This window comes from Gordonia amarae NBRC 15530, from assembly GCF_000241345.1.
In the GTDB taxonomy this organism is placed as follows: Bacteria; Actinomycetota; Actinomycetes; order Mycobacteriales; family Mycobacteriaceae; genus Gordonia; species Gordonia amarae.
The window spans coordinates 114,367-170,810 of the sequence record NZ_BAED01000063.1 but is presented as its reverse complement, the minus strand read 5'-3'; the positions used below and the strand labels follow the sequence as shown (position 1 = coordinate 170,810).

At 66.4% G+C, this 56,444-nt stretch carries 55 protein-coding genes, 1 pseudogene and 1 riboswitch (1 of these 57 running past the window's edge); of the genes and pseudogenes, 28 read left to right on the top strand and 28 right to left on the bottom strand.

The window, feature by feature from the left end:
• Positions 1-1,562, bottom strand: partial view of a DUF262 domain-containing protein gene (locus GOAMR_RS24330; RefSeq protein WP_005191809.1) — the 5' portion only. Its footprint begins 451 nt before the window's first position; only the first 1,562 of its 2,013 coding nucleotides appear in the window; the start codon lies at positions 1,560-1,562; its stop codon lies beyond the left edge, outside the window.
• Positions 1,563-2,531: 969 nt separating this feature from the next.
• On the opposite strand from GOAMR_RS24330, the pseudogene GOAMR_RS19280 reads away from it, so the two are divergent.
• Positions 2,532-2,954 (top strand): annotated as a pseudogene (locus GOAMR_RS19280) (cupin domain-containing protein); the annotation flags it as partial.
• On the opposite strand, the gene GOAMR_RS19275 reads toward GOAMR_RS19280, so the two are convergent.
• On the bottom strand, positions 2,936-3,625 hold the full coding sequence (locus tag GOAMR_RS19275; RefSeq protein WP_005191803.1) for an HAD family hydrolase: 690 nt from the start codon (positions 3,623-3,625) through the stop codon (positions 2,936-2,938). The pseudogene GOAMR_RS19280 and the gene GOAMR_RS19275 sit on opposite strands and share 19 nt — an antisense overlap.
• A gap of 148 nt (positions 3,626-3,773) precedes the next feature.
• Here GOAMR_RS19275 and GOAMR_RS19270 point away from each other — a divergent pair, with 148 nt between their 5' ends.
• A complete protein-coding gene (locus GOAMR_RS19270; RefSeq protein WP_005191801.1) occupies positions 3,774-4,241 on the top strand; it encodes a cupin domain-containing protein in 468 nt (155 codons plus the stop codon).
• A 53-nt stretch (positions 4,242-4,294) separates the two neighbouring features.
• Entirely contained in the window at positions 4,295-4,894 is a 600-nt protein-coding gene (locus GOAMR_RS19265; RefSeq protein ID WP_005191799.1) for a peroxidase-related enzyme, read from the top strand.
• A gap of 18 nt (positions 4,895-4,912) precedes the next feature.
• Here the strand turns inward: GOAMR_RS19265 and thiD are convergent, their stop codons facing one another.
• Complete coding sequence (thiD, locus tag GOAMR_RS19260; protein WP_244427451.1) at positions 4,913-5,704, bottom strand: bifunctional hydroxymethylpyrimidine kinase/phosphomethylpyrimidine kinase; 792 nt, start codon at positions 5,702-5,704, stop codon at positions 4,913-4,915.
• Positions 5,705-5,867: 163 nt separating this feature from the next.
• A complete protein-coding gene (thiC, locus tag GOAMR_RS19255; RefSeq protein ID WP_005191795.1) occupies positions 5,868-7,598 on the bottom strand; it encodes a phosphomethylpyrimidine synthase ThiC in 1,731 nt (576 codons plus the stop codon).
• Positions 7,591-7,705: riboswitch (TPP riboswitch) on the bottom strand. It overlaps the preceding gene by 8 nt.
• A 183-nt stretch (positions 7,706-7,888) precedes the next feature.
• On the opposite strand from thiC, the gene GOAMR_RS19250 reads away from it, so the two are divergent.
• From GOAMR_RS19250 to GOAMR_RS19235, 4 genes are all read left to right on the top strand, one after another.
• Entirely contained in the window at positions 7,889-8,239 is a 351-nt protein-coding gene (locus GOAMR_RS19250) for a GNAT family N-acetyltransferase (protein ID WP_005191794.1), read from the top strand.
• A 21-nt stretch (positions 8,240-8,260) separates the two neighbouring features.
• Positions 8,261-9,028 (top strand): siderophore-interacting protein, encoded by a 768-nt coding sequence (locus GOAMR_RS19245; RefSeq protein WP_005191793.1) that lies wholly within the window; start codon positions 8,261-8,263, stop codon positions 9,026-9,028.
• Between the two features lie 155 nt (positions 9,029-9,183).
• Entirely contained in the window at positions 9,184-10,596 is a 1,413-nt protein-coding gene (locus tag GOAMR_RS19240) for a salicylate synthase (protein WP_005191792.1), read from the top strand.
• The gene (locus GOAMR_RS19235; RefSeq protein ID WP_005191791.1) at positions 10,593-11,876 is read left to right on the top strand and encodes a lysine N(6)-hydroxylase/L-ornithine N(5)-oxygenase family protein; all 1,284 of its coding nucleotides are present in this window, start codon (positions 10,593-10,595) and stop codon (positions 11,874-11,876) included. Before GOAMR_RS19240 ends, GOAMR_RS19235 begins: the two co-directional genes overlap by 4 nt.
• On the opposite strand, the gene GOAMR_RS19230 is transcribed toward GOAMR_RS19235, so the two are convergent.
• The 5 genes from GOAMR_RS19230 to GOAMR_RS19210 all read right to left on the bottom strand — a co-directional run bounded on the left by GOAMR_RS19230 (position 11,869) and on the right by GOAMR_RS19210 (position 15,476).
• Complete coding sequence (locus tag GOAMR_RS19230; RefSeq protein ID WP_005191788.1) at positions 11,869-12,645, bottom strand: exodeoxyribonuclease III; 777 nt, start codon at positions 12,643-12,645, stop codon at positions 11,869-11,871. The two genes, GOAMR_RS19235 and GOAMR_RS19230, sit on opposite strands and share 8 nt — an antisense overlap.
• Positions 12,646-12,650: 5 nt before the next feature.
• The gene (locus GOAMR_RS19225; RefSeq protein WP_005191787.1) at positions 12,651-13,178 is read right to left on the bottom strand and encodes a barstar family protein; all 528 of its coding nucleotides are present in this window, start codon (positions 13,176-13,178) and stop codon (positions 12,651-12,653) included.
• Positions 13,178-13,780 (bottom strand): guanyl-specific ribonuclease, encoded by a 603-nt coding sequence (locus GOAMR_RS19220; protein WP_050942805.1) that lies wholly within the window; start codon positions 13,778-13,780, stop codon positions 13,178-13,180. Before GOAMR_RS19220 ends, GOAMR_RS19225 begins: the two co-directional genes overlap by 1 nt.
• An 84-nt stretch (positions 13,781-13,864) precedes the next feature.
• Positions 13,865-14,860, bottom strand: a complete 996-nt coding sequence (locus tag GOAMR_RS19215) for an N-acetylglutamate synthase, CG3035 family (protein WP_005191785.1) — start codon at positions 14,858-14,860, stop codon at positions 13,865-13,867.
• A gap of 13 nt (positions 14,861-14,873) precedes the next feature.
• Positions 14,874-15,476 carry a peptide deformylase gene (locus GOAMR_RS19210; RefSeq protein WP_005191784.1) on the bottom strand — a complete coding sequence of 201 codons (603 nt, stop codon included), beginning with the start codon at positions 15,474-15,476 and terminating at the stop codon, positions 14,874-14,876.
• Between the two features lie 329 nt (positions 15,477-15,805).
• Between GOAMR_RS19210 and napA the strand changes: the two genes are divergently transcribed.
• The 5 genes from napA to purB all read left to right on the top strand — a co-directional run bounded on the left by napA (position 15,806) and on the right by purB (position 20,340).
• The gene (gene napA, locus GOAMR_RS19205) at positions 15,806-16,204 is read left to right on the top strand and encodes a nucleoid-associated protein NapA (RefSeq protein WP_005191783.1); all 399 of its coding nucleotides are present in this window, start codon (positions 15,806-15,808) and stop codon (positions 16,202-16,204) included.
• Between the two features lie 77 nt (positions 16,205-16,281).
• Positions 16,282-16,776 carry a LytR C-terminal domain-containing protein gene (locus GOAMR_RS19200; protein ID WP_005191782.1) on the top strand — a complete coding sequence of 165 codons (495 nt, stop codon included), beginning with the start codon at positions 16,282-16,284 and terminating at the stop codon, positions 16,774-16,776.
• A gap of 118 nt (positions 16,777-16,894) precedes the next feature.
• Complete coding sequence (locus GOAMR_RS19195; RefSeq protein WP_005191781.1) at positions 16,895-17,656, top strand: superoxide dismutase family protein; 762 nt, start codon at positions 16,895-16,897, stop codon at positions 17,654-17,656.
• 53 nt (positions 17,657-17,709) lie between these two features.
• Positions 17,710-18,852: a glutamate--cysteine ligase gene (locus tag GOAMR_RS19190; RefSeq protein WP_040515857.1), complete on the top strand. Its 1,143-nt coding sequence runs from the start codon at positions 17,710-17,712 to the stop codon at positions 18,850-18,852.
• 60 nt (positions 18,853-18,912) lie between these two features.
• Complete coding sequence (purB, locus tag GOAMR_RS19185) at positions 18,913-20,340, top strand: adenylosuccinate lyase (protein ID WP_005191779.1); 1,428 nt, start codon at positions 18,913-18,915, stop codon at positions 20,338-20,340.
• Positions 20,341-20,369: 29 nt separating this feature from the next.
• Here the strand turns inward: purB and GOAMR_RS19180 are convergent, their stop codons facing one another.
• Both GOAMR_RS19180 and GOAMR_RS19175 read right to left on the bottom strand, forming a co-directional pair.
• Complete coding sequence (locus tag GOAMR_RS19180; protein ID WP_005191778.1) at positions 20,370-20,654, bottom strand: Rdx family protein; 285 nt, start codon at positions 20,652-20,654, stop codon at positions 20,370-20,372.
• Between the two features lie 52 nt (positions 20,655-20,706).
• Positions 20,707-21,060, bottom strand: a complete 354-nt coding sequence (locus GOAMR_RS19175) for a histone-like nucleoid-structuring protein Lsr2 (protein ID WP_005191777.1) — start codon at positions 21,058-21,060, stop codon at positions 20,707-20,709.
• Between the two features lie 177 nt (positions 21,061-21,237).
• On the opposite strand from GOAMR_RS19175, the gene GOAMR_RS19170 reads away from it, so the two are divergent.
• Entirely contained in the window at positions 21,238-22,137 is a 900-nt protein-coding gene (locus GOAMR_RS19170) for a phosphoribosylaminoimidazolesuccinocarboxamide synthase (protein ID WP_040515828.1), read from the top strand.
• Positions 22,134-24,269: a S9 family peptidase gene (locus GOAMR_RS19165; protein WP_005191772.1), complete on the top strand. Its 2,136-nt coding sequence runs from the start codon at positions 22,134-22,136 to the stop codon at positions 24,267-24,269. The genes GOAMR_RS19170 and GOAMR_RS19165 overlap by 4 nt, the downstream gene beginning before the upstream one ends.
• A 97-nt stretch (positions 24,270-24,366) precedes the next feature.
• Here GOAMR_RS19165 and GOAMR_RS19160 read toward each other — a convergent pair whose 3' ends face one another.
• The 3 genes from GOAMR_RS19160 to GOAMR_RS19150 all read right to left on the bottom strand — a co-directional run bounded on the left by GOAMR_RS19160 (position 24,367) and on the right by GOAMR_RS19150 (position 28,183).
• Entirely contained in the window at positions 24,367-25,908 is a 1,542-nt protein-coding gene (locus GOAMR_RS19160; protein WP_005191769.1) for a DHA2 family efflux MFS transporter permease subunit, read from the bottom strand.
• A 159-nt stretch (positions 25,909-26,067) separates the two neighbouring features.
• On the bottom strand, positions 26,068-27,624 hold the full coding sequence (locus tag GOAMR_RS19155; protein WP_005191766.1) for a DHA2 family efflux MFS transporter permease subunit: 1,557 nt from the start codon (positions 27,622-27,624) through the stop codon (positions 26,068-26,070).
• Positions 27,625-27,658: 34 nt separating this feature from the next.
• Positions 27,659-28,183, bottom strand: coding sequence for a MarR family winged helix-turn-helix transcriptional regulator (locus GOAMR_RS19150; RefSeq protein ID WP_244427450.1), 525 nt, complete (start codon positions 28,181-28,183; stop codon positions 27,659-27,661).
• A gap of 125 nt (positions 28,184-28,308) precedes the next feature.
• Here GOAMR_RS19150 and GOAMR_RS19145 point away from each other — a divergent pair, with 125 nt between their 5' ends.
• From GOAMR_RS19145 to GOAMR_RS19130, 4 genes are all read left to right on the top strand, one after another.
• The gene (locus GOAMR_RS19145) at positions 28,309-28,794 is read left to right on the top strand and encodes a glutathione peroxidase (RefSeq protein ID WP_005191758.1); all 486 of its coding nucleotides are present in this window, start codon (positions 28,309-28,311) and stop codon (positions 28,792-28,794) included.
• 171 nt (positions 28,795-28,965) lie between these two features.
• Positions 28,966-29,202 (top strand): phosphoribosylformylglycinamidine synthase subunit PurS, encoded by a 237-nt coding sequence (gene purS, locus GOAMR_RS19140; RefSeq protein ID WP_005191757.1) that lies wholly within the window; start codon positions 28,966-28,968, stop codon positions 29,200-29,202.
• Between the two features lie 4 nt (positions 29,203-29,206).
• Positions 29,207-29,887 carry a phosphoribosylformylglycinamidine synthase subunit PurQ gene (gene purQ, locus GOAMR_RS19135; RefSeq protein ID WP_005191754.1) on the top strand — a complete coding sequence of 227 codons (681 nt, stop codon included), beginning with the start codon at positions 29,207-29,209 and terminating at the stop codon, positions 29,885-29,887.
• 7 nt (positions 29,888-29,894) lie between these two features.
• Positions 29,895-31,208, top strand: coding sequence for a M18 family aminopeptidase (locus GOAMR_RS19130; RefSeq protein WP_005191752.1), 1,314 nt, complete (start codon positions 29,895-29,897; stop codon positions 31,206-31,208).
• A 93-nt stretch (positions 31,209-31,301) separates the two neighbouring features.
• Here GOAMR_RS19130 and GOAMR_RS19125 read toward each other — a convergent pair whose 3' ends face one another.
• Positions 31,302-32,159, bottom strand: coding sequence for a lytic transglycosylase domain-containing protein (locus GOAMR_RS19125; RefSeq protein WP_005191749.1), 858 nt, complete (start codon positions 32,157-32,159; stop codon positions 31,302-31,304).
• Between the two features lie 552 nt (positions 32,160-32,711).
• On the opposite strand from GOAMR_RS19125, the gene GOAMR_RS19120 reads away from it, so the two are divergent.
• Both GOAMR_RS19120 and GOAMR_RS19115 read left to right on the top strand, forming a co-directional pair.
• Positions 32,712-35,249, top strand: a complete 2,538-nt coding sequence (locus GOAMR_RS19120) for an ATP-dependent Clp protease ATP-binding subunit (RefSeq protein WP_005191746.1) — start codon at positions 32,712-32,714, stop codon at positions 35,247-35,249.
• A gap of 119 nt (positions 35,250-35,368) precedes the next feature.
• Complete coding sequence (locus GOAMR_RS19115; RefSeq protein ID WP_005191739.1) at positions 35,369-36,313, top strand: SGNH/GDSL hydrolase family protein; 945 nt, start codon at positions 35,369-35,371, stop codon at positions 36,311-36,313.
• A gap of 93 nt (positions 36,314-36,406) precedes the next feature.
• Here GOAMR_RS19115 and GOAMR_RS19110 read toward each other — a convergent pair whose 3' ends face one another.
• The 4 genes from GOAMR_RS19110 to GOAMR_RS19095 all read right to left on the bottom strand — a co-directional run bounded on the left by GOAMR_RS19110 (position 36,407) and on the right by GOAMR_RS19095 (position 40,885).
• Positions 36,407-37,900, bottom strand: a complete 1,494-nt coding sequence (locus tag GOAMR_RS19110; protein WP_005191736.1) for an acyltransferase family protein — start codon at positions 37,898-37,900, stop codon at positions 36,407-36,409.
• 203 nt (positions 37,901-38,103) lie between these two features.
• On the bottom strand, positions 38,104-38,817 hold the full coding sequence (locus tag GOAMR_RS19105) for a DUF305 domain-containing protein (RefSeq protein ID WP_005191734.1): 714 nt from the start codon (positions 38,815-38,817) through the stop codon (positions 38,104-38,106).
• Complete coding sequence (locus GOAMR_RS19100) at positions 38,817-40,388, bottom strand: LVIVD repeat-containing protein (protein WP_083837023.1); 1,572 nt, start codon at positions 40,386-40,388, stop codon at positions 38,817-38,819. The genes GOAMR_RS19105 and GOAMR_RS19100 overlap by 1 nt, the downstream gene beginning before the upstream one ends.
• Before the next feature lie 134 nt (positions 40,389-40,522).
• Complete coding sequence (locus GOAMR_RS19095; protein ID WP_373278786.1) at positions 40,523-40,885, bottom strand: hypothetical protein; 363 nt, start codon at positions 40,883-40,885, stop codon at positions 40,523-40,525.
• Positions 40,886-41,246: 361 nt separating this feature from the next.
• Here GOAMR_RS19095 and GOAMR_RS19090 point away from each other — a divergent pair, with 361 nt between their 5' ends.
• Together GOAMR_RS19090 and GOAMR_RS19085 are read left to right on the top strand one after the other, a co-directional pair.
• On the top strand, positions 41,247-41,576 hold the full coding sequence (locus GOAMR_RS19090; RefSeq protein WP_138943811.1) for an anti-sigma factor: 330 nt from the start codon (positions 41,247-41,249) through the stop codon (positions 41,574-41,576).
• 362 nt (positions 41,577-41,938) lie between these two features.
• Positions 41,939-42,769 (top strand): SigB/SigF/SigG family RNA polymerase sigma factor, encoded by an 831-nt coding sequence (locus GOAMR_RS19085; protein ID WP_005191727.1) that lies wholly within the window; start codon positions 41,939-41,941, stop codon positions 42,767-42,769.
• A gap of 98 nt (positions 42,770-42,867) precedes the next feature.
• On the opposite strand, the gene GOAMR_RS19080 is transcribed toward GOAMR_RS19085, so the two are convergent.
• The 3 genes from GOAMR_RS19080 to mbp1 all read right to left on the bottom strand — a co-directional run bounded on the left by GOAMR_RS19080 (position 42,868) and on the right by mbp1 (position 44,035).
• Positions 42,868-43,290 carry a ChaB family protein gene (locus GOAMR_RS19080; protein ID WP_005191723.1) on the bottom strand — a complete coding sequence of 141 codons (423 nt, stop codon included), beginning with the start codon at positions 43,288-43,290 and terminating at the stop codon, positions 42,868-42,870.
• Between the two features lie 54 nt (positions 43,291-43,344).
• The gene (locus GOAMR_RS19075; protein ID WP_005191720.1) at positions 43,345-43,650 is read right to left on the bottom strand and encodes a metallothionein; all 306 of its coding nucleotides are present in this window, start codon (positions 43,648-43,650) and stop codon (positions 43,345-43,347) included.
• 136 nt (positions 43,651-43,786) lie between these two features.
• Positions 43,787-44,035, bottom strand: a complete 249-nt coding sequence (gene mbp1, locus GOAMR_RS24555; protein ID WP_005191717.1) for a microaggregate-binding protein 1 — start codon at positions 44,033-44,035, stop codon at positions 43,787-43,789.
• A gap of 186 nt (positions 44,036-44,221) precedes the next feature.
• On the opposite strand from mbp1, the gene GOAMR_RS19065 reads away from it, so the two are divergent.
• The 3 genes from GOAMR_RS19065 to GOAMR_RS19055 are packed head-to-tail and all read left to right on the top strand — an operon-like array spanning position 44,222 to position 48,044.
• A complete protein-coding gene (locus GOAMR_RS19065; RefSeq protein ID WP_005191707.1) occupies positions 44,222-46,621 on the top strand; it encodes a phosphoketolase family protein in 2,400 nt (799 codons plus the stop codon).
• A gap of 13 nt (positions 46,622-46,634) precedes the next feature.
• Entirely contained in the window at positions 46,635-47,015 is a 381-nt protein-coding gene (locus GOAMR_RS19060) for a VOC family protein (protein WP_005191704.1), read from the top strand.
• Positions 47,016-47,051: 36 nt separating this feature from the next.
• Positions 47,052-48,044 carry a TIGR03557 family F420-dependent LLM class oxidoreductase gene (locus tag GOAMR_RS19055; protein ID WP_005191702.1) on the top strand — a complete coding sequence of 331 codons (993 nt, stop codon included), beginning with the start codon at positions 47,052-47,054 and terminating at the stop codon, positions 48,042-48,044.
• A gap of 58 nt (positions 48,045-48,102) precedes the next feature.
• On the opposite strand, the gene GOAMR_RS19050 is transcribed toward GOAMR_RS19055, so the two are convergent.
• The 4 genes from GOAMR_RS19050 to GOAMR_RS19035 all read right to left on the bottom strand — a co-directional run bounded on the left by GOAMR_RS19050 (position 48,103) and on the right by GOAMR_RS19035 (position 51,536).
• Entirely contained in the window at positions 48,103-49,131 is a 1,029-nt protein-coding gene (locus GOAMR_RS19050; protein ID WP_005191698.1) for an aldo/keto reductase, read from the bottom strand.
• 38 nt (positions 49,132-49,169) lie between these two features.
• Complete coding sequence (locus GOAMR_RS19045; RefSeq protein ID WP_005191696.1) at positions 49,170-49,559, bottom strand: PPOX class F420-dependent oxidoreductase; 390 nt, start codon at positions 49,557-49,559, stop codon at positions 49,170-49,172.
• A gap of 26 nt (positions 49,560-49,585) precedes the next feature.
• Complete coding sequence (locus tag GOAMR_RS19040; protein ID WP_040515827.1) at positions 49,586-50,026, bottom strand: MerR family transcriptional regulator; 441 nt, start codon at positions 50,024-50,026, stop codon at positions 49,586-49,588.
• 88 nt (positions 50,027-50,114) lie between these two features.
• A complete protein-coding gene (locus GOAMR_RS19035; protein ID WP_040515826.1) occupies positions 50,115-51,536 on the bottom strand; it encodes an ATP-binding protein in 1,422 nt (473 codons plus the stop codon).
• Positions 51,537-51,954: 418 nt separating this feature from the next.
• Here GOAMR_RS19035 and GOAMR_RS19030 point away from each other — a divergent pair, with 418 nt between their 5' ends.
• A complete protein-coding gene (locus GOAMR_RS19030; RefSeq protein ID WP_005191688.1) occupies positions 51,955-52,803 on the top strand; it encodes an SDR family oxidoreductase in 849 nt (282 codons plus the stop codon).
• Positions 52,800-53,612: an enoyl-CoA hydratase-related protein gene (locus tag GOAMR_RS19025; RefSeq protein WP_005191685.1), complete on the top strand. Its 813-nt coding sequence runs from the start codon at positions 52,800-52,802 to the stop codon at positions 53,610-53,612. Before GOAMR_RS19030 ends, GOAMR_RS19025 begins: the two co-directional genes overlap by 4 nt.
• Position 53,613: 1 nt before the next feature.
• Here the strand turns inward: GOAMR_RS19025 and GOAMR_RS19020 are convergent, their stop codons facing one another.
• On the bottom strand, positions 53,614-54,225 hold the full coding sequence (locus tag GOAMR_RS19020; protein WP_005191681.1) for a PaaI family thioesterase: 612 nt from the start codon (positions 54,223-54,225) through the stop codon (positions 53,614-53,616).
• Between the two features lie 293 nt (positions 54,226-54,518).
• Here GOAMR_RS19020 and thpD point away from each other — a divergent pair, with 293 nt between their 5' ends.
• Entirely contained in the window at positions 54,519-55,412 is an 894-nt protein-coding gene (gene thpD / locus GOAMR_RS19015) for an ectoine hydroxylase (protein ID WP_005191678.1), read from the top strand.
• 13 nt (positions 55,413-55,425) lie between these two features.
• Here the strand turns inward: thpD and GOAMR_RS19010 are convergent, their stop codons facing one another.
• Positions 55,426-56,325 (bottom strand): alpha/beta fold hydrolase, encoded by a 900-nt coding sequence (locus tag GOAMR_RS19010; RefSeq protein ID WP_005191675.1) that lies wholly within the window; start codon positions 56,323-56,325, stop codon positions 55,426-55,428.
• Positions 56,326-56,444: the final 119 nt, after the last annotated feature.

The window sequence follows — 56,444 nt, the reverse complement described above, 5'->3', positions numbered from 1 at the left end:
TGATTGAGAATTCTGGCCAGACCGACTTGCCGAGCTTCAATAAAAGCGGGGAAATTCTTGATTGACCATAATGTAGAATCAATGGGAACCTGTTGCTCTTCAAGGCGTTCGGGCGGTATTGTCGGTAAGTACGCTGCGGGGCTCTTGGCCGATATGGACCTATTTGAAGAACTGAATATGAACGCGAGATTTCCAATAGAATTGGTAAGATCCGTACCGTAGGTACTAGTTACCTTAGTCTTGGGGAAGATATGATGATATTCAATCCTGGAGCCCGATGTCATTGGCGCAGAGCTCAGTGATTGATTACTCTTCCAATCCTTGACGGAACGCTGGAGGGCTGCGATGTAGAGCAGATTGAACCATGCCGAGCTCATCTTCTTGCTTGATAGTTCTTCGGGATCGATCGGGGTGTCTACGGGGCGTGCACCAGAGGCCCGCCGCACGAGACCCGTCAGGGTGTCGAGAAAACTTGATGTTGAATCGACAGCAGATCGTAGTGACTTCGAATCGGCATCGAGCTTTCCCTCGACCTGGTTGGAGTAGTAGCTGAACGCCATGGCGGTATAGACCCAACGTTTCAGTGTCGCCGCTTCCATCCTATCGAGGCGACCATTTCTCAGAAACAGTAGATACGCAGGTATTACCACGACGTTCGGACTGGTGAGTACTGCGGATCTGGGGATACTGCATTCTCCCTTTAGGAAGTCAACTGCATATCGGAGTGCCTTCTCGGTCTCGGCCCAATGCAACTTGAGTTTGTCGCCGGTTATTGCCTTGTCGATGAGTTTGATTGAGTGAGAACCGGTGCCTGCCAGTATGCCAGTCAGGCGGAGCACTGCTTCCCGGTCAAGTGAGAAGTTCTGAAAATTGAGTTCATCATTGAACTGATCAATGACATCAAGTCCGTCGGGCCATCGTGCCGCAATTGCGCTGAGAACCAGATCGCCTTTGGATAGCCGACGTCCACCTTGATTTACTCGAGTAAAGATCTCAGCAACCTCCTCGTAGTCGTCGGACTCCACGGTCACAACAGGCACTTCCTTCTGTCGGATGCTGTGGACATTCCGAATCCTGTCGTAGTAGGTGTCGTATGTAGGATCATCGCGGTCAATTCCAGCGGCAGAGAGTAGCTGCGCGAACTGAGGTGTTTCACTCATCAGTTGTGTAACTCGGAGTAGCCGCCGGTTGCGTCGTTGTACGGCACTGGCGTTCAGGAACTCTTGGGTGTCGATATTGAAACGCACGTCGAGATGAGTGGTTGTTCGGTCTGGAGCGATCACTGCGGCCAATGATGTCAAGCGTTGCTGGCCATCGAGCAGCACGGAGGGTTGCAGCTGGACCTCATGTCCTTGTATAACTGCCGCCTTCTTGAGCGGCACGTCAAGGGTCGTCTTCCAAACGAGGAGAGAGCCGACAGGATAGTCCTTGTACAGAGAATCCAAAAGGAAGGGGACCTGTGCCTTCTTCCACACGTAGCTGCGCTGGATAGACGGAATCACGAGCCGGCCGTCGAGGAGGTGGCGAACTTGGGTGATGAGGGACTCTGTTGCTAGGCCCATGATGGATTCCTTTGTCTAAGCTGCTGCGAGCAGTGGCTCGTTTCATATTAGCTTCAAAGTCTCATGAGGACTGAAGGCGGGGGATCTATACGTGGCGGGGCGGAGCCCCGCCCAGAAGTTGAGGACGGTGCACCGCAGACACATCGAGCATCCCGGTCAGCTCAGCAGTCCACGCCCCCACGTTCGGTTCGGTCAGGTCGTAGGCGGGAGTCCACCTGCGGGAGCGGCCGGTCAATCACCTGGGCGGCGGTAGTCCAGAGCCCAGAACCCACCGAATGTTCCAGATGGTGGTCGGTGAGGTAGTCCAGGAACTCGCGGGTGCCGCCTGCCGAATTGGTGCGGACTAGCACCGATTCGGCCTGTATACGTACCTGGGTCAGGGCCTGTTTGGTGACCGCGACTTCCCTATGCGCTGGTTCCCGTCTTCTTCGGCCTCGGCGGCTCCGGCAACGAGGGGGTGGGCCTGCTCGTCGGTGTCTTGCCCCGCTGGATGATCTCACCAATCTTCTGGCTAAACTTGTTCTCGCCCTGGGGGTCCACACCCTGGATGGCTCGCGTCCCACAGCTCTCCGCATCGCCGACGAGGTCTTCGGCGAGAGCTTGGGCGGGCGCGAGGGCTGCCGTGTGCGCAATAGTCACCGACTTTGTTGTCACTAGCACTGAAGGCAGACAGAGGAATCCGCCGTGGTGAAGGCCCTTTGCCTGCGCCTGGAACCGCACCGGGTGTAGCTCCGCAAGGGGGCAGCGCGGTCATCGGCCCACGGTTGACGAGTGTGGCCATGCATAGAGCCAGTGCAATGCTTGGCCCGTTCTGCTGGTTCTCGGAGTTTGCTTCCGTGGGCAAGTCGCACGGTGACATGGTCAGCGGATGGGCGTCGGCCCGAGCGGTCGTGCCGAGCTCGTGCGACCAAGGAGGAGCCGGCGACCGAGGATGCTTTCCACCCCGTTCTGACCACAACCGCCGGCGATGTGGGAGCGGGACCGCTGAGGTCGAGGCTGCATCATGTGCGGTCCGCCGACGTTACCGACAGCACCGCGCAGACCACCGGCATGCAGCGGTTCGCGGCGATCAGCGGAGCCATCCGTGGGATCGGAGAAGATCTGGATCGGTGAGACACACGTGGCCGCGCGCACGGCCTCCGACAATCACCATAACGGCGAGTCGAAGACCGCGATCTTCATCCGAAGCGGTAACCCCGAATTCGTGTTTCACGACGGAACCGACGAGGTTCGCATCAGCACCGGACCCGGCGATTACATCTTTGTTCCGTCGTTCGTCCCGCATCGCAAGGAAATTCGGACCCAGACAATCCCGCTATGGTGGTGATTGCCCGCAGCACTCAGGAGGTGATCGTCGTCAACCTGCCGACTCTCTACGCACTGCTATCGCCAGTCAGCACTGTCGGTAGCTCGAGGAGCGAGTCGATGATCGTCGCCCGAGACGACTCGGGGCGGCGGGCGTGCAGGTGGCCCCACGGTCCGCGGCGGATCAGGATGGGCCGCATACCCGCATCGGCGGCGGGCAGGACATCGTTGTCAATGCGGTCGCCGACATAGGCGATATTCTGCGGTGGCATCCCGGCCAGCTCGGCGGCCGCGACGAAGAATTCGGGTTCGGGTTTCTCGACGCCGAGTTCGGCGGAGTTACGGATGACGTCGATCGGCAGATCCATGGCACGCAGGGATTCGAGCGCCCGCGGCGGCTGATTGCCGGCGATCACGAGTCGCAACCCCAGCTTTCGTAGTTGCGTCAACGCAGGGCGCACATCGGGATACAGGTCGTCGGCGTCGAAGCCGTTGCGCAGCCCGCCCGGGTCGTCGGTCTCCCAGGCCGCGTCCTCGGCGGCCACGTCGATGCCAGGGCGGACGAGTTCGAAGGCGTCCTCGACCGGTCGGTCGCCGGCCGCGCACGCCCCGAGCGCACCGAGGAACGTCAGCGGGGTGACCCCGAGCCTGTCCGCCCACCGCAACCAGAGCCGCGATTCGTCGACGAGGGTCTCACCGACGTCGAAGACGACGGCGCGGATAGCGGCTGTGGGTCTCGACGCGGGGGATTCACTCATGGCCGTCGAGCTTACGGGGCGCGCTCCGGGGAACGCGCTCCTGGGAATGTGCCCCGGGAGCCCGGCGGCCGGTGGCATAGTCGGCGAGTAGGTCCAGCCGGGTGAGCCCGGTTCAGCCGAGAGACTGCTTGACCGAGGAGAAGCCCTGATGCCTGATGCGTTCCATCCTGACCTGACCACGACCGCCGACGAGGCGACCGGGGCATCGTTGCGGTCGCGACTGCATCATGTGCGGGCCGCCGATGTTTCCGGCAGCACCGCACAGACGACCGGCATGCAGCGGTTCGCCGCGATCAGCGGCGCCACCGTCGGGTCGGAGAAGATCTGGATGGGCGAAACCCATGTCGCCCCGAGCACCGCGTCGGACAACCACCATCACGGCGAGTCGGAGACGGCGATCTTCATCCGCAGCGGCAACCCGGAGTTCGTCTTCCATGACGGCACCGACGAGGTGCGTATCGCGACCGCGCCCGGCGATTACATTTTTGTCCCGCCGTTCGTGCCGCACCGCGAGGAGAACCCCGACCCGGACAATCCGGCGGTGGTGGTGATCGCCCGCAGTACCCAGGAGGCGATCGTCGTCAATCTGCCCACGCTCTACGCGCTGGAGGAGTGACAGCTCACTTCCAGACCCGAGAAGCACACCACCAACTGAACGGAGCCGTCCACATGTCCGAGCCGACCACCAACCCTGACCACACCGGCACCCCTGAACCGATCACCGCCCTGGATCTGCCCGCGCAGGAACTCAGCGAGGCCACCCGCAAGTACTTCGCGATCTGTCAGGAAAAGCTGGGCATGGTGCCGAATGTCCTGCAGGCGTACACCTTCGACGAGGAGAAGCTGCGCGCCTTCACCGGCATGTACAACGACCTGATGCTCGGCGATTCCGGCCTGTCGAAGCTGGAGCGGGAGATGATCGCGGTGGTGGTGTCGTCAGTCAACAAGTGCTACTACTGCCTCACCGCACACGGCGCCGCGGTACGGCAACTGTCCGGAGACCCGCTGCTCGGTGAGCAGATGGTGATGAATTTCCGCGCGGCCGCGCTCGACGCCAGGCAGCGGGCGATGCTGGAGTTCGCCGAGAAGGTCACCGAACAACCGGCCAAGCTCGATGAGGCAGACCGGCAGCGGTTGCGCGAGGCCGGGTTCAGCGACCGCGACATATTCGACATCTCCTCGACTGCGGCATTCTTCAACATGACCAACCGGGTGGCGTCGGCGATCGACATGCGGCCCAACATCGAGTACGCCGCGCAGTACCGCTGAGTTCAGCCGATCCGTCGCTCAGCCGATCCGCCAGAGGGGATTGACCGGCCCGTGGCCGGAGCCGAGCGGGTATGCCGCCTGCAGGCCACGGGTCACCCAGCGCTTACCGAACGCCACCGCGTCGGGCATCGAGAAGCCGTGCGCCAGTGCCGATGCCATCGCCGCTGACAGGGTGTCGCCGGCGCCGTGATCGTGCGGGGTGTCGATCCGGGGGTGGGTGAACTCGTGGAACTCGGTGCCGTCGAACAGCAGGTCGGGGCTGTGCGCCGACGACCGCAGGTGGCCGCCCTTGACGAGTGCCCAGCGGGCACCCAGCCCGTGCAGGGCGCGCGCCGCGTCGCGCTGGGTGGCGTCGTCGACCACGTCGATGCCGGTGATCAGCCGCACCTCGTCGAGGTTCGGTGTGACTACCGTGGCGATGGGGAACAGGGTGTTGCGCAAGGTATCCAGTGCCTCGGCCGCCAGCAGCGGATCGCCGTGCATCGACGCGCATACCGGGTCGACCACCAGCGGGATGGTGCCGTCGCCGCCGATGCTCAGCGGGGCGCAGGCGGCGACGACGGCCTCGATGATCGCACTTGAGGCGAGCATCCCGGTCTTGGCGGCCCCGATCCCGATATCGGTGACCACGCTGGTGATCTGACCCGCCACCACCGCGGGTTCGATCTCCTGAAATCCCTGTACGCCCAGGGAGTTCTGCACGGTGACGGCGGTGACGGCGACGCACCCGTGTACGCCGAGTGTGGCGAACGTACGCAGATCCGCCTGCATCCCGGCCCCGCCACCCGAGTCCGACCCGGCGATGGTCATCACCCGCACAGGAGTGACACCCTTTGGTGCAGTGTTTAATTCAGTCACACGACCCCCATCTTGATCCCTGAGGCTGAAGCGACGAAGGAGCGAAGGTCTCGAAGGGTCCGGTGACGCTCTGCACATGAGGTGACCACCTCACACCGACCGTCGGTCATAACGGTCACGACGCCGAGGTGGTTTCCAGCGGCAGGTACACCCGGTTGCCCTGCTCGGCGAACTCCGCCGACTTGGCCGCCATCTCCGCAGTGATCTTGCGGTCGATGTCCTCGGCGGTCACCAGGTTGTTCTCCTCGGCGTAGGTGCGCACGTCGGCACTGATCCGCATGGAGCAGAACTTGGGGCCGCACATCGAGCAGAAGTGCGCGGTCTTGGCGGGTTCGGCGGGCAGTGTCTCGTCGTGGTATTCGCGGGCGGTGTCCGGGTCGAGGGCGAGGTTGAACTGGTCGGTCCAGCGGAACTCGAAGCGCGCCTGCGAGAGCGCGTTGTCGCGGTCCTGCGCCCGCGGGTGTGCCTTGGCGAGGTCGGCGGCGTGGGCGGCGATCTTGTAGGTGATCACACCTACCTTCACATCGTCGCGGTCGGGCAGCCCCAGATGCTCCTTCGGGGTGACGTAGCACAGCATCGCGGTGCCGGCCTGCGCGATCATCGCCGCGCCGATCGCGGAGGTGATGTGGTCGTAGGCGGGTGCGATGTCGGTGGCCAGGGGCCCGAGGGTGTAGAACGGGGCCTCCTCACACAGCTCTTCCTCGAGTCGGACGTTCTCGACGATCTTGTGCATCGGAACGTGTCCGGGTCCTTCGATCATCACCTGCACGCCATAGCTTTTCGCGATCGTCGTGAGTTCGCCGAGGGTGCGCAGTTCGGCGAACTGGGCCTCGTCGTTGGCGTCGGCGACGGAGCCGGGACGCAGGCCGTCGCCGAGGGAGAAGGTGATGTCGTAGCGGGCGAAGATTTCGCACAGTTCGCCGAAGTGGGTGTACAGGAACGATTCCTCATGGTGCGCCAGGCACCAGGCGGCCATGATCGATCCGCCGCGCGAGACGATACCGGTGACCCGGCGGGCGGTGAGCGGCACGTACCGCAGCAGCACCCCGGCATGCACGGTCATATAGTCGACGCCCTGCTCGGCCTGCTCGATCACGGTGTCGCGGTAGAGCTCCCACGTCAGCTTCGTAGGATCGCCGTTCACCTTCTCCAGCGCCTGGTAGATCGGCACGGTGCCCACCGGCACGGGGGAGTTGCGCATGATCCATTCGCGGGTGAGGTGGATGTCCTTGCCGGTGGACAGGTCCATGATGGTGTCGGCGCCCCAGCGGGTGGCCCACACCATCTTCTCCACTTCCTCCGAGATATCGCTGCGCACAGCGGAATTGCCGATGTTCGCGTTGACCTTCACCGCGAAGCGTTTGCCGATGATCATCGGTTCCGATTCGGGGTGGCGGTGGTTGGCGGGGATCACCGCCCGCCCGGCGGCCACCTCCTCCCGCACGATCTCGGGGTCGAAACCCTCTCGGGCGGCGACGAAACGCATCTCGTCGGTGACGATTCCGGCTCGTGCCCAAGCCAATTGGGTGCAGGCGCGGCGGTCCGAGCCGGTGTCCGCGGACGCTGCTGCGGGCCGGTGCCAGGAGTCGCGGACCGGCGGGAGGCCGCGTTCGACGTCGATGCGTTCGGACGGGTCGGTGTATGGCCCGGAGGTGTCGTACACGTCGAGATGATCGCCGTTGGTGAGTTCGATGCGCCGCTGCGGCACCCGCAGGTTCCCGGTGGCGCCGTCGATGTCGAGGTACTGCTTGTGGCTGCCGGCGATCGGGCCGGTGGTGATGGTTCCCCGACCGTCGGCGGGTGTGTTGGTGGGTGTGTTGCTCGTTGCAGACAGACCTGTACCCATGGTGCTCTCTCCCTACGCCGGCATTACCCGGACAGGTTCAGGCGGTCGGCGGCCGCCTGCCACCATCTCAGCCCCCGGTGATCGTGGGAGCCCCCGCGTGTTCATTTGTGTGGTCGAGCCCGGTGTGCGATCAGCCCTGTCGTGGGTGTCGCGATTGGCTGGGGCTCGACGGCCAGCGTAGTCGGTCGTGCGTGGCGGGGCGTGGCGGCCTGTGAATTTTCCTCGTGCAAACAATGGCAAGCACCGCTACTATGTGACCCGTATCACAAGTGTCCTGAGAGGTAGAGCCCGTGCAGCGCAAGACCCAGCCCGCCCGGCCGACGCAGTCGGCACAGGCGGTTCTGCATCAGATCTCCCAGGTGGTGCACAACGCCGAACGCGACCGGTTCGAACTGTGGGTGGCCGGAGACCTGGTGGGGGTGCTGGGCTACTCCTCCGAGATCATCGACGGCAAACCCACCATCTCCGTGATGCACACCGTCATCTACGACGAGTACACCGGGCAGGGTCTCGGGTCGCGCCTGGTCCGTGGCCTCGTCGGCTACGTCAAACACTGTGACGCGCGCCTGCGTCCGGTGTGCAGCTTCACCAAGCGCTACGTCGATGCCCACCCCGGCGTCGTCGAACTGGCCGCAGTCTAGGACGTCAGTACCCTGGGTCCGGTGACCGAGACGGGTGTCGGCGGGGCCAAGGGGATCCAGGGACTGATCCTGAAGGCGTTCGGTGCCGACGACTACCGGCTGACCGTGACGGCGCCCGCGCGGTACTTCACCGACCACTACGTGCGGCTGGAGTTCTCCGGCGGCGGTCTGCTGCGCGAGAAGCCGTATCATCCGACGATGTTCCTGCGATTGTGGTTCGAGGACCGGCAGGGCAGGCTGCATCAGCGCGGCTACACCGTTGTCGACCCCGATCCGGCGGCCGACACGTTCGCCATCGAGTTCGCCCTGCACGAGGGCGCCGCCGCCCGCTGGGCGCTGACCGCGCGGCCGGGTGACGCACTCGGGGCGACGTTCCTCGGCTCCGGGTTCGCGATCCCCGAACCCGCCCCCGAGGGCTGGTTGATCGTCGGCGACGCGGCGTCCCTGCCCGCGATCAACTCGCTCCTCGATGCGCTGGGCCGAACAACTGCCCGGGGGGTGCCCGTGACCTTCTGGTTCGAGTGGGTGCATGACAGCGACAAGGACCTGCCGATGCGCCTGCGCCCCCACGACACGCTGCACCGGGTGCGCCGGGATCCGGCACCCGGCGCGGGCATCGTCGAGGCCGTCCGGGCGGCGGCGTTCGATGCCACCGGGCACTTCGGCTGGGTGGCACTGGACACCGCGCAGACGCGGGCGGTCGCATCTGTCCTGCGAACCGACTACAAACTGGGTAGGCGGGGGGTCAAGTCGCAGGCCTATTGGCTGGAAACGAGGTGCCCATCATGAAGTCTTTGTGGGTCACTGCGAGGTGTGATCTGAGCCGTCGGGATTTCGCATTTCGGGTATGCCTAGCTTAGGCTCTCCTAAAAATGGCGAACCGAGATTCTGCGATGCCTGAGTCCCCACAGACACCTGAGTTTGCACAGGCGAGGAGTTCCAGCGTGAATGTGACCGCGAGTTCAACGGTGGCCGCGCACGCAGGATCGGCGGCGCCGGCCGATCCGGCGCAGATCTGCGCCGCGTGGGCCGCGACCGGCCGCTTCTCCGACTACGTCGTCTACGAACGCGACGGCCGCTGGACCTTCGCCGCCGACGTCGCCGCCCGCATCGTGCTCACCCGCACCGAGGTCTCGGTGGACACCGGCGGCAGCACCACCAGCAGGCGCTGGGCCGACGATCCCGGCGCCCGCCCGGTCGATGCGCTCACCGAGGCGGTCGCGGCACTGCCGATGGCCGACTGGCGCCTCTACGGCTGGATCGGCTTCGACTTCGCCGCCGGGCACCACGGCCTCGGCCATCTGGTCGCCGACGACGCGGTGCTCGCCCACCTCATCGTTCCGCGCGTCGAGCTGACGGTCGGTGAGCAGGGCATCGACGGCATCGGTCTGGACGACGAACTGATCGCGGTCGCCGAGGCCGCGGCGGATATCGCACGCACGACCCCAGAACGCACGACCCCAGCACGCGCGACACCGCCCGTCGACATCGACTCGGACCCGTACGACTACCGGGGCCAGGTGGCGTCGGCCGTGGCGGAGATCGCCGCGGGCGGCTACCAGAAGGTCATCATGTCGCGGCATGTCGACATCCCGTTCACCGTCGACATGCCCGCCACCTATGCCCGGGCCCGTGTCGCCAACAATCCGATGCGGTCGTACCTGGTGTCGCTCGGGGGTATCGAGACCGCCGGATTCAGCCCCGAACTGGTGGTCTCGGTCACCGCCGACGGCCAGGTGCTCACCGAACCGCTGGCCGGGACCCGGCCGCTGGGCCGCTCGCCCGAGGCGGATGCGGCCGCCCGCGACGAACTTCTCAATGACAGCAAGGAGATCGTCGAGCACGCCGTGTCGGTACGGGCCTGCTTCTCCGAGATCGAGTCGATCGCCGAACCGGGCAGCACCGCGGTCACCGAGTTCATGGCGATCCGCGAACGCGGGCACGTTCAGCATCTGGCGTCGACGCTGCGCGGCACCCTGCGCCCGGACACCGGACCGTGGGTGGCGCTGTCGGTGCTGTTCCCGTCCATCACCGCCTCCGGCATCCCGAAGGCCCCGGCGCTCGACGCCATCTACCGGCTCGAACCGATACCGCGCAGCCTGTACTCGGGCGCGATCATGACCGCGTCGTCGGCCGGCGAGCTGGAGGCGACATTGGTGCTGCGTTCGGTGTACGCACAGGGCGGGCAGGCGTGGCTGCGGTCGGGGGCCGGTGTGGTGGAACAGTCCCGGCCGGACCGCGAGTTCGAGGAGACCTGCGAGAAGCTCGCCGGTCTGGCCCCGTTCATCGTCGCCGCGCGTGATGGTGATCAGAGCGCCGGTAGTGACCAGCCCGCCGGTACGAACGGGTCGTTGTGACCGCCGCAGCGGCCGGTGACGACGTCCTCGACGTCGTCGGGATCGGTTTCGGCCCCGCGAATCTCGCCGTCGCCGTCGTGCTGGAGGAACTCGCCGGATCAGGTGTCCGGCTGAACGCAGCCTTTGTGGAAAGCAAACCGGTATTCAGCTGGCACCCCGGAATGATGTTGCCGGGCGCCAATATGCAGATCGCCTTTCCTAAAGATCTTGCCACTATGCGTAATCCGCGCAGTGCCTATACATTCTTCAATTATCTGCACAGCAAAGGGAGAATGGTTGATTTCATCAACCAGCAGACATTCTTTCCGAGCAGGCATGAATTCGGTGACTATCTCGCCTGGGCCGCGGACACCGTCGGTGCCGACGTCCGGTACGGCACCCGCGCCGAGCGGATCGCGTTCGACGGAGACCGGGTGGTGGTGAGCTGCGCCGGTCCCGACGGCCCGTTCGAATTGCGGGCCCGCAATGTGCTGTTCGCACCGGGGCTGGCCGGGAAGCTTCCCGACGGCCTGGTGGCAGGCGACCGGATCTTCCACAACCACGACATCCTGTCCCGGCTCGGCCGGGTGCCGTCGGCGCCGAACGGGGCGTTCGCGGTGCTCGGTGCCGGCCAGAGCGCGGCCGAAGTGGTCGAATACCTGCACAGCACCTACCCCGAGGCGCGGGTTCACCTGTTGCACACCAAGTTCGGCTTGTCGCCGTCGGACGACAGCCCGTTCGCCAACCGGGTGTTCGACCCGGACACGGTCGACCTGTGGTACTCGGCTCCCGCGGACGTGCGGGAACGGTTGATGGGGTATCACCGCAGCACCAACTATTCGGCTGTCGACATGGATCTGCTCGAGGAACTGTATCGGCGCGAATACCACGAAAGCGTGACCGGCAACCGGCGGCTGTTCATTCATCGCACCACCGAGGTGACCGGCGCCGTCGAGGATGCCGACGGCGTGACGGTGAGCACCCACAACCTGATGACCGGCGAGTCCGGCACCGTGCGGGCCGACGCACTCGTGTGCGCCACCGGTTTCGAGCCCGGCGACATCCGCGACCTGCTCGGTGACGCGGCGTCGTCGTGTGTGTTCGCCGACGGCCGTCCCGTGGTGGGCCGCGACTACCGCCTGACCACCACCGCCGACACCTGTGTCGGCGTCTACCTCAACGGCGGCGTGGAGGCCACGCACGGACTGTCGTCGACGCTGCTGTCGAACATCGCGGTCCGGGCCGGCGAGATCGTCGACTCGGTGGTGGCGCGCAGCCCCCAACCGTCACATCTCAGCTGATCTCCAGTACCACCGGGGCGTGATCGCTGGCGCCCTTTGCCTTCCGGGCCTCCCGGTCGATCCGGGCGTCGAACACCCTGTCGCCGAGCGCGGGTGAGCACAGCAGGTAGTCGATACGCATGCCCTCGTCGCGCGGGAACCTCAGCTGGGTGTAGTCCCAGAAGGTGTAGCCGGGCGCATAGGGGAGTGCGACGTCGGTGAATCCGTGGCCGGCGAACGCGGCCACCGCCTGCCGCTCGGCGTCGGTGACGTGGGTCTTGCCGTCGAAATAGTCTCTGTCCCAGACATCGTCGTCGGTGGGGGCGACGTTCCAGTCGCCGGCCAGCATGATCTGTGCGGCCGGGTCGTGGGCGAGCCACAGCGCGCTCCGGTCGGCCAGCGCCGACAGCCAGTCCAGTTTGTAGGCGTAGTGCGGGTCGTCGAGGGTCCGGCCGTTGGGCACGTACAGGCTCCACACCTGGATACCGTCACATCGCGCCGAGATGGCCCGGGCCTCCACACCCGCATCGCCGAACGCGGGCTGTCCGTCGAAACCGTATTGCACCGAGTCGAGCCCGACCCGGGAGGCGATGGCGACCCCGTTGAATCCGCCCTGGCCGCAGAACACGACGTCGTAGCCGCTCGCGAGGAAGCTCATCACCGGGAACTGGTCGTCGGGACATTTCGTCTCCTGCATCGCCAGCACATCGATGTCGTTGCGTTCCATCCACGCCACCACCGTCTCCGAGCGGGCGCGGATCGAGTTGACGTTCCACGTGGCTATCCGCATGGCGGTCAGTCGATCTCGGCGAGGGTCGCGCCGGCGGCCTGCCAGCGCTCGCGGACGACGGGGCGGCGGCGTTCGGAGGTGGACAGCACGACGGCGAACGTCGCGGACGGATGCGCCTGGTGTGCGTAGTGGTCGCGGTAGAACAGCAGCGACGACGCGAACCACTCGAGCTGGCTCAGATCGGAGGTGAGCAGGTTGTGGGCCCGCGAGATGTGTGTGAGATAGCCGGTGGGCGGGACCACCCCGGCCGTGAGCGCCGGGCCGTCGAGGTCGCGCATGCAGTCGTCGAACGCATCCTTGTTGTGACCGAACGATTCCCCGAACTCCCAGGCCCGGGCGAAAGCGCTGAACAGTCCCGACAGCGTGGTCATCTCGGCGGCGTCGACGGTGCGCACCGCGAACCGTCGTCCGGGGGCCGGCATATGCGCCGACCCGAGCAACCCGATGGGCGGGCCGTCGTGGGTCGCGTTGATCAGGAACTGGCGCAACGAGATCGGTGAATCCATCAGCTCCGCATCCAGTGGGGAGTCCATCAGTTGGGACCTCGGATCTGCTTGAAGGAACGGTAGTGGTCGTCGGTGTACCAGGCCGAGCCGTCGTCGGCGGTGATGATGCGTTCGGCGTCGCGGCCACGGCCCGGCTTCTTCGGGTTCACATCCCACTCCTGGAACCGCAGCCGACGGCCATCGGATCCGGTGCGCGGGAGCAGACCCTCATTGTTGCGGAAGTTCGTACCGCCGCGGGTGCCGGGTGCGTTCGCGGCCTCCGGCCACTTCCCGGCGTCGATCAGCTTGAGCGTGGCCAGTGCGTGTGCGGGGATGCCCTGGGACGAGCCGGATCGGGACGGCCCGGATTGGGAACGCGACCTCGTCGCCGGGGCGGAAGGTTTCGGGCGTGTACTCGGGTGCGCCGAACTTCTGGCCGGGCTCGTCCGGAATGTGGCGGTGCCCGGCGAGTAGGCCGCGTGGCCGCCGGTCGACGACGAGGCGGCCGTATCGGTCGACGCGGTGTCGTCGCAGCCGGTGACCAGCCAGGAGATGAGGCTCAGGGCGGCGACGACCACGGCGACGACGGTGATCCGTGCGGGCCGTTTCTGTGCGGGCGGCTGACGGCCCTGCGTGCTGGAGGCAGACATCGCAGACAACCGTAGGCCATGACGGCACATCGCCACAGCCTGACCTGTCCGTTCTCGCGGAGGGAGTCCGACCCCGCGCGGCGGTTACAGCCGGACGTACCCGTACTCGTGGTGCAGGCCGAAGCCGAGCCTCCGGTACCAGGCACCCGGTGCGCGGTTGGCGGCGTCGACCTGCAGGTAGACGGTGTCGGCGCCGCGCTCGCGGCCCCAGCCGAGTAGAGCCGCCAGTACCTGCCCGGCCAGCCCGCGCCCACGGTGAGCGGGTAGCGTGTGCAGGGCCGTCACCCCGAGCATCGGCTCACCGGAGGGGGTCGGCGTGACCGCTCCCCGGCCGATCGCCACGAGCCGTCCCTGATCGCGGACGCCGGCGAATCTCAGCTCCCCGTCGCGTACCGAGCCGATCACCGCGGCCGCGGCCGGCAGGTCCGCGGGGGATTCGGGCGCCAGGCGCACGCCGAGCCAGTCGTCTCCCCACTCGTCGCTGATGGTCGGTTCCAGGGTCACGTCCGCGTGCCCGGCCACGACGGTGATCTCCTCGAAGCGGCCGGTGAGCACCTGTACCGGCTGTTCGAGCGGCCCCGGCAGGTGTGCGGCGGGCAGCAGCCGGTCCGGCCACGCCAATTGCGGCGGCAGTGACCGGGCGCGGTACCAGTCGGCGATGGCGGTGAGCGTGGCTCCGTCGGCGCGGGCCCCGATGTCGACGGGCACAGCACAGTTCGCCCGGCGGGTGTAGCCGCCGCCCGCCCGCACCAGCCATCCGGCGATCCACCCAGATTCGGTGCCCGGCCAGGCGTGTGCCGCCGCGTATTCGACGGCCCGGATGTCGCTGTTGCGCACCGTCCGCCGCGACAGCACCCGCACCGACGTGATCGCCGGGCGGGGGATCTCCACGACGGTGCCGTCGCGGTCGAGCCGGATCAGCTCCGGGGTGCCGCCGTCGGTGACGATGCCGGTGACATCGGACAACGACGGGCCCGACGTCGTCGCCGGGTTGGGTGCGGGGCGCCAGTCCTCGGGTGCGCCGGGCCCGAGGCGGTAGCGCACCACCACCCGGTCACCGACGAACGGTTCGGTCCCCACCCCGCCGTCCCGGCTAGTCGTCGTGGCCGAAGGGGTCGGCCTGGGCGCCGGGCAGCCAGGTGAGGCCGGGCGCACCCCAGCCGTTGCGTTTGACGGCCTTCTTCGCGGCGCGCGCGTTGCGGCCGACGAGGACGTCGACGTACAGGAAACCGTCGAGGTGGCCGGTCTCGTGCTGCAGCATCCGGGCGAAGAAGTCATTGCCCTCGATGACCACCTCGTCGCCGTTGCGGTCGGTACCGGTGACGCGGGCCCAGTCGGCGCGGCCGGTGGGGAACTGCTCACCCGGCACCGACAGGCAGCCTTCGTCGTTGGTGTCGGGGTCGGGCATCGTCTCGGGGATCTCCGAGGTCTCCAGCACCGGGTTGATCACCTCGCCGCGCCGGCGGATCGCCGACCCGCGGCTCTCGTCGGGGCAGTCGTAGACGAACATCCGCAGGCCTACACCCACCTGGTTGGCGGCCAGGCCGACACCGTTGGCGGCGTCCATCGTCTCGTACATGTCGTCGAGCAGCGTGATGATCTCGGCGGACGGGCGGCCCTGGTCGTCGAGCTCGACGGGTGCTGTCGGCTTGTGCAGGACGGGTTCGCCGATGATGCAGATCGGGAGAATGGCCATGTGTTCGTTTCTTCTCGGTGTTCGCTTATCGGGGACGCATGACGATGGGTCCGGCGGGCCGGGCGCATGGGTGCGGGCATCGGATGGATCACCACCGGTCGGTCCGCGTGTGTCAGATTACCGCCGGATTTTTTTCCGATCGGCGTGTGGTGGCGAGTCATGCCCGGGTTGGTGTGCTCCGCCGTGTTTAGATTGCTGGCGAACGACATCGATGTGAGTCACCACGTCAGTGCGAGACCCCGGGACTGGGAACCCGGACCGGGGCCGAGACATGGACCGTGAATCAGTCGGGGGTGTCTTGAGCATGAGGCGAATCCAGAGGGAGCGACATGGATAGCGCAGCAGCGCGTAGCCGCGATCACGGTGACCGGATCACACCTGCGCACGTGGTGGAGCCTGCGGTCTCCCCGGCGTCCGGCCTGATCGAACCCAGGCCGGCCGACTCGTCGGCCGACCCCAAGGAGATCGGGGAGGACGGCCTGTGCCGGCGCGACCACGACATCCTGGCGTTCGAACGCCAGTGGTGGAAGTACGCAGGCGCCAAGGAAGAGGCCATCAAGCAGCTCTTCGGGCTGTCCTCGACCCGCTACTACCAGGTGCTCAACGCGCTGGTGGACCGGCCGGAGGCGCTGGCCGCCGACCCGATGCTGGTCAAGCGGCTGCGGCGGCTGCGGGCCGCCCGCCAGAAGGCGCGTGCGGCGCGCCGGCTCGGCTTCGAGATCACCTAGTTTCCGGTGGCGCAGACGGTCTGCCACGGTCGTCGGCCTACCGGTCCGTGCGCTCCCGGTGAGTTAGAGTTGCCGTGATGAAAGCTGACCGGGAACCGAACAAGCTCCCCTTCCGCGCGGGAGCGATGCTGCTGCTGGCGTTGGCCGTGGTGTTCTTCGGGCTGGCCTGGCATTCGGCGGCCTCGGGTGACGACGATCCCGAGCAGAAGCTCGCCGAGGCGGGCGCCAAGATGCCCGCCACCTCCGTCTCCACCTCCGCGGAGGCCACCACGACAACCTCCTCCGGCGGCAGCGCCCAGACTCCTCCGCTGTGCGTGTTCAACGCCGGCACCGTGTCCGGTCTGGCCAGTGAGGTCAGCACGACCCTGGAGGACGCCGGGTTCGAGGTGTCCGATCCGGGCAACCTCAGCACCAGCTCCATCACCGAGAACACGGTCTTCTACGACTCGGGCGACAGGTCGGCGGCGCAGAAGGTGGCCAAGGCGCTCGGCGGCAGCGTCAGTGTCGAGGCCCGCCCCGACTCGTTCACCGATTGCTCCGACGGCATGCCGGTGATCGTCGTGACCCGCTGACCGGCCGCTCGCCGGGTCCGGCCGACAACCGATCTCGGCACCCGTCCGCCGCGCACCCACTACAGCCTGTAATACTTGGTCCACCAGACACGTGGTCCCACCAGACACAAGGAGAGCCATGTCCGCCAGTTCTCACCTCGCCACCCCGGCCACCGGCCGTCGTCGTACCGCGCGTGTGGTCGCGGTGATCGCGGCGGCGGGTGCCATCGGAGCGGGCGTCGCCGCCTGCTCGCCCGATGAGGAAGCCTCCGACGCCCCGTACACCACGCCGTCGGTGGTGACCGGCGACCAGGCACCTCCGGGTGACGTGTCCGGTGTGGACGGGCATTCGGGCACGGCCACCGCCTCCCTGAAGGACGCGGACGGCAAGCCCGTCGGCACCGCCACCTTCACCACCCTCGGCGACGCCGTGAAGGTCTCCGTCACCGTCAGCGGCCTGCCCGCCGGTTTCCACGGCATGCACCTGCACACCAACGGCGAGTGCAAGGCGTCGGGTTCGGAGCCGTTCACCTCCGCGGGTGGCCACCTGCAGGTCGACGGCAACACCGGGCACCCCTCGAGCGGCGACCTGGTGTCGATCAACGTCCTCAAGGACGGCTCGGGCGAGACCACCACCACGACCGACGCGGTGACCCTGGAGCAGATCGCCGGCAAGTCGATCATCATCCACGCCGACGCCGACAACTTCGCGAACATCCCCACCCGGTACGCAGCCAAGCCGGACGAGAAGACCATGACCACCGGTGATGCCGGGGCCCGCATCGCGTGCGGTGTCATCAAGGCCGAGGAGTCCGGCGAGCACGAGGGCACCGAGTCGGGTGACCACGAGGGCGCCGAGAGCACCGAGCCCTCGGGCGAGCACAAGTCCGGCGGCCACTGACCGCGGGCCCCGGGTAGTCCGGGCCGCACGGTTCGCGGAATCAGGCCATCGTGATCACCCCGATCGACTTCGTGGGGTCGCCGGTACCGAGTCTCGGTGTCGAGTGGGAGTTCGCCCTCACCGACAAGCGGACCGGTGACCTGTCGAATTCGGCGGCGGCGCTGTTCGAGTTGGTCGGCGACCGGTTCCCGCTGCTGGCGAGCGACCAGCATGCCGGCCGCAACGGCAAGGTGCACAAGGAACTTCTGCGTAACACCGTCGAACTGGTGACCGGCATCTGCCGCAACACCGGTGAGGCAGTGGCCGACCTGTCCGAAACCCTCGGCGCGGTACGCGAACTCACCGACGAGCTCGGTATCGACCTCTACGGTGCGGGCACCCACCCGTTCGCCGAATGGTCGACGCAGCTGCTCACCGAGGGACACCGGTACGCCGAACTGATCGAACGCACCCAGTGGTGGGGCAGGCAGATGCTCATCTGGGGCGTGCACGTACACGTCGGCATCGACCGGCGCGACAAAGTGCTGCCGATCCTCGATTCGCTGCTCAACTACTACCCGCATCTGCTGGCGCTGTCGGCGTCGTCACCGATGTGGTCGGGTCAGGACACCAGCTACGCCAGCAACCGGGCGATGATGTTCCAGCAGTTGCCCACCGCCGGCCTGCCGTTCCAGTTCACCCGGTGGGACGAGTTCGAGAAGTTCGTCTCCGACCAGAAGACCACCGGAATCATCGATCACACCAACGAGATCCGCTGGGACATCCGGCCGTCACCGCATCTGGGCACCATCGAGGTTCGGGTGTGCGACGGTGCCACCAACATCGACGAGTTGTCGGCGCTCGTCGCGCTGATCCACTGCCTGGTGGTCGACCTGTCCCGGCGGCTGGACGCGGGTGAGGAACTGCCGACGATGCCGCCGTGGCTGGTGCAGGAGAACAAGTGGCGCGCCGCCCGGTACGGGCTGGACGCCATCGTCATCTGCAACCGCGAACTCGACGAGCGACTGGTCACCGACGATCTCGCGGCTCTCCTCAAACGCCTTGAGCCGATTGCCGATTCGCTCGATTGCGGGGCCGAGCTGGCGGGTATCTCACGGATCGTCGACCGGGGCGCCAGCTATCAGCGCCAGCGTGCGGTGTTCGCCCGCACCGGATCGATGCGTGAGGTCGTCGCCTCGGTGGTCGCCGAACTGTGATTCGCGCGCCGGGCGCCCGAAGATTACGGGGTTCACCGAGTGTGCTTATACACTTGCGCCGTGTCGAAACCTGCCATCTCCAACGTCCTGGCCTCCCGGTACGCCTCCGCCGACCTGACCTCGATCTGGTCGCCGAGCGCCAAGATCGTGCTCGAACGGCAACTGTGGATCGCGGTGCTCAAGGCGCAGCGCGACCTGGGGATCGACGTTCCCGAGCAGGCCATCGCCGACTACGAGAAGGTTGTCGACCAGGTCGACCTGCAGTCCATCGCCGACCGTGAACGGGTCACCCGGCACGACGTGAAGGCGAGGATCGAGGAGTTCAGCGCGCTCGCCGGGCACGAGCAGATCCACAAGGGCATGACCAGCCGGGATCTGACCGAGAACGTCGAGCAGCTGCAGATCCTGCGGTCGCTGGAACATGTGCACGCCCACGGTGTGGCGGTGCTGGCGCGGATCACCGACCGGGCCGCCCAGTATTCGACCGTCGTGATGGCCGGCCGCTCGCACAACGTCGCCGCCCAGGCCACCACGCTCGGCAAGCGGTTCGCCTCCGCCGCCGACGAACTGATGATCGCCCTCACCCGGCTGCGCGAGCTCATCGACCGGTATCCGCTGCGCGGCATCAAGGGCCCGATGGGCACCAGCCAGGACATGCTCGACCTGCTCGACGGCGACGCGGAGAAGCTCGCCGAGCTCGAACAGCGCGTCGCGCAGCACCTCGGGTTCTCGCGGTCGCTGACGTCGGTGGGGCAGGTGTATCCGCGATCGCTCGACCACGACGTCGTGTCGGCGCTGGTGCAGACCGCGGCCGCGCCGTCGTCGCTGGCGCACACCATCCGGCTGATGGCCGGGCATGAGCTGGTCACCGAGGGCTTCCAGCCCGGTCAGGTGGGTTCCTCGGCAATGCCGCACAAGATGAACACCCGCAGCTGCGAACGCGTCAACGGTCTCGCGGTGGTGCTGCGCGGCTACGGTTCGATGGCCGCCGAACTGGCCGGCGCCCAGTGGAACGAGGGCGACGTGTTCTGCTCGGTGGTGCGCCGGGTCGCGCTGCCCGACGCGTTCTTCGCGATCGACGGACTGATGGAGACCTTCCTGACGGTGCTCGCCGAGTTCGGCGCCTACCCGGCGGTGATCGCCAACGAGCTCGACCGGTACCTGCCGTTCCTGGCCACCACCAAGGTGCTGATGGCGGCGGTGCGGGCCGGGGTGGGCCGTGAGACCGCGCACGAGGCCATCAAGGAGAACGCGGTGGCCGTCGCCCTGGCGATGCGCGAGGAGGGCCGTGAACCCGACCTGCTCGACCGGCTTGCCGCCGACGACCGGCTGCCGCTGGACCGGGCGCAGCTTGAGGAGGCGCTCGCCGATAAGAAGGCGTTCATCGGCGCCGCCGAACAGCAGGTGGCCGATGTGGTGGCCGCCGCCCAGCGGATCATCGACGAATACCCGGAGGCCGCGGCCTATACCCCGGCCCCGATCCTGTAGCCGCACACAGCGTGGGACGCCGGCCGGGGCTACTCGCTCGCGCGGTCGGCGTGCCCGAGATCCCAGTCGGGCAGGGCCGCGTCGCGGATCAGCCGTTTGAGGGTGACCACATCGGGAAAACCGCCGTCGCGTGTGCGTTCCCACACCTGCGTGCCGTCGACGTCGATGTGGAAGACACCGCCGGTACCGGGCACCAGCGTTACCGACCCCAGCTCGGCGCCGAAGGTGCTCAGCAGTTCGCTCGCCATCCACGACGCCCGCAGCAGCCAGTTGCACTGGGTGCAGTAGGTGATGGCGATCCGGGGTGCGCTCATGCCGCCAAGTATGCCCGGGCACGCCGCCGGGCCGCGCTCACGGGATGGGCGCTCACCGAATGGGGTGGGCGGCCTCGAATGCCTCGACGATCTCCGCGGGCACGCGGCCGCGGTTGCTGACCTCGTGACCGTTCTTGCGGGCCCAGTCCCGGATCGCCCGCAGCTGCTCGGCGGAGGGACGGTCCTGGCCGACGGCGGCGACGCGCTTGCGGGTGACCACGTTGCCGTTGACGATCTGCCGCGACTTCTCGATGTACCGGCGCAGGCTGTCCCGGAATTCCGCGGCGTGTTCGAGGGAGGTGTCGAACTCGTAGGTGGTGCCGTCGACGGCGAATGTCACGGTCTCGTACTCCGAGAGGATCGTTCCATCGATGTCATCAACAATCTTCTCGACAATGTGTTTCACCGGATGAATTCCTTAATCGAAATGTTGGCTGCCGCGTCGGCTCTGGTGTGTGCTGTGGCGGCGGCCGGCCCCCGCCGACTCCCGAAAATGTAGCAGAAGATGCCCGGGGTTCTGGTGCGCGCCGCACGCCGGACGGCACTCGCAGACGAACCCGGCCCCATGGCCTAGTGTCGACGTATGCGCCCGAACTTGCAGTCATATCAGCATGTGGCCTCGGGAAAGGTACGCGAGATCTACGAGATCGACGCCGACACCTTGCTGCTGGTGGCCACCGATCGTATCTCCGCCTATGACCATATTCTTCAACCGGCCATCCGCGACAAAGGCCGCATCCTCACCGCGATGAGCTTCTTCTGGTTCGACGTGCTCGGTGTCCCGAACCATCTGGCCGGCGGACCCACCGACGAACGTATCCCGGCCGACGTGGTGGGCCGGTCGATGGTGGTGCACAAGCTGCCGATGGTGCAGGTCGAGTGCGTGGCCCGCGGCTATCTGACCGGTTCGGGTCTGCTCGACTACCGGGCCACCGGTTCCGTGTGCGGGATCGCCCTGCCCGAGGGGCTCGACGAGGCGCACAAGCTGCCCGAACCGATCTTCACCCCGGCCACCAAGGCCGAACAGGGTGAGCACGACGAGAACATCAGCTTCGAGCGGGTGGTGCAGTCCGAGGGCGCCGAGCGCGCCGAGGCGCTGCGCACCGCCACCCTCGACATCTATTCGCGGGGGGCGCAACTGGCCGCCGAACGCGGCATCATCCTCGCCGACACCAAGTTCGAGTTCGGCCTCGGCGCCGACGGCGAGCTGGTCCTGGCCGACGAGGTGCTCACCCCCGACTCCTCGCGCTACTGGGACGCGGCCACCTATCAGGCGGGCCAGGTGCAGCCGAGTTTCGACAAGCAGATCGTCCGCAACTGGCTCACCGGCCCCGATTCGGGCTGGGACCGCGCGGCCGACACCCCGCCGCCCGCACTGCCCGAGGACGTCACCGAACGCACCCGGCAGCGGTATATCGAAGCGTACGAACTGATTTCACAGTTGTCGTTCGCCGACTGGCCGGATGCGGAGGTGTGGGGATGAGCACGCCGGAACACACGAGCACACCGCCGGTCGCCAAGAAGGTGCCCACCGAGCGCACGCACCACGGCGACACCTTCGTCGACGAGTATGAATGGTTGCGGGACAAGACGAACCAGGAGGTCATCGACTACCTGGAGGCGCAGAACCTGCACACCGAGGCGCACACCGGGCAGCTGGCCGAGCTGAGCAAGACGATCTTCAGTGAGATCAAGTCCCGGGTCAAGGAAACCGACATGTCGGTGCCGAGCCGGCGTGGCCGTTACTGGTACTACTCGCGCACACAGGAGGGCAAGCAGTACGGAATCCGTTGCCGCTGCCCCATTTCCGGGGAGGACGATTGGACTCCGCCGGAGATCGGCGACACCGTGCCCGGCGAGGAGATCACCCTCGACACCAACGTCGAGGCCGAGGGCACCGACTTCTTCAGCCTCGGCGCGTTCAGCATCTCCGATGACGGCAACTGGCTCGTCTACGGCGTCGACACCGTGGGCGACGAACGGTACACGCTGAAGTTCAAGGACCTGCGGACCGGTGAACTGCTCGCCGACGAGATCCCCGGCACCGCGGGCGGAGCCGTGTGGTCGCTGGATGCCAAGCACGTGTTCTATCCGACGGTCGACGACGCGTGGCGCCCGGATACGGTGTGGCGCCACGACATCGGGGCGGGCACCGAGGACGTCAAGGTGTTTCACGAGCCCGACGAACGGTACTGGGTGGGCATCGGCACCACACACAGCGACAAGTACCTGATGATCGGGGCGGGCTCCAAGATCACCTCGGAGACCTACATTCTCGACTCCGCCGACCCCACCGGCGAGTTCCGCAGCATCACCCCGCGCGTCGAGGGTATCGAGTACAACGTCGAACACGTGATCCTCGGTGGGGAGGACTATTTCTCTTTCGTGCACAACGAGCTCCGCGACGGCGCCAAGCTGGAGAACTTCGCCGTGGACATCGCGCCGGTGAGCGATCCGTCGGCGCGGCGGCCGTTCATCGCACACGATCCGGACGTGCGGATCGAGGATCTCGACGCGTTCAGCGACTATCTCGTGCTGTCGTATCGGGCCGGCGGTATCCCGCAGCTGTCGATCGCGGATCTGCGCACGATCGAGGGCTTTCCCACCGCGGCTGATTTCCGGCAGGTGTCGTTCGACCAGGAGTTGTATTCGGTTGCGCTGGCCGGGAATCCGGAATGGGTGACGCCGCGGCTACGCATCGCCTACGGCAGTTTCCTCGAACCGTCCGAGCTGCTCGAACTCGACGTCGCCACGGGCGAACGCACCCTGCTCAAGCGGCAACCGGTGCTCGGCGGCTACGACCCGGCCGACTACGTCCAATCGCGCGAATGGGCCACCGCCGGTGACGGGACCAAGATCCCGCTGTCGGTGATCCGCCGCAAGGGCGTGACCGGACAGGCTCCGCTGCTGCTGTATGGCTACGGATCGTACGAGTCCAGCATCGATCCCGCGTTCAGCGCGTCGCGGCTGTCGTTGCTCGACCGTGGTGTGGTGGTGGTCTTCGCCCACATCCGTGGTGGCGGTGAACTCGGCCGGTACTGGTACGAGAACGGCAAGACCCTGCGCAAGAAGAACACCTTCACCGACTTCGTCGACGCCGCACGGTATCTCATCGACACCGGGTGGACCACACCCGATCAGATGGTGGCCGAGGGCGGTTCTGCGGGCGGGCTGCTGATGGGTGCGGTGGCCAACCTGGCTCCCGAACTGTTCCACGGCATCCTGGCGTCGGTGCCGTTCGTGGACGCGCTCAACTCGATCCTCGATCCGTCGCTGCCGCTGACGGTCATCGAGTGGGACGAGTGGGGCGATCCGCTGCACGACGCCGACGTATACGAGTACATGAAGTCCTATACCCCGTACGAGAACGTTTCGGCCCAACCGTATCCGCCGATCCTCGCGCTCGCCTCGCTGCACGACACCCGGGTGTTGTTCACCGAGGCCGCCAAATGGGTTGCGCGGCTGCAGGAGCTGAGCACCTCCGAACATCCGATCCTGCTCAAGACCGAGATGTCGGCAGGGCACGGCGGCGTCAGCGGCCGCTACAAACAGTGGGAAGAGGCGTCGTTCGAGCTGGCCTGGATCCTCCGGCAGACCGGCGCGGTCACCTTCTGACGGAGCGGCTGTTTTCTGACTGAACGGCGAACGTCCGGCCGGAACACCAGGTGTTCCGGCCGGACGTCCGGTATGTGCGGCGCGGTTCTATGAACGCTCAGTGCACCATCGGCGGTGGCGCGCCCTCGGCGGGGGTGATCCGGGTGCGCGGCAGGAAGAACGCCGGGATGATGGTGATCGCCACCAGCACGCAGGAGACGATGAAGCTGTGCCCGAAGGCCTGCGCCGCCCAGTCGAACCACTGATCTTCGATCTTCGGCGGGGCCTGGCCGGCCTGGACCAGCTTGTCGTAGTCGTCCTCCGACGCGTTCGACAGGATGGCGAGCCCGGATTCCTTGTGGCTGGTGAGGTTGGAGGCCAGCAGCACCGAGAACAGGGCGGTACCGATCGATGACGCCGTCTGCTGGGTGACGTTGAGCAGGGTCGAACCGTCGGGCACCTGGGTGGGGGTCAGGCGGGCGAGGGCGGAGGTCATGATCGGGGTCATCGTCAGGCCCATGCCCAGGCCCATCACGAACAGCGCCCCGCCGATCACCCAGTACGAGGTGTCGGCGCCGATGAACGGGAACGTCAGCATCGCGGCGAAGATGACCGTGATGCCGCTGAGGACGAACTTGCCCGGCCCCATCCGGTCGGTGAGCCGGCCCGCGACCGGCATCGTGACCATCGCGCCGAGCCCCTGGGGAGCCATCAGCAGACCGGCCATCATGGTGCCCTCGTCGCGGATACCGATGAAGTACTGGGGAAACAGCAGCGACGAGCCGAAGAACGCGATGGCGAACAGCGACATCGTGATCAGCGCGGTGCGCAGGGTGGGGTTGGTGAACAGGCGCAGGTCGAGCAGCGGTTTGTCGGTGCGCAGGGCGTGCACCACGAACGCGACGATCAGCACGAGGCCGATACCGGCGGGCAGCAGCACCCGCGTGGAGGCGAAGGTGCCCTCCTCGGCGCTGCCGGAGATGCCGTACAGGAACAGGGCCAGGCCGGGGGACAGCAGCAGCAGCCCGAGGACGTCGATCGATTCGCGGGACGCCTCGTACTCGCTGTCGAGCACGAACCAGGCGTACACGAGGGCGATGATGCCGATCGGCAGATTGATCAGGAAGATCCAGTGCCAGCTGAGCTGTTCGATCAGCAGCCCGCCCAAGATGGGGCCGCAGATCGGGCCGAGCAGCATCGGGATGCCGAGCGCGGCCATCACCGAACCCATCCGCGCGGGGCCCGCGGCCTTGGTGAGGATCATCATGCCCACCGGCATGAGCAGGCCGCCGCCGAGTCCCTGGAGCATCCGGAACGCGACCAGCATCTCGATGTTCACGGCGGTGGCGCACAATGCCGATCCGAGGGTGAACAGCACGACCGAGGCGAGGAAGACGTTCTTGGTGCCGAAACGTGCGGCCGCCCATGCCGACAGCGGGATCACCGCGGCCAGTGACAGGGTGTAGCCGGTCATCGTCCAGGCGGCGCCCGCGGCGTCGGTGCCGAACTCGTTCTGGAAGGTGTTCTGCGCGACGGACACGACGGTGACGTCGAGGATCGACATGATGGCGCCGAGCACGACGACACCGGCGACGATCAGCACCTCCTTGTCGAGCTTGGTGTTCGGCGGCGGCGCGGCGCCCGTGGGTGATTCGGTCACAAGGTCTCCTGTGTGTCGTGCGATCAGCGGTGGCGGATGTGCGCGGACCGTGTCAGCAACTATCGCACCGGCGCAGATATCGCGACGGCGGCAGGGTCCGGAGACGACTGTGCCCGTGCCGGGCGAACCCGGCACGGGCACAGTCGGGAATCAGCGATGTCAGTGCATCATCACCGGGGCCGACTCGGCACCGGCCACGCGCTTACGTGGCAGGAAGAACGCCGGGACGAAGGTGACAGCGATCAGCACGGCGGACACGACGAACGCTCCGGCGAACGCCGACGCACCCCAGTCCAGCCACTGCGTGGGGACCTCCGCGGGGGCCTGACCGGCCGCGACGAGCTTGTCGTACTCCTCGGGCGCCGCGTTGGAGGCGATCGCCAGCTTCGACTCGGCGTGCGCGGCGAGGTTGGAGGCCAGCAGCACCGAGATGATGGCGGTGCCGATCGACGAGGCGGTCTGCTGCACCACGTTCACCAGCGTCGAACCGTCGGGAACCTGCTCGGACTTCAGGGTGGCCAGCGCCGCCGACATGATCGGCATCATGGTCATGCCCATACCCAGACCCTGCACGAACAGCGCACCGCACAGCAGCCAGTACGAGCTGTCGGCACCGAGGAAGGTGAAGGTGCCCACACCGGCGACGATCAGGACGAGACCGCCGAGCACGAACTTGCCCGGACCCATCTTGTCGGTGAGCCGGCCGGCGATCGGCATCGTGAGCATCGCGCCCAGACCCTGCGGGGCCAGCAGCAGGCCGGCGGCCAGGGTCGACTCGCCGCGGATGCCGATGAAGTACTGCGGGTACAGCAGCGAGGCGCCGAAGAACGCGATCATGAACAGCGTCATCGAGACCACCGAGATCGACAGCGTCTTGTTGCCGAACAGCCGCAGATCCAGCAGCGGGGACTTGCTGCGCAGTGCGTGGGCGATGAACGCCAGGATCAGCACCAGGCCGATGGCCGCGGGGATGAGGACCTTGGCGGCGATGAAGGTGCCCTCCTCGGCGCTGGTGGAGATGCCGTAGAGGAACGCCGCCAGACCGGGGGACAGCAGCAGCAGGCCGATGATGTCGATCGACGGGCGGCTGGTCTCCTCCTTGTCGCGCAGGATGATCCACGAGTAGATGAAGGCGATGATGCCGACGGGCACGTTGATCAGGAACACCCAGTGCCAGCTGGCGGTCTCGATGAGCAGGCCGCCGAGGATGGGGCCGGCGATGGGGCCGAGCAGCATCGGGATGCCGAGCACGGCCATCACCGAACCGACGCGTTCCGGGCCGGCCGCCTTGGTCAGGATCATCATGCCGACCGGCATCAGCAGACCGCCGCCGAGGCCCTGGATCACGCGGAACGCCACCAGCATCCCGATACTGGAGGCCATCGCGCACAGGGCCGAGCCGATGGTGAACAGCACCAATGAGGTCAGGTACACGTTGCGCGCCCCGAACCGGGCCACGGCCCAGCTCGACAGCGGGATGACCGCGGCCAGGGCCAGGGTGTAGCCGGTCATCGTCCAGGCGGCACCGGCCGCATCGGTGCCGAACTCGTTCTGGAACGTGTTCTGCGCGACGGACACGACGGTGACGTCGAGGATCGACATGATGGCGCCGAGGACGACGACGCCGGCGACGAGCAGGACCTTGCGGTCGAGCCCACCGGCTGCGTCCGGGGCTTTTTCCGTGGCCGCCGACGACGTGACGGGAGTTGTGGACATGGGGGTATTCCTGTTCATTACGGGGTGAGGTAGGTCAGGCGGTGCGCGGTCCGCGGGTGCACTCGGCGAAGTAGTCGGTGTCGGCGTGGACGACGAGGTCCAGCGCGGCCCGTAGTTGTTCGCCGACGTCCGCGGGCAGGGTGCTCACAAAACGTGCGACGGTGTCGTCCTTGACGGCTCGCTCGGAGTCGATGAACCGCTGACCCGCACTGGTCAGCGAGATCCGTTTGACCCGCCGGTCTGCCTGGTCCTCGCGGCGGTCGACCAGGGTGGCGCCGACGAGCTTGTCGACGGTGCGTCCGGTGGCGGCCAGGGACAGGTGGATCCGTTCGGCGATCTCGTTGACGGACATCGGTCCGTCGTGATGGCCGAGGGTGAACAGCACCTTCAGCTGCGAGAGCGTCAGTTCTGAATCTGCCAGGAAATCCGTCGCGTTGGTCTTGGCGGCGGACAGGAACCTGTGCAGGAACTCGGTGAGCACCGCACACGTCGCCTGCTCCGGGGCCGGAGACGCCGGCACGGGACCGGGGTCCGTGGCGATGTGGGCTGGTGAAGACACTCAAGAATAGTAACTCCTGCGCAACTATTTCTCCCACGCAACTATCGGTGATGTTGGGCACCCGCGCGCGATCGGTGTGAGCGCAACCACGCAACGGGGCCGGTCCGTGACTACGCTCTGGTGACATGGCCAACATCAAAGAGATCCCCGTACACGCCCTCGACGGCTCCGACCTCGACCTGAGCGCCTTCACCGGCCCGCTGCTGGTGGTGAACGTCGCCAGCAAATGCGGACTCACCCCGCAGTACACCGCGCTGGAGAAGCTCGCCGAGACCTACGGAGATCGCGGCCTCACCGTCGTGGGTGTGCCGTGCAACCAGTTCGCCGGACAGGAACCGGGCTCGGCCGAGGAGATCGCCACCTTCTGCTCCACCAACTACGGCGTCACCTTCCCGTTGCTGGAGAAGGCCGACGTCAACGGCGACGACCGGCATCCGCTGTACGCCGAGCTCACCCAGACCCCGGACGCGTCGGGTGAGGCGGGCGACATCCAGTGGAACTTCGAGAAGTTCCTTGTCGGGGCCGACGGCGGAGTGGTGGGCCGGTTCCGGCCGCGCACCGAACCCGACGCCCCCGAGGTGATCGAGGCCATCGAGGCCGCCCTCGCTTGAGCACGTGTGCGATGCGCGGCGGATCCGGTGCGCCACCAAGCCCCGATCCGCCGCGTAACGCCCCAACCTGCGGCACCCGGTAAGGTAAGCGCCGGGTGAGCGCGGCGACGGGAAGTGCTCGCTCCAATCCGTAAGGGACCCATTCCGTAAGAGACGAGGAGCGTACGGACGATGGCGCGAGTGGTGGTCGATGTGATGCCCAAGGCCGAGATTCTCGACCCGCAGGGCCAGGCGATCGTCGGGGCGCTCGGCCGTCTCGGCTTCGCCGGTGTCGCGGACGTGCGGCAGGGTAAGCGATTCGAGCTGGAGGTCGACGACTCGGTCGACGACGCCACACTGGAGCGGATCGCCGAGGAACTGCTGACCAACATGGTCATCGAAAACTTCATTGTCTCGCGGGTGAGCTGAGCCGATGGCTGTGCGTATCGGTGTCATCACCTTCCCCGGAACCCTCGACGACGTCGACGCCGCGCGCGCGGCACGCCTGGCCGGTGCCGATCCGGTCGCGCTGTGGCACGGCGACGACGACCTCAAGGGCGTCGACGCGGTCATCGTGCCCGGCGGCTTCTCCTACGGCGACTATCTGCGGGCCGGCGCCATCGCCCGGTTCGCCCCCGTGATGCAATCCGTGGTCGACGCCGCGGGCAAGGGCATGCCGGTCCTGGGTATCTGCAACGGCTTTCAGATCCTGTGCGAGGCGGGCCTGCTGCCCGGCGCCCTCATCCGCAACGAGGGCCTGCACTTCATCTGCCGCGACGAATGGTTGCGCGTGGAGTCGAACACCACCGCCTGGACCAGCCGGTTCGAGCGCGGTGCGGAGATCCTGATCCCGCTCAAGTCGGGTGAGGGCCGCTTCGTGGCGCCGCAGCGCAAACTCGAAGAGCTTGAGGGTGAGGGCCGTATCGTGTTCAGCTACGCGGGCGGCAACCCCAACGGTTCCACCCTGAACATCGCCGGTATCAGCAACGAGACCGGCCGCGTCGTCGGTCTCATGCCGCACCCCGAGCACGCCACCGAGGCGCTGACCGGGCCGAGCGACGACGGTCTGGGCCTGTTCTACTCGGCCATCGACTCCGTGCTCGCCGGCGTCTGAACCGGCAATGATCGCCACCAGCGCGTCGGCCGAGGGACTCGGCGAGTTCATCGACGCCTCGCCGTCACCGTTCCACGTGTGCGCGAGTGTCGCTGCGATCCTCGACGAGGCGGGGTACACCCGGCTGCACGAGGAACAGAGCTGGCCGTCGGCGGCGGGCCGGCACTATGTGATTCGCGGCGGGTCGATCATCGCCTGGTCCGGCGGCGCCGACACGGGTGCCGGTTTCCGGATCGTCGGCGGGCACACCGATTCACCCAACCTGCGGCTCAAACAGCACCCCGACCGTAACGACGCCGGGGTGGGCGTGGTGGCGCTCGAACCGTACGGCGGTGCCTGGCTCAACTCGTGGCTCGACCGCGACCTCGGGTTGTCGGGGCGGCTGGCGTACCGGACCGCTCAGGGCGTGGAGCACCGACTGATCCTTGTCGATGAGCCGGTGCTGAGGGTGCCGCAGCTCGCGATCCATCTGTCCGAGGACCGTAAAGGTGTGTCGCCGGATCCCCAGCGCCACGTCAACGCCCTCTGGCACACCGCCGACGCCGAACCCGATGTCCTGGCGTGGGTGGCGCGGCGGGCCGGCATCGAGCCGGATGCGCTGCTCGGCTGGGATCTGATGACACACGACGTCACCCCGTCACGGATCATCGGCGCCCAGCGGGATCTGCTGAGTGCGCCGCGCCTGGACAATCAGGGCACCTGTTACGCGGGTCTGCGCGCACTGCTCGACGCCGGGGAGAAGGCGTCCGCACGCGCACACGAATCCGAACCGGTCGGTCATCGGCCCGCCCGGATGCTCGCCCTCTTCGACCACGAGGAGGTGGGCAGCGGCTCCGAACGTGGCGCCGCCTCCGACTTCCTGGCGACGATCTGCGAGCGCATCGTGTTGGCCGAGCGCGGTTCCCGCGCCGACTACCTGCAGGCGATGGCGGCGAGTTTCTGCGTCTCGGGCGACATGGCGCACGCCACGCACCCCAACTATCCCGACCGCCACGAACCCAACCACCGCATCACGATCAACGGCGGCCCGGTGCTCAAGGTGAACCAGAACCTGCGCTACGCCTCGGATTCGCTGGGGGAGGCCGTGTTCGCGGTGGCCTGCGCCGACGCCGGGGTGCCGCTGCAGCGCTACACGCATCGCGCCGACCTGCCGTGCGGTTCCACCATCGGCCCGATCACCGCAACCCGCACGGGCCTGCGCACCGTCGACGTCGGCGCCCCGCAGCTGGCGATGCACAGCTCCCGCGAACTGATGGGCACACACGATGTCCCCATGTATTCGGCTGCGCTACAAGCCTTCTACCTGTCGAACGCCGGATAGTCCTCCGGGGCGTCCGGTGAGGCGACCGCCATGACGGAGCCACCTCCGATCCGGACCACCTCCGATCCGGACCCGTGGCTGCCCGGATCCCCGTCAGTAGTTGCGGGCGTAGCCCCGGACGTCGGAGACGTACTCGTAGGACTGGTTGTAGCGCAGGATGGCCCGGGTCTGGCCGTCGTCGGTGCGCATGTTGACGCCCTCGGAGCACAGGTACTTGGCGGTGGTGAGCGCCGCGTCGTACAGGTTCTGCGGGTCGGCCTTGCCGTCGCCGTTGCCGTCGGTGGCGAACATCTTCCACGTCGACGGCAGGAACTGCATCGGGCCGACGGCGCGGTCGTAAGTGGAGTCGCCGTCGAGGGCGCCGCCGTCGGTGTCGTAGATGACCTCGTTGCCGCCGAGCGAACCATCGAGCGTCGGTCCGTAGATCGGGGTCTTGAGGGTGCCGTCGGCGTTCGCGTCGCCCATGTTGGCGTGATGGGACTCGACGCGGCCGATGCCCCCGATGATGGTCCACGGGATACCGCAGCCGGGCGTGGTGCGGGCCATCGTGTCGGCCGCGTTCTTGTACGCCTTGTAGTTGATGACGGGGATCTCGCCGGTGGCGACGGCCGACGGCGTCGACACCGCCGCGGCGGCCTGAACCGGCGGCGGGAAGGCGGGGTTCGACAGCCGCGGGGCGGGCGTGATGTTGGCGACGCCCTCGACGCCGGCGTTCGGGGCGGCCTTGGCCTGCGTTCCGATGGTCCGGTCGGGGGTGCGGTGCTTGCCGGGAGTCTGCGCGGGCGTGCCGTCGTTCGATGCCTCGGGGCCGGTGGTCTTGTCGACCAGGAACTTGATGCCCACAGTGTGGGCGTCGGCACCCGCGGCGGTGGCCACCAGGCCGCCGGCCACCGGCACCATGGCAGTCGCCATCCACTTCGAGGTGTTGCTCGGCTTGCAGTGTTTGCCCACTTCAGTCGCCTTCCCGGTTGGACGTTTCGGGGAGACGCTACATGAATCCGTACTCAGGGCGTTATCCCGGCGTTACATCACGGGCCGATAACGGAAAGATGACGAGCCGTTGTCGCAGGTAGCCGAGTTACACCCTGGGGTATGTGATTGTGGTCACACCATGTCACCCAATGGGGTGACACTCGGGCCAGGGGTGTGGACCCGGGGGTGGCCATATTTACTACCGAAAATTTCATCCGATATAGCGGCCCCCTGGGGTGCGTCCGCGGTGCGAACCCGGACATGGTGTGACTACACGGCCTCCGGTGCTGTTTCGCTCTCGGCGTACTCGACCCGGAACATCCCCGAATCGGTGGTAGTTATGCAGGTCAGGCCGCTGTCACGGCTTTGCGGAGGCATGAGCGCAAGCTGCATTAACTGCAGGTGGCCGGGTGTCGACCACTACAGTGGTCAGCAGACTGGTCGCACCGGTGACGAAACCGTCGCCCGCACCGGTCCCGGAAATATCGGGGCGGCTGTGGCGGCGGGTGAAAAGATACGTGAGGGAGAACAATGTTCGAACGGTTCACCGACCGCGCACGCCGGGTTGTGGTTCTGGCCCAAGAAGAAGCGCGGATGCTCAACCACAACTACATCGGCACCGAGCACATCCTCCTGGGCCTGATCCACGAGGGCGAGGGCGTCGCGGCCAAGGCGCTCGAATCTCTCGGCATCTCACTGGAGGGTGTCCGCAGCCAGGTCGAGGAGATCATCGGCCAGGGGCAGCAGGCGCCGTCGGGTCACATCCCGTTCACCCCGCGCGCCAAGAAGGTCCTCGAACTGTCGCTGCGCGAGGCGCTGCAGCTCGGCCACAACTACATCGGCACCGAGCACATCCTGCTGGGTCTCATCCGCGAGGGTGAGGGCGTCGCCGCCCAGGTGCTGGTCAAGCTGGGCGCAGACCTCAACCGGGTCCGCCAGCAGGTCATCCAGCTGCTCTCGGGCTACCAGGGCAAGGAGCCGCAGGAAGCCGGCACCGGCGGACGCAGCTCCGAATCGGGCACCCCGTCCACCTCGCTGGTCCTCGACCAGTTCGGCCGCAACCTCACCGCCGCGGCGTCGGAGGGCAAACTCGATCCGGTCATCGGCCGCGAAAAAGAGATCGAGCGCGTCATGCAGGTGCTCAGCCGCCGCACCAAGAACAACCCGGTGCTCATCGGTGAGCCCGGCGTCGGCAAGACCGCCGTCGTCGAGGGCCTGGCGCAGGCCATCGTCAACGGCCAGGTGCCCGAGACCCTCAAGGACAAGCAGCTCTACACCCTCGACCTCGGCTCGCTGGTCGCCGGCAGCCGCTACCGCGGTGACTTCGAGGAACGCCTCAAGAAGGTGCTCAAGGAGATCAACACCCGCGGCGACATCATCCTGTTCATCGACGAACTGCACACCCTCGTCGGCGCGGGCGCTGCCGAGGGCGCGATCGACGCCGCCAGCATCCTCAAGCCGAAGCTGGCCCGCGGCGAGCTGCAGACCATCGGCGCCACCACCCTCGATGAGTACCGCAAGTACATCGAGAAGGACGCCGCTCTCGAACGCCGCTTCCAGCCTGTGCAGGTGGGTGAGCCGTCCGTCGAGCACACCATCGAGATCCTCAAGGGTCTGCGCGACCGCTACGAGGCGCACCACCGCGTATCCATCACCGACGGCGCGCTGGTGGCCGCGGCCACCCTGGCCGACCGCTACATCAACGACCGCTTCCTGCCGGACAAGGCGATCGACCTCATCGACGAGGCGGGCGCCCGCATGCGCATCCGCCGGATGACCGCTCCGCCGGACCTGCGTGAGTTCGACGAGCGCATCGCCGAGGCCCGCAAGGAGAAGGAATCGGCGATCGACGCCCAGGACTTCGAGAAGGCCGCGAGCCTGCGGGACAAGGAGAAGACCCTCGTCGCCGAGCGTGCCGAGCGGGAGAAGCAGTGGCGTAGTGGCGATATGGATGTCGTGGCCGAGGTCGACGACGAGCAGATCGCCGAGGTCCTGGGCAACTGGACCGGTATCCCGGTGTTCAAGCTCACCGAGGAGGAGACCACCCGTCTGCTCCGCATGGAGGACGAGCTGCACAAGCGGATCATCGGCCAGGAGGATGCCGTCAAGGCCGTCTCCAAGGCCATCCGCCGCACCCGTGCGGGTCTGAAGGATCCCAAGCGCCCGTCGGGTTCATTCATCTTCGCCGGCCCCTCCGGCGTCGGAAAGACCGAGCTGTCCAAGGCCCTGGCGAACTTCCTGTTCGGCGACGACGACGCACTCATCCAGATCGACATGGGCGAGTTCCACGACCGGTTCACCGCCTCCCGGCTGTTCGGTGCCCCTCCCGGGTACGTCGGCTACGAGGAGGGCGGCCAGCTCACCGAGAAGGTGCGCCGCAAGCCGTTCTCGGTGGTCCTGTTCGACGAGATCGAGAAGGCTCACTCGGAGATCTACAACACGCTGCTGCAGGTTCTCGAAGACGGCCGGCTCACCGACGGTCAGGGCCGAACGGTCGACTTCAAGAACACCGTGCTGATCTTCACGTCCAACCTGGGCACCAGCGACATCTCCAAGGCCGTCGGCCTGGGCTTCAGCAAGAACGACGACTCCAAGTCGAACTACGAGCGGATGAAGCTCAAGGTCAACGACGAGCTCAAGAAGCACTTCCGGCCCGAGTTCCTCAACCGTATCGACGACGTCATCGTCTTCCACCAGTTGACGCAGGACGAGATCATCCAGATGGTCGACCTGATGATCGCGCGCGTCGAGACCCAGCTGAAGAACAAGGACATGGCTCTCGAACTCACCGACAAGGCCAAGTCGCTGCTGGCCAAGCGTGGTTTCGACCCGGTGCTCGGCGCCCGGCCGCTGCGCCGGACCATCCAGCGCGAGATCGAGGACCAGCTCTCGGAGAAGATCCTCTTCGGCGAGCTGACCGCCGGTCAGATCGTGCTGGTCGACGTCGAGAACTGGGACGGCGAGGGCGACGGCGAGAACGCGAAGTTCACCTTCGCCGGATCGGAGAAGCCGCGTGCCGTTCCGGACGCCCCGGTCGAACTGACCAAGGCAGCCGACGACGCGAGTTGATCGCGGATCCTGCATAATAGATCGCAACGCAAGTGACGCCACCGTGACAACGGTGGCGTCACCGTTTTGGAAGGGGGTCGCTCACCGCTTTGAGAGCTCAGCTATGTGAAACTCTTACAGTGCTGCGTCCTTTCCGTAACCAGATCCGGGCCACCCTGGTGGCCGCGACGGCTCTTGCGACCGCGGCAGTCGTCACGACCGGAGTGGTGATCGCGGAGAACAGCACGCCCGAGGTCAAGGCGGTGTCGAACTCGCAGGAGTCCCCGCGCTTGTACGTGGCGCTGGGCAGTTCGTACGCGGCCGGCCCGGGAGCCCGCAGCCTGGTGATCGGGCCGTGTCTGCGGACCAAGAACAACTACCCCAACCAGGTTGCCGAGACGCTCGGTATGAAACTCATCGACGCCACCTGCTCGGGTGCCACCACGCGCAACATCCTCGATGTACCGCAGCGGGCGTTCGGCGGCAGGCCACAGATCGATGAGGTTCCCGCCGACGCCGACGTGATCACCATCACCACTGGCGGCAACGACCTCGGTTACGTGAGCAGACTCATCCTCAGCGGCTGCGGCAACGTGCTGCCGGAGTTCCTCAAGAAGACGCCGATCCGCAGCTGCCGGCTCGGCAAGGATCCGTTCCCCGAACCGCAGCGGTCGGCCTACCTTGAGGTGGAGCGGTCGATGGTGGCCGTGATCGAGGCGGTCCGGTTGCGGGCACCCAACGCCAAGATCCTGCTCGTGGACTACCCGCCGGTCGTCGAGCCGGGCAAGCCGACCTGTGCGCGGTTGCCGCTGCTGCCCGACCAGGTGGCGCAGACCGTCCGTATCTTCAACGGGCTGGCCGACGCCACCGCGCGTGCCGCGCAGACCACCGGCGTCACCCTGGTTGAGGCATCGCGGGCCGGAGCGCAGCACACCGTGTGCTCGGCGACGCCGTGGCTGACCGGTTTCTCCCCGCCCGTGCCGTATCACCCGTCGGAGGCCGGCAAGAAGGGCGTCGCCGAACTGGTCGTCGATGCCCTGCGGCCCAGCCGGGCACAGCACGCCAACACCCGGAGCGGCGCCTAGTAGCTCTGTTCATACGCCGGGCCTGATGGGCCCACAACGATGCGGGGCAGGTCTCGGATGAGACCTGCCCCGCATCGTGCCTTCTGTGGGTGCTCAGACGGTGGCGCCCTCTTCGATGGCCGCCCGGCGGCGCTGGTAGGTGACGACCGCCGCGGAGATCGCCAGCAGCAGGCCGGTGCCGGTGATCAACTGGCCGACGAGCATGTCGAAGCCGTAGCGCAGGACGATGCCCAGGACGACCGCGCCCAAGGCGCACGCGGCCATCGTCACCTCGTTCTGTTCCTTCCACGAGATCATGTTGCGGCCGGTGGTGACGAGGCTGATCGGGCTGCGGCGCAGGGTCTCCACCACGAACACCGTGAGCAGGCATGTCACCAGGTAGGTGGCCAGGACCTTGGGCCAGAACGGGCCGCCCGGATGCTCGCGCAGGAAGCGCATCAGTTCGGCGAGCGCGAGCGCGTGCGCCAGGTAGATGCCGTACGACCGGTCGGCGGCCTTCGCCATGAACTTGTCGGCGAGCGAACCCTGGGACCGGCGCTGCTGCCAGAGCGTGCCCAGGCAGTAGAGGACGACGATGATCGCGATGAACGCGCCGACGTTGTAGATGGAGAACACATTGGTGGCGCGGAACATGCGGTCGAAGTCGGGGCCGTTGCCGACGTTGCCGCGGCCGCCGTGGTAGGCGACGGTGTACCACCACAGCGTCCCGGCCACGACCACCAGACCGGCGGCGATGAGCTGGGCGCGCCAGCGGATCATGAACGCCTGGAACGCCTCGAAATGCATGGCCGCGACACACCCGGACAGGATGAAGAACTGGTACGGCAGCAGGGTGATGGTGAGGTGGCTCCACAGTTTGCCCAGCGGGCCGGAATCGAAGATCCCCAGCGGCGGCAGCATCATCCGCCAGATCAGCCAGGCGTGGAACGCGAAGCTGACGGCGAGCAGGTAGCGGTGGTAGCCCCAGGTGCGCTTGAGCACCCACAGCACGGCCGGGAACACCAGGTAGATCTGCATGCTCACCGACATGAAGTACATGTGGTAGAACGCGTGGCCGGTGATCAGGTCGTACGCGATGCTCTTGAGGGCGGTGCCGAGCGCGTCGAGGCTGGTGAAGTTGTCGACGACATTGCTGATCCCGCCGCGCCGGTAGCGGGTGTAGGCCCAGTAGAACAGGCTCCACATCAGGAACGGCAGGCCGATCAGCTTGTAGCGGCGCCGCCAGTACTCGACGGGCTTCAGTTCACGGTTGCGGTACTGATAGGTCTGCACGAAGCCGGTGAGCGCGAAGAACGAGTAGCGCGTGTACCGGCACAGGAGGCCGATTCCGCCGGCGGCCACCGCGCCGGCCGACATGAGGCCCAGGATGACGTGATCGAAGATGACGGCCGCGAATGTGACCAACCGCACGAGGTCGATCTGGTGCAGATGGCCGCCCCGCTTGGGTTTGGGGGCCATCACGGCGGCGTCGGGGTCGACTGCCGGGCCCGGCGGCACCGGGGGTACCGCCGGTGCCGATGCGGGTTCCTGGGGCTGCTTGGTCGTATCCACGCTGGTCTTCGCCTGCGTAGACGCGTGTTCCTCCATGGTGATGGGGGCCTCCGTCTCGCCTCGGCCGGTACTGATGTGGGAGCGGCCGATTGTGCTGATCGTGGGACAGGCTACCCGCACCTGAGTCGGCGGCGTGTTTTGCCCGCCCCGTGTGGCCGGATTGTGTTATTCGTCCGCACGGCCTACAGCGTCATCAATCAGACAGAGGCTCCCGCGTCAATCAGGCAGAGGCTCCCGCGTCAATCAGGCAGAGCCTGGGCCCCGCGGGCGGTCAGGAGCATCGTCATCAACGAGATCTCCTCACCCTGGTCGGTCATCATCTGGTAGGCCGTCCGCTTGACCGTGTCCGTGACGTCGTCGCTGTTGTACGCGGCCTTCGCCATGAGCAGACCGCCCCGGTGGTGCCGGACCATCAGCTGCAGGTACCACACCTCGGCGTCGCGGCCGGTGCGGCTCGCGAGCCGGGAGATGTCGTCGGTGCTGGCCATTCCCGCCATGGCAGGCCCCGGATCGGCGGTCGTCGACGGGGCCGGGGTGGTGATGGAACGCCCCGAACCGTGCTCATGTCCGGAATCGGTGCCGTCGTCGTCGTGTGATCCCGACATCCAGGCCATCGGGTCCGAGGAGGTGAGCGGTTTGCCGAACCAGGTGAGCCAGCCCCGCAGGGTGGCGTTCTCCGCGGTCTGCGCCGTGACGATGCGGTTGGCGAGCCCGACGATCTCCTGCCCCACGCCGGGCCGCCCGGCCACGGTCGAGGACAGCAGGATCGCCTGATCGTGGTGCACAGCCATGTCCTGGGCGAAACCGACGTCGACGGCGGTCATGGCCGGGACATCGGCGTCGTCGCGCGACTGCCACGCCGCCCCGGCCACGGCCCCGATGGCCAGTAGCAGCACGGCCACGCACAGCGCGCCGATCGTCAGGGAAAGGGTCTTCGGCCGTTCCCGGCCCATCAGGGCGCGGAGTTCCCGAGCGTGGTGTCCTGGCCGACGGGTGGCGTGTACACGCTCTTGCTCAGTTCCATCGTCAGGAAACCGTTGTCCGAGCAGGTCGCCCAGATCTGGTTGCCCCGGAACTCCGGCGGCGACATGCACCAGTCGGTCGAACGGTCACCGAGAGCGATCATCCCGGTGCGCGGGCCGACGGCCTCGTGCAGACGCACCTTGCCGTTGATGGTCTGCATGCCCAGGCTCATGAATTCGACGGCCGGGACTCCGATGATCGAGCCGAGGGCGTGCGGCGAGTTGGGCAGGCCGAACGGATTGGTGCTGCGGTACGTCGGCGGGTTGAGGTAGCCGATCTCTCTGATCTTCTTGAGGTTCTTGATGTCGAACACGCGGATGCCCGACGACTCCCAGCCGCAGGCCAGCGCGGTCGGGTTCTCGATGCGGTCGGCGCTGCAGTAGTGGGCGTTGTAGCTGAAGATCGACCCGCCCATCGACGAACGCAGGTTGGCGTCGAGGTTGGCGGGCAGGTTGATCTCCAGTTTGATCTGCGCCGCGAGTTTCGGTTTGTTGACGCGTTCGACGTCGAAGATCTTCACCCCGCCCGAACCGGCCTCGTCGATGGTGATGGCGTAGGCGTGGCCGTCGTAGAAGACGGGGATGGTGTGCTGATTGAGCTGGCCGTCGGGCCAGTGGTAGGCGGCGATGTGCGGCACCTGCGGGTGCGGGTCGCGCCGTTGCACCGCCGAGATGTCGAGCACCGTGATACCGGCCATGTTGGACAGATACATGCGGTTGCCGTCGGGGGAGATGCCGAAGCCGTGCCCGACGAAGGCGTACAGGCCCTGCCAGATCACGCGGGGATTGGTGGGATCGGAGATGTCGATCGCCGACAGGTGCCCGGGGAACAATCCCGACGCCCAGTACGTCTTGCCGTCGGGCGAGAAACCGCCCTCATGCGAGGTGAACGGGAGTGGGACCTTGGTGCCGGGCCCGGTGTTCAGCAGTTTCGGGTGGGCGCAGTCGGAGATGTCGTAGACCGCGAAGAACCCGCCGCCCCACAGCAGCGGCACCGAGGTGCCGGCGAGCAGCTTGCGTTTCTTGTTGACCTTGAGGGTTTCCCAGGTGCCGGCGATCATGCCGGGTGCGGTGAGCTTGCCGACGATCTTCGGTTTCCGTGGGTCTTTGACGTCCACCACCTGCACGCCGGTGTTCTTCTTGGTGATGGCGGTGCTGAACATGCTGCCCGTGTACGAGCAGTGGTCGTAGTTGGCCGACACGATGCCGCCGCCCGCGCCCCGCGCCTGGCCCAGCAGGGTCATGTTGCAGTTGTAGCCGCGTTCGCTGCGGCCGGAGTTGCGGTCGGCCGACGGTACGTCGCCGGACAGACCGGTCTCCGGCGACGACCCCGGCCCGCAGTCGGCCTGCTTTACCGGGGTGTTTCCGAAGTCCATGAAGTAGTGATTGCCGGCGTTCGCCGGAGCGGCCAGAGCCACCCCGACGGCGACGGTCGCGGCGAGGGCGATGACGACGCCGATCCGCCGCCGCGCATGTTGCGACAAACTCCGTGTGCTGTTCATTTGTCGCGCACCTTAGCCCCGTCGACGGGGCTAAGGTGCCGCTTTGGCGAACGTTCCCGGTAAGTCGACGAGCCGTGTCCCGTTCAGCGGGACCGTCGTGCCGGACTTTGCCCACGCCGCAATGCACCGGAAGGTCAGTGCAAGGGGCCGTCCCGGTAGTCGTCGATGTAGTGCTGTTCCTCCTCGGCCGTGACCTCCGGTTGCAGAGGATCCTGCTGGATCCGGCTGTCACCGCCCGGCGACCGGGTGGCCAGGGAGCGGCCCGAGATCAGCAACGCGATCCCGACTGCCGCTGCGACCACGGCGCCGAGTATCCACCACGCGACACCGGCCCCGTCGCCCGCGGCCGTCCCGATGGCGCCGACGATCAACACGACGGCCACCAGCAGGACGAGGTAGCCGGCCATGCCGATCCCCGTGATCCTGTGTGCCCTCGAGGCGCCTCGGGTGCTGTGCTGGTCCGATGCCGATCGCCGGTCGTCATGTGTTGCGTTCACAAGGAACACCACCCTTCATTCTGCCCTGGTGGGCTGCTGCTCAGTGCGTTCCTACCCGGTGTTCCCGATTTCCCCGAACGTCAAACACCACAGCCCTCGCGGGGGTGCGAGTGCACGGGGTGCCCGTGCTGTTTTGTCCGGGCCGTTCCGGGCAATAACTGGGGTGGCGCGGTGTTGTCGGCTGGTGAGGATGGTCGGGTGTACTGGGTGACGGACGCTCGCCGGTGGCAGTCGAAGGATGTAAGTAGGGTCGTCTCCGCGAAGGATGAGACGACGGGTGGTAAAGGATCGACCAATGGCGGTTGTGATTGACAACTCGGTAGAGATAACCGTTCCGGCATGTCAAAGACAGGTTCCGATCGTGCGGGAGGTCGCGCACCGGGCCCTGTTGCTCGAGGACTGGATGCTCGACGATATCGCCGACGTGGATCTGGTCATCGACGAGATCTGTGCGCGCGTGATGGCCGTGGCAGAGCCCGCGGTAAGACTGACGTTGGCGCTGACAGCATACGAGGAGGGTGTGGCTGGTCAGGTCATGTGCCGGGTCGGCGATGAAATCGACATCAATACCGAGGATTTCGGCTGGCAGATGGTGGTATCGATGACCGACGGCCGAGCTGTGGACTACGTCATGGACGGGTCCGTGCGCCGGGTGATGGTGGGTTTCGTCAAACGCCGGTCATGTTGCTGAGCCTCGTCGCAGAACCCGACGACGGCGCGGTCTCGTGTACAATTGATACTCTGCGGCCCTGACGGACATCCTCCACGTCGAGCAAAGCGCTTGCGGGACATCCGATCCGGATCGGGGCGCGCAGTACATGAGGACTTGCGTCCTGGTCGGCCTGCACGCTCCGCAGTGGCCCAGTGTCCACTACGCCGACACAGTCTTGATTCCATTGCGGCAGTTGGATTGAGCCGTGGCAGTTGCCCTAAGGCAGTTCCCCGGCAAGTTCACCCGGCAGAGGTGAACGAGTACGACCAGTTCGATCATTCTTCCGATCGCAGGTCCGGACAGTCCGTCGACGCAGGGAAGGGCTAGTTGTGTTACCTACAGTGAAACAACAGAATTTCGGCAGCGACACCGACCACCCATCCACCGAAACCGACGTGGTGGGCGAAACCGAAGCGGGCGATCGTGACGACTACGGCGAAGTCGCCCGGACCATCAAGGCCATGAGGCAGCAGCGTGATCCACACCACCGCTCCGAACTGAGGTCCCGGGCCATCGAGCGTTGCCTGCCCCTGGCCGATCACGTGGCCCGCCGATTCTCCGATCGCGGAGAACCGTTCGACGACCTGGTGCAGGTGGCGCGTATCGGGGTTGTCCACTCCGTCGACAGGTTCGATCCCGAACGGGGCACGGACTTCCTCTCGCTCGCGGTGCCCACGGTGATGGGCGAGGTGCGCCGGTACTTTCGTGACACGGCATGGACGATGCGTGTTCCCCGGCGGGTCAAAGAGACATCGCTGCACATCGGCAAAGCGGTCGACGAACTGACTCAGCGCCTGGGCCGCTCTCCGCGGCCGAGTGAACTCGCCGACGAACTCGGCACTCCGGTGAGCGAGGTGATCGAAGGGCTCGTCGCGAGGTCTGCGTACCGAACGGACTCGATCGACGCTGAGCGAGATGACGAGAACCGTTCCCTGGGTGAGACATTGGGTGAGCGTGACGGCAGAATCGCCGAGATCGACGACCTGGTGACGGTGCGTCCCGCGCTCGACGAGTTGCCCGAGCGGGAGCGGCAGATCCTGACCTTGCGGTTCTTCCACGAGATGTCACAAAGCGAGATCGCACGGGAGGTCGGCCTGTCGCAGATGCATGTGTCCCGGCTGCTGTCAAGGTCGTTGGCCGCGCTACGGAAAGCGGTTGTGCCCGTTGGATAAATCGTAGGCCGCAGATAGGGTTGTAGGCAGATGAGTTGTAGGAAGGTGGGTCGCCGCCGAACGGAGGCGACCCACCTGCCTATGTTGCGGCCCCGGAGCTACTTTCGGCTCTGTTCGGTGGCGGAACGATTGGCCTTCTCGATCGCGTGGATGAGTTCATCCTTGTTCATGCGCGATCGACCGTGGATGTCGAGCCTGCGGGCGACATCGAGCAGATGGTCCTTGGTCGCGTTGGCATCAACACCTTCGGCGCTGGTGCCGCCGGGGTTCGGCCCGCCGCTGCGCGCACGGCTGTCGGACGGTCCCCGGTGCTCCTTGGCCTCCCAGTGATCGCCGACCTTCTCATACGAATGTTTCAGCGCCGCATAGGCGACCCGGTGCGCGCGTTCCTCGGATTCGTACTCCTCCAGCGCGGAATCGTGTGCCTCGGCAAAGGTGCGCTGGGCCTTCTTATCGGACCGCGCGATGGTACTCGGCAGCTCCGAGCGGATCGGGTTGTCGTTCTTGTCCGTCTTCGGCATGATGAGCTCCGTTCTCCGGTTCGTCGTGCAGGGCGCCGCCGCTGTTGTGCCCTGTCACGAGAACGCCTTGCCTGGTTGCGAACCTACCGATTCCGGTCGATCCGCCTGGCCGGGGTCGTTGTCGCTGTGGTCGGAAACTCCTTGCGCACCTACATGTTGCGCGCAGTGAGCGCAACAGAAGATCGCGCCGTCGACCTCGACGCCATGGCCGATCACCCGGCAGCCGCAGTGCGTGCATGACGGCGCCAGCGCGTGAATGGCGCATTCGAAACTGTCGAAGACGCCACGCGTATCGGTTCCGTCGATGGTGATCGTCATCGCTCGGTCGTAGTCATTTCCGCATATATCGCATACGGCCATGATCGTCTCCTTATAGATTGTCGGGTCCCCCGGGTCGGGGGATCTCGCCCCGTTGTCGGGGAGGGGTTGTCCGGGAGGGTGATTCGGTCTGCCGGCCTGGGTGCGGCAGGACCGAACCACGCCCGGGATCCCCGGACTACTGTCGGTCTTCCTGGTGCATCTGTTCCCTGGCGTGCGAGACATCCGCGGCGTGACGCGCGGATTCGGCTTCGGCCTCACGCTTGGCCGCATTCTGCGTTGCCTCGCCCTTGTCCTCCTGGGCGCCGCCTTCCGCGGCGAGATCGTCGTTGCCGGTCAGAGCGCCGACGGCCTGCTTGATGCGGCCCTTCGCTTCTTCGACGGCTCCCTTGATTCCTTCGGCTGCCGGGTTCTTCTCGGATGTCACAGTGATGCCTCCTCTGGGCTCGTTGGTGTGACGGCTGTTCGCAAGGAGATGGCGTTGTTGCCATCTGTGTGTCGGGTGCCCAGGCTTCGCGGGAGTCAAACATCGGGTCGACCCGTGCGAGACCCGGTGATCGGCCGGCGGTTTGGTGATCAGCGGTTTGGTGATCGTCGCGTTGGGTAATCCCTCATGATGCGACATGACAATTTCCGATGCGAAGCCGACCGTCCCCGCTACAGTGCCGACGAACTCGCTGCCGACCTGCGCTGGTGGGCAGCGGCGAACTATCTCACCGCCGCACAGATCTACCTGCAGGACAATGCGCACCTCGAACGTCCGCTGGCAGCTGACGACATCAAGCCGCGTCTGCTGGGGCACTGGGGTACCGGACCGGGCCTGTCGGCGATCTATGCGGTGCTCAACAGGGTGATCCGCGAGACGGAATCATCGTGGATGTTCGTCACCGGACCCGGTCACGGCGGACCGTCCATTGTCGCGAATGTCTTTCTGGAAGGGACCTATTCGGAGATCTACCCGCAGGTGGGGCAGGACGCGGCGGGAATCACCGCACTGTGTCGCCGGTTCTCCACTCCCGGTGGGATTCCCAGCCACGTCAGTGTCGAGACGCCCGGCAGCATTCACGAAGGCGGCGAACTCGGCTATTCCCTGATCCATGCCGCCGGCGCCGCATTCGACAACCCGGATCTCATCGTGGCCTGTGTGATCGGGGACGGGGAGGCCGAGACCGGTCCACTCGCCGCATCGTGGCGCCTCCCGGCATTCCTCAACGCCGGCCGCGACGGCGCGGTGCTGCCGATCCTGCATCTGAACGACGCGAAGATCTCCGCACCCACCGTCATGGGACGTAGTTCCGACACCGCGATCGCCGACTTCCTCGGCGCGCAGGGCTGGGATCCCGTGTTCGTCGAGGGGGACGACCCGCCGACGGTGTTCACCGCACTCAAATCGGCGATCGACGTGTCGTACACAAAGATCCGGAAGAACCAGAACACCGATCAGCCTGTGCGTGACTGGCCCGCGATCGTCCTGCGCACCCCCAAGGGATGGACCGGCCCCGCCTACGTTGACGGCGTTCCGGTGGAGGGCACCCACCGTGCCCATCAGGTTCCGCTGCCGGAGGTGCGGGAGAACCCGGACCATCGCCGGCAGCTCGAGGAATGGCTGCGCGGATATCAGGCATCGCGCATCTTCGACGACGGCGGCGCTGTGCATCCCGACATCACAGCCCTGGCCCCGCGACCGGAGTTGCGGATGGGTGCCGGCGAGCACGCCAACGGCGGAAAACTCCTGCGGCCATTGCCACTTCCACCGCTCGCCGACTACACGGTCGATGTGCCCGATCCCGGGCGCCGGTGTCTGTCGAGTACTCAGGCGCTCGGGGAGTATCTGCGCGACCTTTACGCGCTCGACCGCACACCGGACTCCGGCGGACGATTCCGGCTCTTCTGCCCGGACGAAACCGCCAGTAACAAACTCGACGCGGTCTTCGAGACCACCGGACGGTGCTGGCAGCTCCCGATCCACGATGCCGACGACAACCTGTCGCCGAGCGGGCGGGTGATGGAGGTACTCAGCGAGCATCTCTGTCAGGGATGGCTTGAGGGATACCTGCTGTCCGGGCGGCACGGCATTTTTGCCAGCTATGAGGCCTTCGCGATGATCAGCGTGTCGATGCTGGTGCAGCACGTCAAGTGGCTCCAGCACGCGCAAAACCTGGCCTGGCGCGCGCCGGTGGCGTCGATGAACGTGCTGTTGACGTCGACGTGCTGGCGCAACGACCACAACGGCTTCTCGCACCAGGGCCCGGGCGTCCTCGATGCGGTGCTGCCGCTGGCACCCGGCGTGGTCAGGGTATGGCTACCGCCAGACGCCAACTCGTTGCTGACCGTCGCCGACCAGTGTTTACGCAGCCGCGACCACGTCAATGTGGTGATCGCCGACAAGCAGCCGCACCTGCAGTACATGTCGGAGGATCAGGCCCGCGAACAGGTCGCCGCGGGCGCGTCGACGTGGCCGTGGGCCGGCAACCAGACACCCGATCGAGAGCCGGATGTGGTGCTTGCCGCCGCCGGGGATATCCCGGCCCAGGAGGTCGTCGCCGCCGCGGAGATCCTGCGGGATCGTCTTCCGCAGTTGCGCTTCCGTGTGGTCAATGTCCTGGACCTGATGGCGCTGTTGCCGCCCGACACTCATCCGCATGGGCTCTCCGACGGCCGTTTCGCGGAGTTGTTCACCGCTGACCGTGACGTGGTCTTCGCCTTTCACGGTTACCCGCGGGCGGTGCATCAGCTTGTACACGGACGTCCTCGGCCCGATCGCTTCCACGTCCGCGGGTACACCGAACAGGGCACCACCACAACACCATTCGACATGGTCGTCCTCAACGGGATGAGCCGCTATCACCTGGTGACCGAGGTACTACGGTATGCGCCCGCACCGCTCGACGGTGTTGATGCCGTGGCCGATTACTGCCGTAACCAGCTCGAACGGCACCGCGAGCACATCCGCACATACTTCGACGACCTACCGGAGATCCGCGACTGGACCTTCGTGGATGCGGCACGATGAAAGGACGGAAGTCATGTTGGAACTGACTGATCCCGAACAAAAGATCCAGGCCGACGATGTTCGGCGAACGGCGGAGTTCTGGTCCGCGGCATTGGGTTTGAGTGTCAGTGAGGCAGGTGACGGTGCCGCCGCACTGTTCGATGAACGTCATACGGTGCGGATGACGGTGTACCCGGAACAGGTGGGACGGCAGACACTGTCGAAGGACACCCCGATCGAGTTGCGTGCCTACGACACCCAGGACGTGGTCGCCGCCGTCGAACGGCTGACCGCGCTCGGGGCGGGTCCGCTCGTGGGCGACTCGTATCCGGCGCACCCCGGTCACGCGAGCCTCACCGACCCCGCGGGCAACGTGGTATCCATCCGCAGCGCTTTGCCCGCAAAGCCCCAGTAGCGCAACGCCTCGCCGCTATCCAAGGAGATCACTTCTATGAGTACACAATTCGGCTACACCATGATGACAGAACAGGCCGGCCCGACCCAGCTCGTCGACGACGTCGTCGCCGCCGAATCGGTGGGATTCGACTTCGCCGTGTGCAGCGATCACTACTTTCCGTGGCTGGACGCCCAAGGGCATGCACCCTACGCGTGGTCGGTTCTCGGCGCTGCCGCATACGCGACCGAACGTATCGGGCTGATGTCGTACGTGACCTGCCCGACCACGCGGTATCACCCGGTGGTGGTGGCGCAGAAGGCCGCTACCGTGCAACTGCTCGCCGACGGGCGGTTCGCCCTCGGCCTGGGCAGCGGCGAGAATCTCAACGAACACGTGGCCGGCCGGGGATGGCCGTCGGTCAGGACCCGCCAGGACAAACTCGCCGAGGCGATCGCCATCATCCGGTCACTGCATTCGGGCGAGACGGTCACCGTCCACGGACGGCACTTCGATGTCGACAACGCCCGGCTCTGGGACCTGCCCGAATCGGGTGGAGTGCCGATCGGCGCCGCGGTGTCCGGTGACTGGGGCATCGCCGCGTTCGGCCCACTCGCAGACCATATGATCGCCACCGAACCACGACCCGAACTCGTGGACAGCTGGAACTCGCATCCACGGACCACCCGCATCGGCGATGATGCCCGTGCGATCGGGCAGATCCCCATCTGTTGGGATCGGGACCGGGACGACGCGATAGCCCGGGCGCACGAGCAGTTCCGCTGGTTCGGGCTCGGCTGGCCGGTCAATTCCGAGCTTCCGTCTCCCAGGGCCTTCGGCTCGGCCACCCGGAGCGTGACCCCCGACGACATCGCGCAGTCGGTAGCCTGCGGGCCCGATCTGGACCGGATCGTCGAATCTGTGAGCGCGTACTGGAAAGCGGGTTTCACCGATATCGCGCTCGTTCAGATCGGCGGGCGGAACCAGCAACAGTTCCTGAACGAGGTCGCCCCGGCCCTGCTGGGCAAACTTCGCTCCGCCGCACCCTAGGGGTTACGAAAACCCATGGCCGGCAGTGAGGTTCGGCTGGTGGAGCCCGATACGTCCGCTACTCGCGGCCCGAGGAGATCCAGGCCGGGTCGGCGACGATATTGCGACCCCCGACAACCAGGTCCGACACCGCGTCGAGTGCGGTGATCGCGGCATCGTCGAGGTTCAGTTCGACTGCCCCGGCATTCTCGAAAAGCCTTGATGTCGAGCGTGTTCCGGGAATAGGAACCACCGGCAACCCGGCCCGTCGGCCGGCCGCGTACAGCCAGGCGAGGGCGACCTGGGCGTTGGTGGCGCCGAAGCGGGCCGCGACGTCGGACACCACTGCGAGGGCGCGCTGATTGGCGTCCCAGTTCTCGCCGAATCGTGTGGTGGCACCACGCATATCGGTGGCCACCTGGTCGCGGGACAGGGTTCCGGTGAGGAAGCCGCGGCCCAGCGGAGAGTACGGTACAAACCCGACACCCAGTTCGGCGCAGGCGGGAACCACGTGCTTCTCGACGTCACGCGACCACAGACTCCACTCGCTCTGTACTGCCGCGATCGGGTGCACCGACTGCGCCGCGCGAAGTTCACCCGCGGTGACCTCGGACAGGCCGAGGTGGCGTACTTTCCCGGCCGCGACCATTTCGGCCATCGCGCCGACGGTCTCTTCGATGGGGACGTCGGGGTCGCGACGATGCATGTACCACAGGTCGATGACGTCGACGCCCAGACGGCGCAGCGACGCCTCGCATGCCTCACGCACGTACTCGGCATCGCCCCGGGTGCGCTTCGTCTCGGTGTGATCGACGGGTCCGATACGCCCGGTGATCCCGAATTTCGTTGCCAGAGTGACCTCGTCACGCCGGTCGGCGAGGAGCCGGCCTACCAGCTCTTCGTTGGTGCCCGCCGGTCCTGTGGCGCCGGCCGGGGGAGTGCCGTAGACGTCGGCGGTGTCGATGAAGGTGATGCCTTCGTCGACGGCGGCGTTCAGCACAGCCAGCGCCGATGCGTCGTCGGTGCCGCCGTACACGTGGGTCAGCGCCATTCCGCCGAATCCCAGGGCCGACGTCCGTAGTCCGTCGCCCAGTTCGATTGTTCTCATTGATGAGGCCTTCCCAGATGCTATTGGTGGGTGGGGTGCTATTGGTGGCTGGTGGCGGTCGGGGTCACGACGAGGACGACGCGGTGCCCGACATCTCCGGGCGGACCGTCGAGCGGCAGTCCGTACCGATCGGCGAGCGCGGCGAATTCGGATCCGGTCGGATCGGGCTCGATTCGTTCGACGACACCACGTACTTCGAGGTAGCGGTACGGCTGATCGGGGTCATTGACGGAGATGGCCACGCGCGGGTCACCGCTCACATTCCGGTACTTCTGGCGGGTGGTCGAAGTGGTGAACAGCAGGTGCTGTCCGTCCCAGGAGAACCACATCGGGTTGGCCTGCGGACTGCCGTCGGGCCGGATGGTGGCCAGGTGGGCATACAGCGGTCGGGTCAGTAGGTCGGTATGCGAGTCGGGAATCGTTGTCATAGAGGTACTTTGGGTGGTGGGGGCGGTCAGGTGGTTCGGCGTTGCTCGGTGCGCACGTCGGGATCGGAGACGGGGATCTCCCCGCAGTCAAGGCCGGCATCGATGAGTCGCCGGTAGTGGCCGATTTTGTCGTCGACGGCGGCCAGATCGTCGATGAGTTCGCGGATGCGGCTCTCGATCTCCTCACGGTGGTCCTGTAGCAGCCGCATCCGCCGGCCGTGGGTGCGGGCACCCTGCTGCACCATCGTCACGAAGTCGCGCATGTGCGCCACGGGCATTCCGGTGCGACGCAGACGGACAAGCAGTTCGATCATCCGGATCGTCGCGTCGTCGTAGCGCCGGACGCCGGCGGACGTGCGTGGTACCGGTGGGATCAGTCCTTCCGACTCGTACCAGCGCAGTGTGTCCCGGGTGAGTCCGGTACGGGCCGATACGTCGGCGATGGACAAGGCGTCATCAGTGGGCATGGGGCCACGGTAGGACTTCGAGTGCGCTCGAGGTCAACCACAGTGTCGAGAACTCTTGCTCGAACGGGCAGGTGGACCGACCGGAATCTCAGGTTCCGGCAAGCCGGTATGCACGTCTGCGGCTGGTCGGTGGTGCGGTTGCCACGACCACACCACGTGCTATCAAATTGCGCAAGTGGGGCCGCAATGTGCCTGGAGTTCGTTCGACCGCGACGGACAGATCCTGCACGGTCATGGTGACGTCGCCGGTGAGAGCTCCGACGATCGCACGTTCCACGGTCGACAGATCGTCTTGCCCGCCGGTGGTCCTGATGAGGCGATACGTGCCGCGCTCGAACTTCACCATGTTCGCACTCGCGAGTTCATCGAGCGCGTTCTGGGCATCGAGGGTGTCGATCGCCAGTTGCCGGCGCAGTTCGTCGACGGTTACTGATCCGAGGTGATGGATCAGCGCCAGCGCATTGTCGCCTATCGGCGTCCGGACGCGATTGTCCAGTGAATCCAGCCAGTCCCTGGTTTCGGGATTCAGCAGCCCGAAGCGGTCGAGGACAGCGACGAACTCGGCAGGAACTGAACTGAAACGTGGTGCGGGAAGACCATTTCGAGTCATCTCTCCGAGCATTCGGGGGATTCCCGATCCTGCGTTCTCGCCGACGGTCTCATCGCGATCGGTAAACGGAACGTCGGTCAGCAGTCGTGCGAGAACGGAATTTCGCGATCGCGATTGTCCGGCAAATATCGCATTGATGCTCTGACCGCCCCACAATCCGCCAGGGCTGTGAACTTCGAGGTGATCCGGGTACAACTCGACCCGAACCTGATCCCCGCGCGCCATGGGACTGTAGTCGCGGTGCATCACGGAGTTGGTTATCGCCTCACGACTCGCATCGATCGGAATCTCGGGGACGTTGCGTGCACCGGCACCGTGGGAAACCCTGCGCACCCGCAAGTTCCGCACCACGGCGGCTACGGCGTCATCGATCATGTCCGGAATCGAGCCCTCCAGAACGGAACGGTCGATCATGCGCTCATCCCCGACCACCACGTCTTTGGATCCGCCTGGGTAGGAGGCGAAGCTGATCATCAATTGTGGAAAGAACTGCTGTGGGAACGAACCCAACGCGAGAATCCCGCCGAGTGTTGGTGAGCCCGTTCCCCGGTCAATCGCCCCGATCCGTTCAAGTACGTGTCGGTCCGAGGATGTCCCATCCAGGGACCTGGGGCGGTTGGTCTTCAGCCGCGCTATGGTGCGATCGACGAGGTCCGTGTCAAGGTCTGCGATCGTTGCCTCTGGGACTGGTTCGCGGTCTGCTTCGCTGGGCACGGTGAGTACCGAGAGTTGGAAGACCGAGTACGTGTCCAGTCGATGGTCGCCGTCGGCCAGACGCATGTAGGTGCCGCGCTCCTTGCCCTGAGCGGTCATGAAGCAGGGCTTCTCCGCAGCCGAAAGCTCCTCGACCTCGGCAACCACGACCATTGCGCCGTCCACCTCAATCTGGTCGATAGTCATGGCGGGGGTGGGGGTCACCGGTCCGGGCGCTTCTTTGGAGCCACGCGGCCGTCCGGCATCCGATAACTGATTCAGTGCAGACTGTGCGTCAAAGCCTGGGGTGGGAGTGAACCCCGATCCTCTTGTCTGTTGCTCAGTGAGGATCGCTGGTCGGCTCAGTGTATTCACTGAACTCCTCACTGCATAGAGTGAGGGACTGTATCTATGTAGTGATGTAGTTGAACCTACAGTGAGAAATCGTGGCCCGCCCCATGGTGCTCGATCGGCCGAAGGGTGGGGGTGGATGCACCGGCGTCAATTGCTGATTCCGGCGACAAGTCGCTGTGATACCTGACGACGTCTGAGGGGAGTGGCGGTATCGGAGCTTGGTCGCGCTATCGTGGGCGGTATTACCGTAAGGTCAACCGTAGGAGATGCCTTGTCCGAACGATCGCTGAACGGCCGCACCATACTGATGTCCGGGGGTAGCCGGGGGATCGGCCTGGCCATCGCACTGCGCGCCGCCGCCGACGGTGCGAACGTGGTGATGCTGGCCAAGACGGGCGAGCCGCACCCGAAGCTGACCGGCACTGTGTACACGGCCGCTCAGGAGGTCGAGGACGCGGGCGGCAAGGCGCTCCCTGTGGTCGGCGACGTGCGTGAGGAAGCCGACGTGCAGCGCGCCGTCGACGCGGCCGTCGAGACCTTCGGCGGCATCGACATCGTCATTAACAACGCCTCGGCCATCGACACCTCGCCGACCCGCGAACTGCAGATGAAGCGCTACGACCTGATGCAGTCCATCAACACGCGCGGCACCTTCCTGCTGTCCAAGACGGCGATCCCGCACCTGGAACGGGGCACCAACCCGCACATTCTCACCCTGTCGCCGCCGATCGACCTCGACCCGAAATGGGTTGGCCCGCACACCGGTTACACCCTGTCCAAGTACGGGATGAGCCTGTGCACGATCGGCCTGGCCGCCGAACTCGCCGACGCCGGTATCGCCGCCAACTCGCTGTGGCCGCGCACCCCGATCGTCACCGCCGCAATCCTCAACCGGGGCGGCGCGGACAGGGCCGCCACGGCGCGCACGCCCGAGATCATGTCCGACGCCGCGCACGCCATCCTCACCCGCGACTCCCGCACCTGCACGGGCAATTTCTTCCTCGATGACTCGGTACTGATCGAGGAGAGCGTCACCGACTTCGCGCAGTACCGCACCGCCGAACGCGAAGAGGATCTGCGGCTGGACATGTACGTCTCCGGACGGGTGGTCACCTCGTGAGCGGAATCGACACCGGCACAGAAGAATTGCTGCTCGATGTCACCGACGGCGTCGCCACGATCACCCTGAACCGGCCCGACGCCAAGAACGCCGTCACCCCCAGGATGCTCGACACGCTCATCGACGTCCTCGCCGATCTCGAGGAGAACACCGACGTGCGGGCCATCGTGCTCACCGGTGCGGGCAAGGCCTTCTGTGCCGGCGGCGACGTGAAGGCATTCGCCGAACGCGGCGGCGACGTACCGGTCGGTGACGGCGGAGTCCAGGAATGGTTCGACAATCGCACCCGCAGGCAGGTCGGCGTCGTCGGGAAGCTGCGGTCGATGAACACCCCGTCGATCGCGGCACTGCCCGGAGCCACCGCCGGCGCCGGGCTCGGCCTCGCACTGGCCTGCGACCTGCGCATCGGCGGCCCGTCGACGCTGCTGACCACCGCATTCATCAAGATCGGCCTGCCCGGCGACTTCGGTGTCGCCTGGCAACTGCGCGATCTGATCGGGGCCGGGCCCGCGACCCGGCTGCTGCTGCTGTCCGACCGCGTCGGCGCCGACGAAGCACTGAACCTCGGTCTGCTCACCTGGCTCGTCCCCGACGACGAGGTCCGGTCCACCGCCCACGACATCGCCGGCCGCCTCGCCGCATCGTCGGCGCAGGCCATCGGCGCGATGAAAGCCAACCTGCGCGACGCCCGGCACCTGGACTTCGAGGCCGCGATGGACGCCGAACTCGTCCGCTACCGGGCGTGCGCCGACGGCGACGAACACAAGGCAGCGGTCCGCGCCTTCGCCGACCGCAGCCGCCGCCCCTGACTTACGCGGCTCCGGGTTTGAGGACGATGAACAGTCCGCTCGCCTCGACACAGAGCCGGTCACCGTCCCGGATCTCACCGGTCACGTAGCGCTTACGGCCCTCCTCGCGGTCGAATCGGAGGGTCACGGTGAGGTCGGTGTCGATCGGCGTGACACTGCGGTAGTCGATGTGCAGGTTCGCGGTGCGGGCAATGGCGCGGCCGTGGGCATTGGCGAATCGGCCGAAGGCATCGTCGAACATGAGAGGGATCGCGCCGCCGTGCGCGGCGCCGTTGCCGCCGAGAAACTGGCGGCCGAAGCGGACGGTACCGCGTGACTCGTGCTCGGTTTCGGAGTTGATGTGCACCACCGGGATCAGGGTCTGCCCTCGCCCGGGAACGGGCAGTCGCCCCGACAATTGTGACCATTCGTCGGTTTCGGACTGCTTGAGTACCTCGATCAGTTCGGCGACCAACCGTGACGCCGTACGGGTCTGTTCGGCGTCGGGAGCGGCCGCGGTCATCGCGTCCTGAAGGGTCCGGAACTGCTCTACGAAGTCGGCATACCCGTCGGGAATGGTGACCGGCGCCGGCTTGTCCCACCAGTTGGGTATGTGCGTGGGCAGTGGGTCCATGGTTGCGATGCGCTCCTACTTCGGTGACGACAACCTCTCACGGTATCGGCCGCTGTTGCGAAGCCTCTTGGCGGTACGCGCGTGGCGGCGGCTACAGCGGCGACCTGTGCGGTTGCGGGGGGAGCGCAGCAGTGGCAACGTGCAGGGCACGCCTCGTCGGCGCGCCACGCCCCGTGCTCCGTGTGTCGAGTGTGTTCGTGCATCGAAGTGCGTCGTGTGTCGTCCGCGGGTCGTCTGTGTGCTGTGAGTAGGGAACAGCAGGGAGCTGACAGAGCGGAAAGGACTGCATCGATATGACCATTTCCAGTGCGACACGACCGGTCGACGTGTACCGGACCCGTCTCGGGGAACGGAGCCAGATCGAGCCACGGCCCCATCCCGTGGTGTGGGGTAAGGCGCCTGCGCCCGGCCCGCTGACCGGACCGGAACTGGCCGCCTACGACGCCCGGGGCTATCACGCGCAGCAGGACGTACTCAGCGACAACGATATCGCCGAGTCCTCGCATGATGCGCGGCGGATCGCCGACGAACTCGGTGACGACGACCGCGTCATCCGCGAACCGTCCAACGGTGACGTGCGATCGCTGTTCGCGGCGCATGAACTGAGCACGGTGGTGGCCGAGATCTGCGCTCGTGAGGACATCGTCGGGGTGGCCCGGCAGATCCTCGACGACGACGTGTACATCCACCAGAGCCGCATCAATTTCAAACCCGGATTCTCCGGTGGACCGTTCTATTGGCATTCGGATTTCGAGACCTGGCACGCCGAGGACGGGATGCCCGCTCCGCGGGCGCTGAGCGTGTCGCTGGCGCTGACACCGAACACCCCGGCGAACGGGCCGCTGATGATCATCCCCGGCTCGCACCGGCAGTTCGTGAGCTGTGTCGGCGCCACCCCCGATGCCTACCACCGCGAATCGCTGGTGTCGTACCGGCCGCCGTTCGGCACCCCGGACGAGGCGGACGTCACCGAACTTGCCGACGACAGCGGCATCGACTCCATCACCGGTCCGGCCGGTTCGGCGGTGTTCTTCGATTCGAACTGCATGCACGCGTCGTCGGGCAATATCAGCCCCTACCCGCGCAGCAATCTGTTCGTGGTGTTCAACGCCGTGTCCAATGCGCTGGTCGCGCCGTTCGCCGCCGCCACGCCGCGCCCGGAGTATCTCGCCCACCGCGCATCCTGAAACCGGCTGCGGGTCAGCGCAGTTCCCGAAGGATCCGTGCCAGCGCCCGCGGCTGGTCGCTCTGCACCGAGTGTCCGGCCCCAGGAACCGTGTGCACGGCGGGAATGCTTGCGTGGGAACGGAACTCGTCGATGTCGTCGTCGGCGACGAACACCGAGTCGCCACCCCGGACCAGGGTGATGGGGCAGCGTGCCCGCGCCACCTCGTCCCAGAGGGGCAGGAAGCCACCCATCCCGGTCAGTGCGTCGTACCGCCACTGGTAGCCGCCTTGTCCGGCGGGTCTGCTGTTGTGGATGACGCCGCGCCGGATGGATTCGATGCTCCGGTGTGGAGCCAAAGCCGCTGTCGCGGAGACCATGTCGTCGAGGCTGTCGAAGTGCCGTGGTCCGGCGGGCAGCGCTGTGGTGCCCCGCTGTGCGGTGGACATGGCCTGATGCCGGGCATAGACGCTCGGTGTGACGTCGACGATTACCGCGTGCCGCACCAGCTGCGGGCGCAGGCCGAGAAGTCCGATGGTGGTGAGTCCGCCCAGCGACATCCCGACCACCGCCCGCGCGGACGGTGCGAGAGCATCGATGACCGCAGCGATCGTCTCGGCATTGCGCCGTGGCGCGTAGTCGCGGTCGCCGCGCCACGACGAGTGGCCGTGCCCGGGCAGGTCGATGGCCACCGCCGGCGCGCCGAGGGCAAGCAGCATGCTGTCCCAGGTGTGGGCGTTCTGCGCGCCGCCGTGCAGGAACACGAACTCGGGCTCGGCTACGCCCCAGACGATCGCGGACACCGAGTGTTCGCCGACCCGGGTGGTGACGCGTTCGACGTGTGGAATCGATGTCGCGTCCAGGCCCAGCTCCGCCGCGTTCGAGGTCAAGAGAGCGAATTCGTCTGTGCCGGGATTCTCGGGCAAGGTGTCCACCGCCGAAATCCTAGTGGTGGTCGTGCGTAGTCGGCGAGAACGTGCATTTACTAGGATGTTCAAGTAAAAGTGGATTCAGTGTGGAAGGGAGCCCCAGTGGCTGATTCGGAGACTGCCGC

What these genes read in the sequence shown, in the direction of transcription:
- GOAMR_RS19275 (WP_005191803.1), bottom strand. Translation starts at nt 3,625, where the DNA reads ATGAGTGAATCCCCCGCGTCGAGACCCACAGCCGCTATCCGCGCCGTC.
- GOAMR_RS19270 (WP_005191801.1), top strand. Translation starts at nt 3,774, where the DNA reads ATGCCTGATGCGTTCCATCCTGACCTGACCACGACCGCCGACGAGGCG.
- GOAMR_RS19265 (WP_005191799.1), top strand. Translation starts at nt 4,295, where the DNA reads ATGTCCGAGCCGACCACCAACCCTGACCACACCGGCACCCCTGAACCG.
- thiD (WP_244427451.1), bottom strand. Translation starts at nt 5,704, where the DNA reads ATGACCATCGCCGGGTCGGACTCGGGTGGCGGGGCCGGGATGCAGGCG.
- thiC (WP_005191795.1), bottom strand. Translation starts at nt 7,598, where the DNA reads ATGGGTACAGGTCTGTCTGCAACGAGCAACACACCCACCAACACACCC.
- GOAMR_RS19230 (WP_005191788.1), bottom strand. Translation starts at nt 12,645, where the DNA reads ATGCGGATAGCCACGTGGAACGTCAACTCGATCCGCGCCCGCTCGGAG.
- GOAMR_RS19225 (WP_005191787.1), bottom strand. Translation starts at nt 13,178, where the DNA reads ATGGACTCCCCACTGGATGCGGAGCTGATGGATTCACCGATCTCGTTG.
- GOAMR_RS19220 (WP_050942805.1), bottom strand. Translation starts at nt 13,780, where the DNA reads ATGTCTGCCTCCAGCACGCAGGGCCGTCAGCCGCCCGCACAGAAACGG.
- GOAMR_RS19210 (WP_005191784.1), bottom strand. Translation starts at nt 15,476, where the DNA reads ATGGCCATTCTCCCGATCTGCATCATCGGCGAACCCGTCCTGCACAAG.
- napA (WP_005191783.1), top strand. Translation starts at nt 15,806, where the DNA reads ATGGATAGCGCAGCAGCGCGTAGCCGCGATCACGGTGACCGGATCACA.
- GOAMR_RS19200 (WP_005191782.1), top strand. Translation starts at nt 16,282, where the DNA reads ATGAAAGCTGACCGGGAACCGAACAAGCTCCCCTTCCGCGCGGGAGCG.
- GOAMR_RS19195 (WP_005191781.1), top strand. Translation starts at nt 16,895, where the DNA reads ATGTCCGCCAGTTCTCACCTCGCCACCCCGGCCACCGGCCGTCGTCGT.
- GOAMR_RS19180 (WP_005191778.1), bottom strand. Translation starts at nt 20,654, where the DNA reads ATGAGCGCACCCCGGATCGCCATCACCTACTGCACCCAGTGCAACTGG.
- GOAMR_RS19170 (WP_040515828.1), top strand. Translation starts at nt 21,238, where the DNA reads ATGCGCCCGAACTTGCAGTCATATCAGCATGTGGCCTCGGGAAAGGTA.
- GOAMR_RS19165 (WP_005191772.1), top strand. Translation starts at nt 22,134, where the DNA reads ATGAGCACGCCGGAACACACGAGCACACCGCCGGTCGCCAAGAAGGTG.
- GOAMR_RS19155 (WP_005191766.1), bottom strand. Translation starts at nt 27,624, where the DNA reads ATGTCCACAACTCCCGTCACGTCGTCGGCGGCCACGGAAAAAGCCCCG.
- GOAMR_RS19145 (WP_005191758.1), top strand. Translation starts at nt 28,309, where the DNA reads ATGGCCAACATCAAAGAGATCCCCGTACACGCCCTCGACGGCTCCGAC.
- purS (WP_005191757.1), top strand. Translation starts at nt 28,966, where the DNA reads ATGGCGCGAGTGGTGGTCGATGTGATGCCCAAGGCCGAGATTCTCGAC.
- purQ (WP_005191754.1), top strand. Translation starts at nt 29,207, where the DNA reads ATGGCTGTGCGTATCGGTGTCATCACCTTCCCCGGAACCCTCGACGAC.
- GOAMR_RS19130 (WP_005191752.1), top strand. Translation starts at nt 29,895, where the DNA reads ATGATCGCCACCAGCGCGTCGGCCGAGGGACTCGGCGAGTTCATCGAC.
- GOAMR_RS19120 (WP_005191746.1), top strand. Translation starts at nt 32,712, where the DNA reads ATGTTCGAACGGTTCACCGACCGCGCACGCCGGGTTGTGGTTCTGGCC.
- GOAMR_RS19110 (WP_005191736.1), bottom strand. Translation starts at nt 37,900, where the DNA reads ATGGAGGAACACGCGTCTACGCAGGCGAAGACCAGCGTGGATACGACC.
- GOAMR_RS19105 (WP_005191734.1), bottom strand. Translation starts at nt 38,817, where the DNA reads ATGGGCCGGGAACGGCCGAAGACCCTTTCCCTGACGATCGGCGCGCTG.
- GOAMR_RS19100 (WP_083837023.1), bottom strand. Translation starts at nt 40,388, where the DNA reads ATGAACAGCACACGGAGTTTGTCGCAACATGCGCGGCGGCGGATCGGC.
- GOAMR_RS19080 (WP_005191723.1), bottom strand. Translation starts at nt 43,290, where the DNA reads ATGCCGAAGACGGACAAGAACGACAACCCGATCCGCTCGGAGCTGCCG.
- GOAMR_RS19075 (WP_005191720.1), bottom strand. Translation starts at nt 43,650, where the DNA reads ATGGCCGTATGCGATATATGCGGAAATGACTACGACCGAGCGATGACG.
- GOAMR_RS19065 (WP_005191707.1), top strand. Translation starts at nt 44,222, where the DNA reads ATGATGCGACATGACAATTTCCGATGCGAAGCCGACCGTCCCCGCTAC.
- GOAMR_RS19060 (WP_005191704.1), top strand. Translation starts at nt 46,635, where the DNA reads ATGTTGGAACTGACTGATCCCGAACAAAAGATCCAGGCCGACGATGTT.
- GOAMR_RS19055 (WP_005191702.1), top strand. Translation starts at nt 47,052, where the DNA reads ATGAGTACACAATTCGGCTACACCATGATGACAGAACAGGCCGGCCCG.
- GOAMR_RS19050 (WP_005191698.1), bottom strand. Translation starts at nt 49,131, where the DNA reads ATGAGAACAATCGAACTGGGCGACGGACTACGGACGTCGGCCCTGGGA.
- GOAMR_RS19045 (WP_005191696.1), bottom strand. Translation starts at nt 49,559, where the DNA reads ATGACAACGATTCCCGACTCGCATACCGACCTACTGACCCGACCGCTG.
- GOAMR_RS19040 (WP_040515827.1), bottom strand. Translation starts at nt 50,026, where the DNA reads ATGCCCACTGATGACGCCTTGTCCATCGCCGACGTATCGGCCCGTACC.
- GOAMR_RS19035 (WP_040515826.1), bottom strand. Translation starts at nt 51,536, where the DNA reads ATGACTATCGACCAGATTGAGGTGGACGGCGCAATGGTCGTGGTTGCC.
- GOAMR_RS19020 (WP_005191681.1), bottom strand. Translation starts at nt 54,225, where the DNA reads ATGGACCCACTGCCCACGCACATACCCAACTGGTGGGACAAGCCGGCG.
- thpD (WP_005191678.1), top strand. Translation starts at nt 54,519, where the DNA reads ATGACCATTTCCAGTGCGACACGACCGGTCGACGTGTACCGGACCCGT.